Origin of the sequence: Altererythrobacter sp. B11 (genome assembly GCF_003569745.1) — a bacterium.
Classification (GTDB): domain Bacteria; phylum Pseudomonadota; class Alphaproteobacteria; order Sphingomonadales; family Sphingomonadaceae; genus Croceibacterium_C.
On sequence record NZ_AP018498.1, the window covers coordinates 2,119,131 to 2,172,251 of the forward strand.

Genomic DNA, 53,121 nt, shown 5'->3' on the forward strand with positions numbered 1-53,121 from the left:
TGGAGAACACGCAGGTCGTCCACCATCTGGACCAGGCGCTGCGCGCCGTGGTGATGTTCAAGCGCGACATCGATTACATCGTGAAGGACGGCAAGGTCGTCATCATCGACGAATTCACCGGCCGCATGATGGACGGGCGCCGCTGGTCCAACGGCCTGCATCAGGCGGTGGAAGCCAAGGAGGGCGTGAAGATCGAGCCCGAGAACCAGACCATGGCCTCGATCACCTTCCAGAACTATTTCCGCATGTATCCCAAGCTGGCCGGCATGACCGGCACCGCCGCCACCGAGGCGGCCGAGTTCTGGGACATCTACAAGCTCAATGTGGTGGAAATCCCCACCAACGTGCCGGTGCAGCGCATCGACGAGGAAGACGAGTTCTACAAGAACACGCAGGACAAGTTCCAGGCGATTGCCCGCGCCATCCGCGAGAAGAACGAGATCGGCCAGCCGGTTCTGGTGGGCACCGTCTCCATCGAGAAATCCGAACTGCTCAGCCATTTCCTCGACAAGGAAGGGGTGAAGCATGCCGTGCTGAACGCCCGCTTCCACGAACAGGAAGCGCATATCGTGGCGCAGGCCGGGCGGCTGGGCGCGGTGACCATCGCCACCAATATGGCCGGCCGCGGCACCGACATCCAGCTGGGCGGCAATGTGGACTTCCGCATCGAGGACGAATTGCGCGACCTGCCCGAAGGGCCGGAGCGTGACGCCGGGATCGAGCGGATCAAGGAAGAAGTCGCCGCCGAACGCCAGAAGGTGAAGGATGCCGGCGGCCTGTTCGTGCTCGGCACGGAACGGCATGAAAGCCGCCGGATCGACAACCAGCTGCGCGGCCGCTCGGGCCGCCAGGGCGACCCCGGCCTCAGCCGCTTCTACCTGTGCCTGGAAGATGATCTGCTGCGCATCTTCGGGCCGGATACGCTGTTCGCCAAGATGATGAACTCCAACCTCTCCGACGGCGAGGCGATCGGCTCGAAATGGCTCTCCAAGGCCATCGAGACGGCGCAGAAGAAGGTGGAGGCGCGCAACTACGAAGTGCGCAAGCAGGTCGTCGAATACGACAACGTGATGAACGACCAGCGGAAGGTGGTGTACGAGCAGCGCGCCGAAATCATGGACAGCGAGCGCGTGGACGATGTGGTGCTGGAAATGCGCCACGATGCCATCAACGCGATTGTCGGCACCGCATGCCCGCCGGGCTCCTACCCGGAGCAGTGGGATCTCGCCGGCCTCAAGGAGAAGATCGGCGATATCCTCGGCGTCGAGCCTCCGCTGGAGGACTGGCTGGAAGAAGACGCGGTCGATCCCGAACTGATCGAACAGCGCCTGCTGGATATCGCATCCGAGAAGATGGCCACCAAGATGGCCGACAATGACGAGACGATCTGGCGCCAGGTGGAAAAGAGCATCCTGCTCGACCGGCTAGATTATCACTGGAAGGAACACCTCGCCACGCTGGACGCGCTGCGCCAGGTGGTCTTCCTGCGCGCCTATGCGCAGAAGCAGCCGATCAACGAATACAAGCAGGAAGCCTTCGGCCTGTTCGAAAACATGCTGGAAACAATCCGCGAGGATGTGACGCGGGTGCTGATGACGATGGAACTGCGCCTCGCCCCGCCGCCGCCGCCGATCGATCTGCCGGAACTGCCCGATTTCCTCACCGGCCACGTCGATCCCTTCTCGGGCGAGGACGATTCGAACGATGGCGACGGTTCTGCCGGGCGGGAGGCGTTGTTCGGCGCGCTCGCCGGATCGCCCATGGCGGCGGTCGGCCCGGGCGGCTCCAACCGCGAGAATCCCTATGCGGGGATGGACATCAGCCGCAACGCCCCGTGCCCCTGCGGCTCGGGCAACAAATACAAGCACTGCCACGGCGCGGCATAGGCGCGCCGGCTGCGCTGGCGCGAGACCCCGGGTCAGGCCCGGGTAACGGGGTGGGGGGCGGTGGCGCTTCCCTACCTTCGTCATTCCCGCGCAGGCGGGAATCCGGCGCGGTCATCGCCCACCCATCCATAACGAAGCAGCGCAAACCCCTCGCAGCCCATTGCCCTCATCGTAACGACTGTTATGGTCGCGGCAGGATGCGAAAAGGCTACAACAATGGATAGGCGGCTGCCGCCGCTGCTCGTCGCGGTGTTCATCAATATCGCGGGCTTCAGCCTGATCCTGCCGCTGCTGCCGTTCTATGGGCAGGTGTTCGATGCCGGCCCGTTCGAGATCGCGCTGCTGTTCGCTGCCTACAGCTTCGGCAATGTCTTCGGCGAAATCCACTGGGGGCGTCAGTCCGACGTGTGGGGGCGGCGCAAGGTGCTGGCCATCACCACCTTCGTGGCGGGCCTCAGCTATTTCGCCTTCGCCTTCGCGCCCAGCCTGTGGGCGGCGATCGCCATCCGCATCGTCAGCGGCTTTTTCTCCGGCACGCTGGGCACCTGCCAGGGCTTCATCGCCGATGTCTCCCCGCCGGAGCGGCGGGCGAAGACCATGGGCTATTTCGGAGCGGCCTTCAGCCTGGGCTTCGCCTTCGGGCCGGTGATCGGCGGGTTGTTCGCTGGGGAAGCGGCGGTGGCTGCCAGCTTCCGCCTGCCGATCCTGATCGCCGGCACCTTCTCCATCCTCGCATCGCTGTGGTGCTTCGTGGTGCTGCGCGATGCGGTGGAGCCGCGCGGGAAGGGCGCGCCGCTGCCGCGCTATCACGAGGCCTTCACCTTCGTCGGCCGCCAGCCGCTGCTCCGCAGCCTGTTCGTGATCGGCTTCTTCGGCATCGCCGCCTTCGCTTCGATGGAGGCGATTTACGGCCTGTGGAGCGAGGAGAATTTCGGCTGGACCGCGCATGATCTCGGCTTCGCCTTCCTCGCCATCGGCGGCGGCGGGCTGGTGACCCAGCTCTTGCTGATCGGCCCGTTGGCGCATCGCTTTGGCGAAGCGCGGGTGATCCTGATCGGCCTTGCCGTGCTGGCGCTGGCCATGCTGCTGCAGCCGGTGATCCGGCTGCCCGTGGCGGGCGTGCTGCTGATGGGCCTGCTGATGGCCGGCCACAGCCTCGCCTTTCCATCCGCCGGCGCGCTGCTCTCGCGCAACACCCCGCCGGAGCGGCAGGGCGGGGTGATGGGGCTGTTGATGGCCTCCAACGCGGTGGGGCGCATCATCGCGCCGCCGCTGTTCGGGCTGATCTATGAGCACGGCGGGCATGATGCGCCCTGGTATCTCGGCGCGGTGATGATCGCGCTGGTGGCGCTGCTGGCCGGGCTGCCCGCGGTGCGGTTCAGCGACCGGGCTCGAGCGGCGGCTCCTTCCAGCTGAGCGGGCGGGCGACCTCCTCCAGCGGGCGACGTTCCGCGGCGACGCCGTAGAACAGCGTCACCAGCGCCGCCAGCAGCATCAGCCCGGCGCCGAACAGATAGCCGATCAACACCTGCCCGCGCGATCCGCTTTCGATCAGCAGGCCGAACACCCATGGCGCCACCGCCCCCAGCAGCGTGCCCAGCGCGTAGAAGATGGCGATCGCCAGCGCGCGCATCTCCAGCGGGAAATTCTCCGCCGCGGTGAGGTAGGCGGCGCTGGCGGCGGCCGAGGCGAAGAAGAAGGTCACGCTCCAGCACAGCGTCTGCGTGGTCGCGGTCAGATGGCCCTCGGCAAAGGCGAAACCCGTGGCGGCGAGGAGGATGCCCGATGCCGAATAGGTCAGCATGATCATCGGCCGCCGCCCCCAGCTGTCGAACAGCCGCCCCAGCAGCAACGGGCCGAGCACGTTCCCGGCCGCGAAGGGCAGGATGTAATAGCCGACCTGGGCGCTGGGCACGCTGTAGAAGTCGGTCAGCATCATCGCATAGGTGAAGAAGATCGCATTGTAGAAGAAGGCCTGCGCCGCCATCAGCACCAGGCAATAGAAGGTGCGTTTGGGATAGGTGCGGAACAGCGCGTGGAACACTTCCCCCATGCTGGTCGACCGGCGGGCATGAACATACATTTGCACTGGCTTTGCGTCGGGGATGTGGAGGCCCTGCATTTCCACCCGGGCTTCGATGGCTTCGATCACCCGCTCGGCCTCGTCCACGCGCCCGTGGGTCGCCAGCCAGCGCGGACTTTCCGGGAGAAAACGGCGCAGGAACAGGATGATGAGGCCAATGGCCGCCCCGCCGAAGAAGGCGATCCGCCAGCCATATTCCGGGTTCACCACCCGCGGATCGAGCAGCAGGATCGAAGCTCCGCTCGCCAGCGCCGCCCCCACCCAGAAGCTGCCGTTGATCACCAGATCCGTCCAGCCGCGCCGGCGGGCCGGGATAAGCTCCTGAATTGCCGAGTTGATCGCGGAATACTCGCCGCCAATCCCGGCGCCGGTGAAGAACCGCATGATGGCAAAGCTCGGCAGATCCCAGGTGAAGGCGGTGCCCGCGGTCGCCAGCAGATAGAGTCCCAGTGTCAGGGAAAACAAGCGCTTGCGGCCCCACCGGTCCGTCAGCCAGCCGAAGAACAGCGCCCCGCCGACCGCCCCTACAAGATAGGCCGAATTGGCCAGCCCCACATCGGAGGCGGTGAACCGCAGCACAGGGCTTTCGCGCAGCGCCCCGGCGACGGAGCCCGCCAGCGTGACCTCCAGCCCGTCGAGGATCCAGGTGATCCCCAGCGCCACCACCACCAGCCAGTGGAACCGGCTCCAGGGGAGGCGGTCCAGCCGCGCGGGAATGGCGGCGGCGCGATGCGCGGGGCTGCTGGCGATGGGAAGCTCCTCTCCTGCCTGTCCTCACCTTCGGGCGGGCAGAGTAGGCAACTCGTCTTTCACATCAAGTATCCGCGCTCCTTGCCATGCCGCAAAACTGGCGTAGCATCCGGCGCTGCGATGCTCGTCGCAGGGAGATACGATCCGTGAACAAGGCCAGCGCATTCCTCATCGCCGCCGCCGTCATCGCAGGTGCGGCGGCGCCCGCCTCCGCTCAGCAGGCCGAAGGGGGCACCGCCGCCCTCGCGGCGACGGTTTCCGACCCGCAGCGGCCGGAGGGCGACATCGCCCGCGATCCGCAGCGTAAACCGGCGGAGGTCGTGAAGTTCGCGGGCGTAAAGCCCGGTGACGTGGTGGCCGAAATCGCCCCGGGCGGCGGTTATTACACGCGCATCCTCGCGGGGGCGGTAGGGCCGGAGGGCCATGTCTACGCCATGATGCCGGCCGTCTTTGCCAATCGGCCGGGTGGGCTCGACGCCATCAATGCTCTCGCCAAACAGTATGGCAATGTCACAGTGGTGGTGGCCGATTTCGGTGATTTCACCCTGCCGCAGCCCGCCGATCTGGTGTGGACCACGGAGAACTATCACGATCTCGCCAATGGCGACATTGCCGCAGTTAATGCCGCCGTCTTCGCCGCGCTCAAGCCCGGCGGGATCTACTTCGTGGAGGATCATGCAGCGCCGGGAACCGGCACCTCCGCCACGCGCACGTTGCACCGGATCGACGAGGAGGCGGTGAAGCAGCAGGTCATGCAGGCCGGCTTCACGCTCGAAGCCGAGAGCGACCTGCTGCACAACCCCGCCGACCCGCATGATGTGAACCCGCGCGAGGTGCAGCCGACCAGCGACAAATTCGCCCTGCGTTTTCGCAAGCCGGGCTAGCCCGGCGAGAGAATTCGGTTCTCAGCTATCGCTCGGCTTGAACAGATAGTCGATCCGCACATCGCCCGAGCCGTTCGCGAAGGCGCGCAGCTGGTCTTCGGTTTGCAGGTGGCAGTCCCCACCATCCTCCCGCGGCACGCCGCGGATCACAAGCGTCTGCTCGGGATTGGTCCCGTCGCATGTCCCGCGTATCTCGATGAAGCCGTCGGCATAATGGGTCAGCAGCGAGAGCTGCACATCCTCTTCGCCGGCCGCCGGAACCCAGCTGACATAGACGCCGGAATCGATGAGCTTGTTCTGCGAACCCAGGATATTCTGCAGCACGCCGCTGCCCCCTTGGGTCACACCGTGGGCATCGGTCACCTCGCACGTCCCGGTGTTCGGGTCGTTTACGAAGGTGAACTGGCCGATGACCTCGCCGGGCGTGTTATCCTGAACGGTGTAGGCGGTGTATTCGATGTGGTCGGAGAAGGGGCATTGCTCCGCCTCGGCGAGGCTCCCGAGCATCTGCTGATTGCCGTACAAGCAACCTGACAAGGCAAAGCACAATCCCATGCTTGCCAGCACCTTGTATCCCACCATCGCTTTCCCCCCGATTCGCGGCGGACGCCGCAGGCGAAAGTTAACCTAGATGCGATCCTGCGCCTAGCGACCGCAGCAGCGCCGCAGGTTCGAAACGGGAAGATTGCGAAACTGAGTGAGGTGGAGTGTAAGATCGAGCCGATCAGGCACCTTCATCCGCGCCGGGAAGAGGCTGCGGCAGGCTATCGGCGATTTGAAGAGTGGCTCCCCGAGTTGGATCGCAGCTGCATCTCTATCCCCCTGAAAAGGTGTGCTCTGGTGGCTGTTGGGTTTGGAAAAGGCCCCCTAAGGAGCCCCCGAGTTGCTCAGTTGGCGTTGGCGAGAACGTCGGCCTTCCAGGCCTCGATGTCGCTTTCCAGCCATGCGACGCGGCCGCCGCCGATGGGGCGCGGGCGCGGGAATTCGTCGGCGGCGATTCGGCGGTAGATGGTGGCGCGGTGCAGCGAGGTTTCGCGCTCGACATCCTTCATCTTGAGCAGCCGGCCGGGCGCCGGCGTGCTGGCGGTGCTCATCATCGCTTCTTTCCTTCTGCTCTGGCCCAGTTGAGCCGCTTGGCCTGCTCTTCGGAGCCGCCCTGGTCGGGGTGCGCGCTGCGCATCTTCTCGCGCCAGGCGGCGTCGATCTCCGCTTCGGTCGCCTGCTGCCGAACTCCGAGCACCTGCCACCACTGCTCGGGCGCGGGCAGCGCAACGTGACCCGCGAAGGCCTGGCGCAAGTCGGCCACGCCCCAGCGCTCCTGGCCACGCAGCGCCTCGATGTGGGCGGCGATTGCGGCGATGTTGTCTGGCACGCTGGCCCACTTGTCGCAGGCGAGGACGTGCGGCCGCCCGTCCAGCTCGAAAAAGAAGGCCACGGCCGGATCGGCCGGAACGCCACGATCGCGCCGGGGCCGACCGTCGACGCGCAATTCGAAGTTGGTCGACAGCGTCAGCTCTCTCATCCGCCAGTCGCTGCCGGTCGGCGTCACCAGCGTTACCTGTTCACGCAGCCTGCCGAGCGCATCGTCCCACAGCAGCCGTTTGCCGCCCGACCGGAAGAGTGCCTCCTTCCTGTCCCATGCTCTTGTGCGCGGCCGGGCCGAGGGCCAGTCCACCGGATAGGCAAATTCGATCTGTGGTTCGTTCATGCGGCCGGCGCCTTTCGCTTCGGTTCGGCGCGGGCGCCAAGGCCGGCGATCGGGGCGGGCACGCGCGCGAGGGTGATGACGAGAACAGTGGGATTGCCGCTCCACTCGAGGCCGTTGGCGGAGAGCGGGACGGAGACGTCCCACGCGTGGGCCCAGGCGGCGAGGGTGGCGTAGCCTTCGGCCCGTGCTTCCTCGCCGGTGATCAGCTGCAGCGGCTGGCATTCGACCGCGAGGACGCGCGCGTGCTGGCGGTGCCACTGGCGCAGCAAATTGCGCGCGGGCCATTCCTTGCCGAGCTGCAGGCGCGCCACATCACCGGCGACCAGGCCGGCGGCAAAATAGGGTTCGGCGCCGAATTGCGCGGCCGCGGTTGGGCTGAGGCCGTCGTAGCGCGCGGCGAGCCGGTAGGGTTCGCGGATCCAGAGCAGCGCGCCCGGGGCAAGACCGCGATAAATGCCGCCAAGGGGGCGGCGCAGGCGAGTGCATTGCCCCGCGTTCCAGCTGTCGATCGAGGGACGGCGCAGGCTGAGCGGAAGCGCCGGCATCAGAAGATTTCATCCTGGCGGCACTGCAGGCAGCGGTTGCCGGGCCTGCAGTCCGGGCGCCCATAGGGGCAGGCGCCAATCTGGCCGATCGCCCATTTCGCCGCCGCAATGAGGCGGGAGAGGATCTTCATGCCGGCACGTCCGCCACTGCGGGCGCGGCGGGGCTTTCCTCTCCGGCTGGCTCGGCCGCAACATTGAAGGTGAGCGCGGGGTGCATCCAGTCACCCTCGGCATGTTCGAGCGCGCCGGCCGCGGCGCCCGAAAGCGTCTTGTCTGGCAGCTTCGGCCAGGCGCGGAAGGAATCGGCATCGACATGCGGCTGGGCGAGTTCGAGCCGCTTCATCTTCGGGAAGAGCGACAGGAAGGCAGGCGAGGGCTGCCAGTACTGGCGCAGCATGGCGTCCGATCCGCCGGCCAGCTCGGCCATCTTATCATGCGCAGCGACGCGCCATCCCGGTACATTGGCGGAGCGGATCAGGGCGAGCCCGGCGAGCACGCCGGCGCAGAGGTTCTTCTCGCTTTCGTCCAGGGCAACATAGGACGCGAGGCTCGCGGCCGGGTCCGGCTCCTTCATGAAGGGGAGGCTGGCGGCGCCGGCGACCATCACGTCCCAGCTCCTGGCCACGAGCTCCTCGGCAAAGAAGTCCCGCACCAGATCCGCGGGCTCGTCATCGCGCGCGGTCCAGTGGCTGGCGATCGGTCGGGTGCCGGTGTCCTGCTGGCTCGCGCCGCCGAGCTCCTGCCGCAGCAGCGACCAGATAAGGTAATCCCGGGCGACGGTGCCGCTCGGTTCGAACACCAGCACGTTGCGGAGCATCATGCGGCGAAGCGAGCGGACGATCTGCAAGCCGTCGGCGGTGAGGCCGTGCTCATCCTTCGCGGAGAGGCGCGCCGCCTGGGCGGCGGTGTAATCGCCGAAGGCATCGGCGCCGGTGACCTTTTGCCCGGTTGCGGGGACGACCGGTGTGGCCCCTGAGCTCGCCGCGTCCTTATCGCCGGTGCGTTCCGCCCGGCTGGCTTCCTTGCGCGCCTTGCGGCTGGCCCACCAGAAGCTGGTCTCGACATCGCCCGCGGCGGCGATCGCGATGGTGGCGACGATATCGCCCGCCGGCAGGACGATCTTGCGGCCGGCGCGATAGTCCGGGTCCAGCTTCAGCGACCAGTCGGTGGTACCAGCATTCTGCGGCGGTGCGGCGGCGAAGCGCAGATCCTTGCGCCCGGTCTTCTGCCGGATGCGATCGCGGTGCTCCGCGAGCCTGGTCTCGGCCAGCTGGCGCAGCAGGGTCTCGTCCGTCACGCGGCCGCGCTCTTCCGGACCATCGGCGAACAGATCCAGCTCGAAGCGTCCGCCGGCGGAGCGATAGGCCTCGTCACCCACGAAGCGGAGCAGCTTCTCCAGCTCGCGATCGCCGATCTTCAGGAATGCGCGGATGGCGTTGGCGTGATGCTCCCACTGCGGCCGGGTGGACAAATGGCGCCAGGCGAGCAGCTGCAGCTCCTGGTCCTCGGTGGCCGCATAGGCGCGGGCCTCGTCGATCGAGAGCTGGCCTTCGGCATAGGCGGCGAAGATCTCCGGCGCGAGTTCGCCCAGGCGCAGCTGCTGCCGCACCCATTCCACGCGCTGGCCGGTACGGGTGGCGATTTCCTCCACCGAAGCGCCTTGCGCGCGGGCGCGCGCGATCGCGGCATGCACCTCGTAAGGGCGAAGTTCGCGCCGCAGCAGGTTTTCGGAGAGCGAAAGCTCAGTGATCTCCGCCGGCGGCAGATCGCGAACGACGGCATCGATGGGCCAGTCGGTGGGCAGATCGCCGCGGCCGATCAACTGGCCGATGGCGCGGTGGCGGCGACCGCCCGCGAGGACGCCATGGGTTCCGTCCGGTAGCGGATGGACAGTGAGCGGATAGATCAGCCCGTGCGCGAGGATCGATGCCTCGAGCGCTTCGGTCGCCTCCGCATCCTCCCGGTTCTGGCGGACGTTGAGCGGGGAGATCACCAGCTGGGCATGGGTGAAGGTGCGGAAGGTCATGGGAGAGGCTCCGAATGGGCGGGGGGCGGCAGGGGCGCAGGGTCGGTGAGCAGGCGCGCGAGGCCGAAGCCCGCGGCAGCCAGAAGGGCGCCAAAGATCCAGGCGGCGAGGGCGAGAACGATCCAGACGGCGAGGCGACGCCGCCGGATGCGTCGATCGCGATTGTTCCAGTAGGGATCATCCCACTGGCCACTCATGCGAGACCAAGCGCCGCTTTGTAGGTGTCGAGCACCATCTCCATCTCGCGGCGATCGTCGGGCTTCATCTTCCGAAGGCGGACGATCTCCCGCATCATGCGCGTGTCGTAGCCGACCGCTTTGCCCTCGGCGTAGACGTCGCGAACGTCGTCAGAGATGCCCTTCTTCTCTGCCTCGAGCCGCTCGATCCGTTCGATGAGCAGGCGCAGGCGGTCGTCAGTGGCGTCAGCCATGAGGAAGCTCCGATAGAAGTGTGCAGAGGAGGAGGGCGGCCGCGTAAGCGAGCAGCAGGGCACCAGCGAGCCGCCACCAGCCCCAGCGGGCGAGGAGGAGCCATTCAGCGGGGCTCACAGTCGCGCCTCAATGGTGAAGCCGTCCGTGCGCATGCCCGCCTCGGCCGCGAAATCGAGGAGCGCGCTTTGCGAGCCCTGGAAAACGCCAAGGGCATAGCCGAGCGCAGGGCCGAAGGCTGTGAGGGCCACACCGCGTGAACTGGCGGAATCGAGCACCCGCCCGAGCGTCAACGCCGCCTGCGTGGCCGAGTGCACGGCCAAGTCGACGATTTCGTCGATCAGCTCTGGCCTGCCACGGGCCATTCCGCTTTCCTCGAGCTGTTTGCGCAGCGCCGCGCGAAAAAGGGCTTCTGCCTCTGCGGACGGTTGCAGGACTTCCCCCATCATGCCGGGGCTCCTTCGCCGGAAGCGCCGGCGAGGTGCAGGCCGGGGCTGGGCGCGGGGCGGTGGGCGCAGGCGGTGCAAAGCTCCGCATTGTGATCCGTCCAGGCGCAGGGGGCGCCGGAGCGCACACAGGGATCATGCCAGCTGCAGCCGCAGGAGCGGCAGATCTGCGGCACCGGCAATGTTCCGTCCGACGCAGGGTCCGCGTGGAGATCGATCAGCTGGGCGTAGACCGACCAGTCGAAACGGAAGGCATGCTGCAGCAGCTCTGCCTCGGCCAAGGTGAAGGGCTCCGTATCGTCCTCGGCCGCGCCGATGCGCGCGGCGAGGCGGGCGATCTCGGCCGGGCCGGGCCACATGACGGCGAAGGGAAGGGCGGCGAGCTCGGCGGCCACCTGGCGGATGCCCATGCGCGCAGCCTCGCGACGCAGGCGCAGATAAGCGCCGGGCGTGATGATCCCGGTGGCGACGTCGACCGGGCCTGTTGTTCCTTGACACATGGCAGAGCACTCCCGCCGCAGGGATCGCGCCCCGCGTGGACTGGGGTTGGAGAGGGTTCGGAGGGGTTGCGAGGCGGGCCGGGAGGCGGCCCGCCTCGCAAAGGACGCTCCGCGCTCGGTCAAACGCGGAGCGCTGGCCGATCAGGGCGGGCCGGTAGGGCGGTGGCCTTCCGCCAGCTGCGCAGGGGGCTGCAGCATTGGCAGGATGAGCTTGAGCGCGTCGAACGCCTCAATGCACTCGCGCAGGGCCTCGGCCGTGTCCTGCGGCGTGGCGCCGGGGCGGGCTGCGTGGACGATGGCGGCGTGTGCTTCGCCGCCTTCCTTGATCACCTCGAAGGCCTGGGCGAGCAGCTCGTGCCGATCGGCGAAGCGGGATAGCTCCGCCAGCTCCAGCTGGAGCGAATAGGTTTCGTGGATCGGGGCCCCGGTGCCGCCGGCGCGCTGATAGGCGAGATCGAGCTCGATTGCACAGTCGATCGGGATCTGCTCGCGCGTGTCGGGATCGCCCCAATTGCGCACGGTGCGCTCCTGCCGGTCGGCGAGCTCGGCCATTTCGCGCCAGCCCCCGGGCAGCTGTCCCGCGATGCGCGCCAGCGCAGCGTCGACGGAGAGGGGCGCGCGCAGCTTGGTCATGGCCGACCGCGCCGGCGTGAGATGGTACCGCCGGCTCCGCGGTGCCGCGGTTCGGCCTCCCGGCGCGGCCACGCCGCGTGAGGCGCGCGCCCGCCGGCGGGCGCGGTGGCAAAGTGGGCCCGCGACCGCAAGTGACGCGCGTTCCCGGGCTGGATAGCGCGAGGGGCCATGAACGGGTTCATGAGCGCACACCTTCGAGCGGATCGCCGGTGGTGGCTGTCTTGGCAACGGAGGCCGCTGGCTCGGGGGATTCAGCGAGTGGGTAGATGTCCGCCCGTAGCTCGTGACGGGATATGCCTGTGGCCGCTTCTACGGCGAGAACATACTCGGCCGGCAGCGGCTTTTCGTCCCGCAGCCAGTCGTGGATCACCGACTGACGCTTGCCGATCAGGCGCCCGAACGCAGTTTGCGAGCCCGCCTTGCGAACTGCCAGCGCCAGAGCGCTTTCCGATTCATGCTCTAACGCCATACCGGTTTGCTAACGGAATAACGTTTGAGTCGCAACCGATAAATCGAAGTAGGTTGTAACGCTGTGTCGTTAGATACTCTGCTCATGGGGTTGGGCGACAGAATTGAGGAGCGATTGAGCGCGATCGGCATGACGCAGGCCGAGTTGGCGCGCCGCGTCGGTGTTCGACAGAGCACGATGAATTCGCTGATCAGGGGCAATTCGCGATCCTCGCGGTCGCTCGTGCAGATCGCGCGCGAGCTCCGAACGACGCCGGCTTATCTGACCGGTGAGACGGACGACCCTTCTGCAGCGCACACCGCTTTCGAAATCAACGCGCAAGAGCGCGATCTATTGGAGGCGCTTCGGTGTCTCAATTCCACCGATCGCGCCTCAGTTTTCCGTCACGCATCTGCGCTGGCTGCGACTGCATCGTCGACGTCTTCGCTGCATGACAAGCAACACACATACAGGGGGCAGGGGGAGTGACCGCTGAGGGCGCAGTTCTTCTGATGGTCGTGCTGGGCGTGGTTGCCGTGGCGTTTTACATCGCGCTCCGCGCGGCCGAGAGAGGCGTGGTGCCTCTGCCAGAAGAGCCGGCGGCCGACGTAGCCGTTGAAGAAGAGGCGGCGGTGAATGCACCGTCTCCTGCGAGACGGCGGCGGTATCCCCAGGCGCTCGTTGGGGAGCAGCATTATCAGGACGCAATCGCCGGCTGCAGGGCGGGCGACACGGTCACCATCTGGCATGAGCCGGACAACCCGTATGACCCGGACGCCTTGGCCGTGGCCGACCAGCACGGCCGCACCCTAGGCTACCTGCCGCGTGATAGCTTCGTTCATGAAGCAGTGCTGGATGATGAGAAGGGCTGCCGGGCATCGATCCTGAGCCTCGAGGATGATCGCAGCGGAAAAGGCTTCGTTCACGTGACGGTCGAGGTGGAGCTGCTGCCGCACGGCGTCGGAGAGCCGGTGAGTTCGCGATCGTACACGCCGGAATAGGAGGTATGCCTGCAGATGGCAGATACGCGCGGACAGATGAAGAGCTGGAGGCAAAGCTCAGGGAGCAAATCGGTTTTCTTCAGAGGGCAGTGAAGCGTTTTGATGAAGGCTACACCATCGAGGCGATCCACATCGCCACAATCCTCCGGGTGCTGCTGCATTCGGGGCGGTCGCCTTCCCTGCTCCAGATCGTGGGCCGCGATTCTATCAGCTTCGTTGACACTGCTAAGCCGCCTCATCCGGGGAACATGGTCCCCTCCCACAATCTGGTTCGGTCATCGTTCTCGGATGAAGGGCTCCACTTTTTTGCGCCTCTAGATGACTTGCCCGTGCGAGGACACATTCCGTTCGAGAGTTGGTGGAATGGACCCGTGTTCGCTCATCCAGACGGTATTGCCTTGAGCAGGCGGGACGTCATCCTCCACATGGCCAACAAGGATGGAGGTGCGCACGTAGATCCCGCCTTGCCCGACGACTTTTACAAGCTGCTCATTGGTGATTTCGCTCTCTGGCGCCACGTCGCTTTCAACGGCGAACAGTTGGCAGTGAAACACGTGGAGCGACACGCAATCCGACAGATCGCCCACGAGGTCCTCCGAACGCTCGTGCAGGGCTATCGCCGATCAGCCGAAGAGGCACATGCCCATTTGCTTCGGCCGGGCTTTGCTAACGGTGGATTTCGCTTTGCGCCGGGCCGAGAAAACACAATCCAGTATGAGCAGGCTGTGTCTGCTGGAACTGATTACCGTTGGCGCCTGACTATCAAGGATATCACTTGCGGCAACATCAGAGTATCCGCGGGTAGCGTGGTGAGCGAGCCTCTGTGCGAGGCGGGTCAGCACGCAGGTTTGATCTCGGCACGATCGAGCGAAGCACCTGCAATCAGCGGCGAGTTTACGGACGCGACCATAACCTTTTTCAACTTCGATTTGGCCTAGAGGGCGGTGCCGCGCGCAATCAGCGCACGACTGGTACGACTTCAAAGGGTCGAAGAACGTGCGATCACACCAGATCGTCGAGCGTTACCTCCAGGGCGGCCGCGAGCTTCTTCACTGTCTCAACCGAACCCGTCTTCCCGCCGGACTCGATATTGGCGATCTGCACGCGGTTGACGCCGGCTGCGTCTGCCAGCTGCGCCTGGGTGAAGGCGCGGTATTCACGCCAGACGCGCAGCGGGCTTTCGCCTGCGAGCAGGCGGCCGACGACATCAGCCGGCACCAGCTCTTCCTCGCCAGCGGCGATGCGAGCCATGGCGCCATCATAGGCGCGCAGATCTTCGAGATCCTCCGCAGCGGCGCGGAGCCGGTCATATTCGGCGCGATCGATCGTCACCGTATCCATGTGTCTTCTCCTCAATCGTAGACCGAGCCACGGGGCCCGATCTCCAGAACAGCCAGCACCGCGCCATCTTCGTCCATGATGACGCGCCAGTCGCCGACCCGCAGGCGGAAGCCGGTGCGACCCTTCAGCGCCGTGACATTGTTCGCCAGAGCGGCAGGGTCGGCGGCGTATTGTTCCACCTTCGCCGTGATCTGCCGCGCGGTGTTGGCGGGCATCTTGCGCAGAACCTTCAGAGCCGAGCGGGTGTAAGTGATCTGCTTCATGCCGTTGATGTAGCCCATAGCTACAATGTAGTCAAGGGCTACATTCGTGCATGGGGGTATCAGCGCCAACTTGTGGGGGTATTGCTGCCCGGCGCAACTGCGGGAGGGCGCCTTTGCGCGGCTTGGCAGGATGGCGGCGGAGGGTGTCTCCGCCGCTATACCGGACCGACGGCGCGGACTACGTTGCATCGTTGTAGCCGGCCGGAAAAGCGACTCTCATGTCCCATAAAATCACTCTTCACACGCTGCCTTACTACAAAGCAGATCTAGATCCTGTGCCCGCACGTGATCGCTCATTCTTCCTGTTAGTCACCGGTCTCGCGAATGAACTTCAGATGTTGAATCGAACATTGGCGGTAATCGTAGGTTCGCTTCCTGATGAGGACTGTCGTATCGCAAACCAAGGCAGTTCCGCCTATGGCATGCTAATCGCTCGTTTGTTAGCCGGCCGCCTGTGCGAGGGCTGGAAGATCCTGTCGCACTTCTCCAAGCCCCTCAAGGCTGAATATGAGCCCGAAATGGAGCCTGAAGGACGGAGGGCGCTCCAGGAAATCAGGGCCTACTTTAATCCCAAACGAGGGCAGGAATGTTTGATTTGGAAGGTGCGCGATCACATCGCATTCCATAGCCTCAGCGAGACGGTCGAAGCTGCCTATGCCTTGTTCGAGCCAACGGACGATCTAGGTGATTATCTCGCCCCGACGTTCGGCAACACACTGTATTACACTACCGAGCTTCTTCAATATCGAGCGCTTCAGCATCTTTCAGGGGCGGACGACCATACTGCCGCACTTGATCGGTTGATCACGGACACGCAGCGAATGACGAGTGCATTCAATACCGCGATCTACGCGTTTGCGGGAGTATTTTTTAAGCGCTTCTTACCGATCCCGCTTTCCAATTTGATGGCGGAGGCCGAGACCATCGATGTCCCAAGTTTCGAGGATCAGTGCCTGACCTTCTTCAGTGAGCTCCCCGTCTCGTAATCCCGATGAATTCTCGCTATGTTCTTCTTTCGAGAGGAGGGCGGAAGTGGTCGGCGTTCCAATCAAATTGCCGAGGCTTGCGCCGGAAATGGCAAGCTTTCGGCTGCTGGTGCTGGCATTCGTCCGCGAGTATTTCGCCGGGCATTCCGCCAGCCCCTCCTATGGCGAGATCGCCGCGGCGCTCGACAGCAATCGCACCCGAGTTCGCAAGGCAGTGAAGAGCCTCGAGCGGGATGGGATGATCCTGCGATCGGCGGGCCCGCGTGGGCTCAAGCTGCCCAGCGTGCGGGACGAGGCGGTGCGCCAGCTGCGCGAACTCGGCTGGCAGGTGGATGAGGATCTGTGCCAGGCGACTCCGGCCGTCACAAAAGGGGCCCTGCCGCCGCGGGTGGTGCTCGACTATCCCTCCGCCCGATCGGACGGAGGCGCGAATGGGGAAACGGGAGCGCGAGCTCGCAAAGCTGGCTGAGAAGCGGCGGCACAAGATCACCGCCGACTTTGTCCGACGCCATCCCGCCAAGGCTCGCGAAGAGACGGCGCTGCGAAAGGCCAATCGTCGCCTGCAGGCGGACTGGGGCCACAAGCGGGCCGGCACCCCGGAAACGCATGAGAAGGCGAGCCGCGTGCAGCAGGGGGCGCTGGCGCGGCTGTTCATGGCGGGTTCGATCAGCGCCGACCAGCTGGCCTGGGCGGCCGAAATCCGCGTGGTGGCGGAGCGGATAGGGGCGGACGTCGCGATCGGGACGGTGAGCCTTGAAACCCGCGTGGATACGAGCCGCAGCTTTGACGGCACATTCTTCGAGAAGCTGGGCGCGGTGCGGGCGGAGGTTGCCTATACGGCCTGGCGCGCCTCGCTGGCGAAGCCGGCGCCGGTGCTGGCGATGATCGTGGAGGACATGGCCTGCCTGCGTGCTGCGCGCTTGTTCCACATGCGCACAGAGACGGCGCGGCGACTGCTGACGGAGGCGCTGGATGCTTGGCCGGACTTCAGCCGAATGGCGTGCGACAGCGTGGACGAGGCGACGTTGCTGGCGGCGCAGGCGGCGATCCTGTGACCATTACAGACTTTGCATACAATTCACTAAGCGCTGCGAAGGCGAAGTAGCGCGCAGTTCAGCTACAAGGCGCGCAACATCCTTCGTCAGCGACGGGAGCCGAGCTGATAGATCTGGGCGATTTCGTCCATTGCCTCTTTATCACCTATAGCCTTGCCATCTGTGACATAAAGACGAGTACTTTGGAGATTCGGTTGACCATCGGGATCCAGTGTATTGCATAGCTGAAAGACTCGATGATTTATATCTAGCAGCGCAGCGAAGTCCTTTCGGATGGGTAGGCCGGCGATGCACCTCTTGATGTGTTTCTGGCAATGCCATGCGAGCATATCAGCAGCTTCCAGCAAATGGCGTTCGCCCTTGCGTTCGAAGGAGTAGGAGAACTCCTGGCCTTTATTGCGCGCGTCTAACGCAAGCTCTTTTAGTAATCGGCGAACATCAGTATTTTTCTCCTGTCCAGATTCAATGAAGACTTCTAACTTCGGGCGAAAAGATAAATTGCTGATTTCGGCTAAAAACGCCGATAGAATGCATTCTATTGCAAAAGAGTAAGGGTATTCCTTCCCTTTTGCGTTTTCAATAATTCTGTAGTTCCTTTGGCTGAAGCAAAACGCAAAGCCGAACATGCAGTTATATCGTATTAGATTTATCAGCTCAGTCGCTAAGGCAGTGCATCTCGCCTTGCCGAGAGATCCGTACGGTTCGACCCGGCCCCCTAAACACTCAGACGTGCGAAAATAATCGATGCCGTACCTGTCTAGCACGTCCTGCCAAGCTGTTGCCATGGACTCGCCGGCGTTGGCGCGAACCATGTAGCCCGCGACACAAAACGCAATATCGTCCTTGTTGATGCCTGTCTCATCAACATAAGCTTCGATCAACATGATAGTGGGCCTTGTTATCCTAAAGCATGCTCCGGCGAGCCGCAGCTCGCTTGAAGTTTGCAAAGGGTTAGCACCTCGATTTCTTCGTAGATACGAGCGATCGGTACCTTTTCCGCTGCAGGAACGTGTTGGCCGTCACAAAAAGGACTCTGCCAATCGGTCACGCTTTGGGCCAAATCTGACCCCGCGATAATTGCGTCCCGACGCGATATGGTCCCCCCGAGAAGCCCGCCCGTGCGAAAGCGCTGGCGGGCTTTTTGCTGTTCGAGGAGCCTCATGGCAGTCACTGCCCAACCGACTGTTGCGCAGCTGCTGCGCGAGGAAGTCGACAAGCTCTATGGGCTCACCGGCGAGGCCGAGGACGGCATTCGTTCGGCCGAGCATTTCGACGAGCTGGAAGGCGAAGTGACCGCGGTGGCGCGCCGCCTGCGTGAGGCCTTCCGCCGAGGACGCCGCGCGTGATGGCTGCCGGCGATCTGATCGATATCGGCAATCTGCGCGATATGGAGCGCAAGGCACGCTCCGGCACGGTGGTGGAAGTGACCGCCGACTTCCTCGCCCAGCTGGTGACCGAGTTGAGTGCCGGCCGGGAAGCCGAGGCACAGCGCGGCCGTTGCTTTGGCCTGCCCGAGGGCAAAACGCTGTGAATGCAGTCGGCAGCTTCCATCCGGCGATTGCCCGCCGTTGCCGGGCTGACGGCCACCTGAAGGCGCAGCTGGATGCGCTGGGCGGCGAGGCAGGGCTGCTGATCTGGCACGAGCAGAGGGCTTGGGCGAGCATCACCTTCAGCGGCACGCGGCATCGGCTGGAATATGCGTTCGAGGGCGGCGACGCTGTGGAGCGCGGCCGGGCGATGCTGGACGCGCTGCCGGAGCATGAATTCCGCATTCCGGGCCAGCTGGTCGCAGACGCTGCGGTGATCGAACGGCGGGAGGAGCTGGAAGGCCCGGCCCGGCTGGAGGCGGCGATCGAGGTGCTGCTCCTGGAGGAGAATTGATATGGCGGCCGTGCGTGCCCCGCGTTCCGTTGGCGCTGCGACAAAGCTGTGCGAGCGCTTCGCCGTGCTTGAGGCGGCGATCGCCGACATCGAGGCGGAGCGGAACAAGGCGATTGCCGATGCCAATGCGGTTGCCGACAGCCAGGCGCAGGGACTGATCGAGGAGCGCGAACAGATCCGCGAGAAGATGGCGCCCTGGTGGGCTGCCAATGCGGCGGGGCTCACCGAGGGCAAGCGCAAGTCGATCGAATTGGGCGGCTGCAACCTTGGTACGCGCAGCGGCCGCGCGTCGCTGGCGGTCGCCGGCGACGAGGCGGCAATTGCGCAGAAGCTGGCCAAGCGGGCGTGGGCTGCGGGGCTGACACGCATCAAGCATTCGCTCGATCGGGCAGCCATCCTCAAGGTGATTGCCGGCGAGCATCGGCGCCAGCTGGCGGGGCTTGGCCTCAGCCGGAAGGATGGCGAGGAGCTGTTCTTCCTTGAGCGCGCTGAGCAGGCAGGAACGCTGGCGGGCAGCTGATCATGCGCAGCTAGTGGCTACCCCGCGCAAGCGCGGTCGAGCAGGCCAGCGCGATCGCCAGCGCCGCCTTCGGCGCACGAATGGCCTGTGTGAGATGTGCCTTGAGCTGGGCCGCACCACGCAGGCCACGCGGGTCGATCACGTCATCCCGCTGGCTCACGACGGGCCCGACGAGGACTGCAATACGCGCAACCTCTGCGAGCCGCATCACCTGGAGGTGACGGCCGAGCAGTTCGGTCACGCCGTGCCACGCCACCGCGGCGTCGGCCGCGATGGTCGCCCAACCAACCCCGAGCATGCCTGGAACCTCGCCCGCCGCGGCTGAGCCCACCGGCACGAGAGGGGAGGGGGGGGGTGAAAGTCCAGCGGCCGATCGGCCGGACACCGCGCAGTGCCTCCGTATGCACTGCGATGAATTTCGAAGTAAAAAGTTGCGGTCGGCGAAGCGGCCGCGACACTGCACGGAGGCCCCGCATTTGGCGAGCAAGCGCCGCGGGCGAGCTCCGGCACGCGAGACTATCGGCGGTATTGTTGAGCCCGACTGGGCTAGGTTGCTGCCGGAGGCTGCAGAACAAGGCGCCGCGTCCGAGCACTGGCGGCGGGTCGCGGGCGAGATGGACGCGGCGCAGATCCTCTCGCCTTCGAATGGGCATTCGCTGCAGCGCCTGGTGCTCACCTACCTGGTCTATGACCGCTGCGCCCTGATGGTCGCTGCGGAAGGGCTGGTGACCGAGCCGAACGAAGACAATCCGAAGGCGATCGCGCGCCTGTCGATCCACTACAAGGCGATGCGCGAGGCCGAGAACACCGCTCAGCGGCTCGAGGCGCAGCTCGGTCTTACTCCGGGCAAACGGGCCCGGGTCGGCAAGGTGACAAAGACACGGGAGCGTAAAGCCGGTGCCGACGCGTTCCTCGGGCCGAAAGCCTAAGAGGGCCGCCGATCCGACAACCGCCTGGGCGGAAGGTGCCGTCCGCGGCGACTTCGTGGTGGGCGACATTGTTCGGCACGCGGCCGAACGTCATCTCCGCGACCTGCGGGACGCAGAACGTCGAGGATATTACTGGAGGCCGGAGCTCGCGCAGCGGGCGCTCGATTTCTTCCCGTGGATGTTCACGATCACGGACGGGCCGGCGGCGGGCAAGCCTTTCCACCTGATCCCGTATCAGACCTTCTGCGTCGGCTCGCTGATGGGCTGGGTCAATGCGGAGGGTCGCTGGCGTTTCCGATCGGGCTACATCGAGACCGGGAAGGGCCAAGCCAAGTCGCCCATGATGGCGGGCCTCGGGCTCTACGCCATGGGCTGGTGCGGATTCGAGCGCTCGCAGATCTTCTCGATCGCCGCGAACAAGCAGACCTCCATGGTCCTGTTCAAGGACGCGGTGGCCATGTGCCGGGCGCAGGTGCCCGATTACGATGAAGGGGACACACTCGAGCAGCTCGGCCACGTGGTGATCCGCGGTGAGGGCGACAACGCCTGGAAGATCGAACACCCAGGGTCGCAATCTTTTTTCCTGCCGCTGGCAGACGGGAAACAGCAGTCCGGTCCCCGGCCTCGAATGGTGCTCGCGGACGAAATCCACGAGTTCGCAACCGACACGCAGATCGAGATCTGGCAGCGAGCGATCGACAAGATCGCCGGCAGTGCCATGACGGTGCTGGGCAGCAACACGCCGGCGACCGCCCAAGTGGTCGGCACGGCCATATCGGAAGTCGCCCAGGCGGTCGCGCGCGGCGAGGTGAAGAACGACACCGCGTTCGCCTTTGTCGCCCGGGTCGACAAGGCCGACCGGGAAACGGTGTTCGAAAATGAGGCGTGCTGGGGCAAGTCGCTGCCGGCACTCGGCGTCACCTATCCGGTGACCAATATCCGGGAAGCGGTCGCTACGGCCAAAACCCGACTCTCGACTGCATCCTCAGTCAAGCGGCTCTACTTCGGCATCCCGACGGGCGCCGCCGACTTCTGGATCCGCGAGGACAAATGGGCCGCGGTGCTGGCACCGGTCGGCGAAGAGATCATCGCGGCGCTGAAGGGCTGCCGGTGTTGGCTCAGCCTGGACCTGTCCAAGAAGAACGACCTGACGGCGCTCACGGCCACCTGGCTGGATGGGGCGGGGGTGCTTTGGCAGAAAACCTGGTACTGGACGACGAAGGACGGTCTGGCGGAAAGGGCCGCAGCCGATCATGCGCCTTATGAGGAATGGGTGGAGAAGGGGCTGATCACCGCTGTCCCCGGGGCCACTATCGACAAGAGCTTTATCGCGGCCCGGGTGGCTGAGCTTTGCGCGGCGCACGACGTGCAGGAGCTGGTGTTCGACCCGGCTCAGATGGCCGACTTCCTAACAGCCTGCGAGGATATCGGCCTCGAGGTCTGGCAGTTCGAGGGGCCGGATAAGCCGGAGGGCTCGGGGCTGAAGCTCGTGAAGCACGCGCAGGGCACACGGGTCGTCTTCGAAGACCGCCAGCTGTGCATGCCGCGATCGGTGGAGCGGTTCGAGGACCGGATCCTCAATGAAGCCATTGTGATCGACGATTCACCGGTCACCTACATGTGCGCAGCCAACGCTGCACTGATCGAGGACGGCATCAAGAACCGTGCCTTCGACAAGAAGCGCTCGCGCGGGCGCATCGACGGCATCGTGACCTGCGCAATGGGTGCCGGCGCCGCCGACAACGTGCCGCTCGAGGCGGACAAATACGAAGGCTCGTTCGTGGTCGATCTCGACGCGGACGAAGAGGAGGACGGCGATTGAGCGGCTATAAACTGTCGCCCGGCGCAGCCGCGGCTGAGGCGGCCTATAGTGCCTCGCGCAAACAGGCAGGCGCGCGAGCCGCTACCGACAGTGTCCCGGTCATCGCTGGCGATGCCGACTTGCTCGAGTGGTTCGGAAACGGCCAACGCGCAGCCGGCATGAATGTGACGCCGGAAACCGCCATGCGATCTTCCGCGGTCTGGCGCTGCGTGACGCTGATCAGCGGCACGATGATGTCCGCGCCGCTGGGCGTGTATGAGCACCTCGCGAATGGCGGCCGCCGCTATCTCGCCGACCACCCCTTCAACCGCTTCCTCCAGGTCGAGCCAAACGAGGAGATGTCCGGGCCCGAGATGATCGAGCTGGCCGGTATGGCCATCCTGCTGCGAGGCAATGGCTACGGCCTCATGCGGCAGGCGCGCAACGGCGTGATGACCTCGATCGACTATTATCACCCGGCACGGGTGCTTCCCTTCCGCTCGCTTGATCGCAGCCTCTGGTATCGCTTTACCAACGAGGACGGCACGACCGAAGACCACCACGGATCCTACGTGATTCACTTCCGCGGGCCGGGGCGCGATGCCGGCGGCATCCGCGCACTTTCTCCGATCTCGCAGCATGCACAGGCGATCGGAATCAACCTGGCGAGCCGGGAATACACCTCCGGCCAATTCGAGCGGGGCCTGCTGACGAACGACTATTTCAGCTTCCCCGCCGGCCATTCGATCTCGGCGCAGCAGCGCAAGGACTTCAAGGAATATCTGAATCGTCGCGCGCAAGGCGTTGCGAATGCACACAATCCATTGCTGCTCGAGAATGGGGGTGAGTGGAAGCGGGTCTCCGTCTCGGCCAAGGACGCCCAGCTGCTCGAGCTGCTGCAATATTCGGTGGTCGACGTGGCGAGGATCTTCGGCACTCCTCCCCATATGATCGGTGAGACCACCGCCGCGACCGCGTGGGGCACCGGCATCGAGCAGATGACGATCGGCTTCCGCCTTTACACCGTGATGCCGCACCTTCGCCGTTTCGCGAAGGAGATGACCCGAAAGCTGTTCCCGGTGGCTGGCGCCCGGGCGAACAACCTCTTCGTGGACTTCGATCCGGATGCGCTCGAAGTCGGCGACAGCAAGTCACAGGGCGAATATTTCATGCGCGCACTGGGCGGGCCCAACGGTCCCGGGTGGATGACGCAGGACGAGGTGCGGCGAAAGAAGAACCTCGAGCCACAGGAAACCGAGCAATCGCGCACGCTCTACTACCCTGCGCCCGCTGCCGGCGCCGCCGGGGCGGACGGTGGGTTAGCAGACGACGAAGACGAGCCGGGGCAAGCGCCGGCCCTGACCGAACCAGAGGATGATGACGATGCGTAAGTTGTTCGATCTCGCCCGGGCAAATGCCGGGAAGGGCGCGGGCCTCCGTTCGGAGGTGGATGGAGATACGGCGACAGTTTACGTCTACGATGTGATCGACAGCCTGTGGGGCGTTTCTGCCGCCGATTTTGCCCGTGAACTCCGCGCCATCACGGCCCCGAACATTCTGTTGCGGGTCAACTCGCCCGGCGGCGATGTGTTCGAAGCCCGCGCGATGATGACCGCGATCGCGGAGCATCCGTCCACTTTCACAGCCAAAATCGACGGGCTCGCCGCTTCGGCCGCAACCGCGCTGACGCTTGCCTGCGCCCGCGTGGAGATCGCCGATGGCGGGTTCTACATGATCCATAAGGCATGGACCTTCGCGATGGGTAACGCCGACGACATGGCCGCGACCGCCAAGCTGCTCGAAAAGATCGATGACGTGCTGGTTGATGGCTACGCGGGCAAGAGCGGCAAGCCGAAAGACGAGATCCTGGCGCTCATGAAGGCGGAAACCTGGTTCAACGCTCAGGAGGCGGTGGACGCCGGGTTTGCTGAGGCGATCATGGAGACTTCCGCGAAGGGGCAGGCCAAGGCATTCAACGTCGCCGCCTACGCCAATGCCCCCACGGCCCTCACTGAACCGGAGCCGGAGGACGATCAGACGCGTCAGCGCATGCTCGCCCGCCTCGGCCTTTACGAACGATCGGCCTGACGGCCTTTCACCACCGGCGCCGCTCCCCCGGACGCCCCCGAAGCCCCGCCCGATCGGCGGGGCTTTTCTTTTGGAGAACCGATTATGATGAATATCAAGGCGCTCCGGGACCAGCGCGCCGCCAAGGCGAAGGAAGCCCGCAACCTCCTCGACACCAACACCGGCGACAAGTGGTCCAAGGATATCGAGGCCCAAGTGGACGCGATCTACGAAGAGATCGACCGGATCGATGCGCAGATCCAGCGGGCTGAGCGGCAGGCGCGCATCGATGGCGATGCGGCGGCCGGTGAGCTGGCGGAGGATCAGCGCGAGCGCACGCTCGCCAATATGGCCCCTGAGCAGCGCGAGCACGCGCAGCGCTACAGTGCCGCTTTCCGCAACTTCATCCTCAATGGCGAACGCGGCATGACGGATGAAGAGGTGCAGGCGCTGCGAGCTGGTTCGGTGCAAAATGCGCAGTCCGGCAGCCAGTCCAGCGGCGCAGCCGGCGGCTATCTGGTCCCGACCGGGTGGGGCGGCGAGTTGCTCGAGGCGCTGAAGGCGTTCGGCGGGATGCGCAACGTCGCCAACATCATCGCCACCAGCGGCGGCAACCCTTTGCCCTGGCCGACCGTGGACGAAACCGCGATCGAGGGCGAGATCGTCGCCGAGAATACCGCTGCGACCGATCAGGATGCCACCTTCGGCACCACGCAGCTGGGTTCGTACAAGTACAGCTCCAAGGTGTTCACCATCCCCTTCGAGCTGCTGCAGGATCAGGGCTCCGGCATCGATATCGAGGCATTCATCCGCCGCGCCGCGGCGCTGCGCATTGCGCGGATCACCAACCGGCACTTCACGGTTGGCGCCGGCACCACCGAGCCCCAGGGTATCGTGACCGGCTCGGCCGCTGGCAAGATTGGTGCGACCGGGAAGGCATCTTCGGTGGACACCGATGACCTCACCGATCTCGAGCATTCTGTCGATCCCGCCTATCGCTCGCTGCCGAGCGTGGGCTGGATGTTCCACGACAACACCTTGCGCTCGCTCAAGAAGCTGAAGGACGGCGAAGGTCGTCCCCTCTGGCTGCCCGGGTTCTCGACCAAGGAGCCCGATGTGCTGATGGGCTATCGCTACGAGATCAACCAGCACATGCCGACGATGGCCGCGAACGCGAAGTCCATCCTGTTCGGCGATCTGAACAGCTACATGATCCGCGACATCATGCAGGTGACGCTGTTCCGCTTCGACGACAGCGCTTTCATCCGGAAGGGACAGATCGGTTTTCTCGCCTGGTCGCGGCACGACGGCAAGCTCGTCACCGCCGGTCAGCCGGTGAAGCATTTCCAGAACAGCGCGACTTGATCGCTGCAACGGGGGCGGCGGGGCAACTCGCCGCCTTTGTGGAGGGTGGCGGGCCCACGGGTCCGGCGCCCCCTTCAGAGCGCCTTTCGCGCCCTGCGTCTTGGAAGGAGTTAGAGATGGCGAACAAGCGTGTTCCGACCCCGGTGTCGGCGGCGAGCGAAGAGGTGGTGCAAGCGGTTGAAGGGGTGCTCGCGAGCGTGACTGCGGATGCCTCGGCGCCAACCGCGGGTGAGGGCGCTGACGAACCTGCTGGTCAGAGCGACACCGCGCTTAAATCCGGTCTTGCGCTGGACAGCGCCGGCCACGTCGTCGGTTGGCGTCATCCCAGCGATGGCGATGGCGAAACCGGCGGCGCCGTGATCGAGGCACGCGTCCTGGTTGATCATGGCGGCTATCACGCGAACACTATCGCCCTGTTGACTGAGGCGGAGGCGCAGATCTGTGGCGACTGGGCTGACACCCACCCTGCCGCCGTCGCCTATGCGAAGTCGCTGGGCGCGTAGGCGAAGCAATCATGGAGCCCGTGTCGCTCGAGGACATCAAGCACCATCTCGTGCTCGACCCTGAGGACACCAGCGAGGACGCCTATCTTTCGTCGCTGCTCGTGGCGGCGCGGAGATCATGCGAGCTGCGGATCCGGAGGGCGATCGCCAGCGAAGACGATACGCCTGGGCTGGATGAAGGCGAGCAGGACATGGTCCGGCACGCCATCCGCCTGATCGTCGGCCATTGGTACGCCAATCGTGAGGCGGTCTCTCCCGATGGGCGTGGCGCAGCGAGCGAGACGCCAATCGCCGTGAGCTGGCTGCTCGACCCGCTGCGCAGTTTCTCGGACTGCTGAGGTGAGTGTTCGCCCGCTGCCTGCCGGAAGGCTCCGACACGAGATCGCCGTCAAGCGACAGATCCGACAGCCGGACGGCAAGGGCGGCTACCTCACAGCCTGGACCACTGTCGCCACCATTCGAGCTGAAGTGACCGGCCTCGACGGCCGCGAGAGCGTGATGGAGAAGGTGATGGAGGGGGTCTCGGTTTTCCTGTTCCGCGTCCGGTGGCGCAGGGGGCTTGAGATCCGGGCGAGCGACCAGGTGCGCTACGCGGGGCTGGATCTGAATGTCAAAGGCCCCAGCGTTGACCCGGACGGCCGCCGCCGGCAGCTGACATTCATCGCCGAAACCGCCAGCGCGCAGGCGACTTCCTGATGGCGAGGGGTTTTGCTGAGGCAATCGACCTCGTCGAGCGACTGCCCGAGGAGGAGCGCGGACGGCTCGGCTATCTGCTGGCGGAATTCGCGGTCGAGATCTCCGCTGCGCAGAAGTCGGCGCTGTCCTCGCAGACCCACGGCACCGGCTATCTAGGGCAGGGCCTCGATGCCGAAGTCATGCTGGACCAGCTGCGCATGCGCGCCGGCCTGCTGTCGCTGCGGAAGGGGCGGAACAGCCGCTATTACGGGCGCTTCGTGGAATATGGCCGGCGGGCGCAGAATGTCCGCGTGATCCGCGGGACGAGCGCCAGCAAGCGATCCGCAACGAGCCGCCGGCGGCGCGCTGCGGGGCGCGCGCTGCGCAAACCTTATACGCTGCACGTGAAGGCGATGCCGGCGCGGCCGTTCGTCTATCTGCCCGATACCGAGGCGCGCATCGATCGGCGCCTCGCGCAATTCTGGAGCGAGGCTCTCCCGACATGATCGTCGACCTGGTGGCGGCTGCCCAAGCCGCGGTGTTCGCGAAGCTCGACGGCGACGCGGCGCTGAAAGCGCTGTGCGCCGTCTGCGACCATGTGCCGCAGGACACCAGTCCGCCGATCACGCGCGTCGGCAAGATCGAGAGCGATCCGATCGGGGGGAAGGGCGAGCAGCTCGAGCAGATCACCGTAGATGTCGAAACCGTCTACCGCGGTGAATCGCGCGCCGAGCTGCTGGCCATGATGTTTGCCGCGCGACAGGCGCTCGACGGGCAAACCCTCCAATACGCCGGCGTCACCTTCGATCTGCCCGAATGGCTTGGCGGAGTGACCGATGGCCCCGCGCGCGACGGCGTCACCTACGCCGGCATCCAGACCTTTTCAGTGAACGCAGAGCCGGCCTGACGCCGGAAAGGAGACAGACATGGCAACCGAATTTGGCAACACCTGGCGCATCAAGATCGGCGATGGGGAGGCTCCGGAAGAGTTCGAGCTGATCGGCGGGGAAGGCAGCTTCGAGTGGAATCGTCAGTCGAAAGAGATCGACACCGCTTCCAAGGATGACGGCAGCTATGCGCCGGTGGGATTCGGGCGCCAGACCATCACCATTCCGGTAAATGGAAAGCTGAGGCTTCCGGACGCTGGCCTCGAGCGGGTCGACGCCGTGGCCAAGACCCACCCTCATGAAGTGATGGCGCAGATCACCAAGGGGGCGATCGTCAAGTATCAGGGACTCGTCGCGATCGGCAACTTCTCGACGGCCTTTCCCGATGACGAAGCTTGCACCTTCCGCTTCGACATGAAGGCGGCAGCTGTGCCGATCATCGATGACCTCGGAGCCACCACGTGAGCGAGGCCAATCCCGATCGCGGGGAGCATGAGCTGCCCCTCGGCCGCAGGACTTATCTCCTGCGGCCGAGCTTCGCCGCCATCACGGCGATCGAGCGCAAGACCGAGCGTGCGTTGCCTGAACTCATCCGCATGGGCAATTCGGGCACGATGCCGCTGGCGATCGCCGGCATCGTCGCTGCCGAGCTGGTCAAGGCCGGCGCCGGTGATGACGATCTCACGCGCCGGGTGTCGGCGGCGAAGATGGGCGAGATGATCTTCGAACGCGGGATTGCGCCGGCCGTCGCACGCCTCACGCTCTGCCTCCTCGATGCCGCAACCGGCGGGCGCGATGCGCAGGGGGAAGCGAAGGCGGTAGCGACACAGACGGACGAGGACGACGCTACCGCCGAATGATGGGCGTCGCGCTGGACGCCTTCCAATGGTCCGCAGACCAGTTCTGGCGGGCCACGCCGCATGAGTTCTGGGCGATGATCGACGCCCGCATCGAAGCCAACAAACCGAGGATCTGAGGAGGCAGGCATGGCGCGAGCCCCGACCAAGTCGCTTGTCCTCGAGATATCGGGCGACGTCAGCAAGCTGAACGTCGCGCAGAAGGCGGCGCGGTCCGCGCTCCTCAGCATGAAGAACGATGCCGAGGGCCTCGAGGAAGCGTTCGACAAGGCCTGGGCCGGCCTTGGCGGCGATGCGGCGACACAGGCCCGCCAGGCCGAACGCGAGTGGAGCCGCATGTTCGCCTCGATCAAGCGCAATGCGCAGGCGATGGTGGCCGAGGGCAACAGCGGCAAGGCCTTGAAGCTGTTCGATGTCGGCGAAGCCGACGAGCAGGTGCGGGCGCTGACCACCCAAGCCGGGCTGCTTCGGCAGCAGGCCATCGCCCTCGATACGGCGGCAGCGGAGGGCGGCGAGTATGCCGTTCGGCAGCGCGAGATCGCCGCCGCGCTGATGGGCTCTGCCAAGGAAATGGAAGCGCAGGCACTGGCGATCGACCACACCGCCTCAGCGCTGCGCGGCGTGGTCCCGCCGATCGAGCGCCTTGACGATGCGACGCAGGACGCGTCCCGCTCCAACGGCGCCTTCGCTGCGGGTATGCAAAACGTCGGCTTCCAGGCGAGTGACTTCGTCGTCCAGGTGAGCGGCGGCACCAGTGCCATGCGTGCCTTCGCGATGCAGGGCCCGCAGATGGTCCAGGCCTTGGCGCTGATGGGCATGGGCGCCGAGAACACCAACAGCCGATTCGGCCGGTTTGCCGGCTTCCTCGCTGGCCCTTGGGGCGCGGCGATTACGGTTGGCGTTTCGGTAGTGGGTCTCCTCGCGACGAGCCTACTCGAGCTCGATGATGCTGCTGAGGCGGCCGAGCTGGGCGCGGATGGCCTGGGGCAGGCGCAGGGCGTGTTGGGTCGGATGTTCGACCTCACGACCGGCAAGATCAAAGACCAGAACGAGATGCTGCGCATCAACGCGCTGCTGATGGCGCGGAACCTTGAGGCGGAAGCGCGAACAAAGCGCTCGAGCGCGCGGGATGTGCTCATCCGCGCCCAGGAGGGCGGGGCTGACGGCTTCTTCGAAGCGCAAACGGTCGGGATTGCGGGGCTTGAGCCCACTACTGGCGCGCGCAACGCGGCGGCCCTCAAGCAGCTGATGCAATCAATCGGCAGCGGACCCGGCCAGATTTCCCGCTCCGAGGCGATCAAGCGCGCGGAAGGCATGGACTTTGCCGGCACCCGCGTCACCCGGGACGAGTTCATTGGCGGGCTGCGGGACGCGCAATGGGCCAATGAGAACGACCGCATCGCGCGGCAAATCAGGCAATCCCTCGCCGATAACCAGCTTGCGCCAGGGCTCAGGCAGGACGCGAGCGACAGCAAGGATCGAGCGAAGAAGCGCGGGCCCAGTTCGGCCGAGATCGCAGGGCGGTTCGATGATCAGCTGCTCGGTTACACACAGCAGTCGCTCAACGCGATGCAGCAGCTGGCCGAGACGACCGAAGAGAAGGCGGAGCTCGAGCTTCGTTCGATCGAATGGACGCGTCGGCAGCGCCTCGCGGAGATCGATGCCGACGAGAACTACAGCGCCGCGCAGAAGGCCGAACTCAAGGCGGCCGCCGAGCGCCTCTCAGGATTCGAGCGCGATGTTGTCGAGGCACGCAAGCGGCAGCAGCTCATGGACGAGCAGCTGCAGGCCGACACGGAAGCGCTGCAGGGCAAATCATCCGTCCTGCGCCTTCAGGCCCAGCTGGCGACATCGTTGGCCGATCGCCGGCGCATCGCCGAGCAGATCCTCGATCTGGAGATGCAGGAGCGCAAGGCGGCCGCCGACCGGCTGCTGAACAGCGACAATGCCCAGGACCGCGCGCAGGGCCAGCGAATGCTCGACCAGATCGAGACGGAGCGACCGGTGCGCGAGGAACAGATCCGGCGCGACAATCTCGATCCGGTGGAGCGCTATCTCGAAGGGTTGCGTCAGTCGGCCGAAGAGGCGGACGAGGCGCTGAAACGGGTCCAAGCAAACGGGCTGCAGAACCTCGAGGACGGCCTGGTCGGCATCCTGAGCGGCACGGAGACCGTCAAAGGCGCCTTCAAGCGGATGGCGAACCAGATCATCGCCGATCTGATCCGCATCCAGGTGCAGCGGATGATCCTCGGCTCGATCGGCGGCGGCTTGCTCGGCTTGCTCGGCGGCGGTGGCGGCCCCGCAAATCTGCTCGCCAGCACGGGCTTCGCCGAGGGTGGCGTGGTCGAGGGCTTTGCCGGCGGCGGTCGTGTGATCCGCGGCCCGGGGACCGGCACTTCCGACAGCATCTTCGCGCTGGTCGACGGGCGGAAGCCGATTCTCGTCTCGAACGGGGAATCAATCCTCACCGCCGAGGCGACCAAGCGGTACTGGCCACTGATCGAAGCCATGAACGCCGGCACGCTGCCGGGCTTCGCCGCGGGTGGCATCGTCTCCCCGGCAATGCCGAGCCTGCCGCGCCTGCCGGCTGCAGGTGACCTGCGGCGCGAAGGGAGCAGCGCACAGGACCGCCTGCAGGTCGATGTGCGCGCGAAGGTGGAAGCCGGACCGATGCTGGACGCGCGCATCCAGGAGGTTTCGGTGCAGACCGTCGCCGGCGCCTCCGAGCCGCTGATCAGCGCGGCCGAGGGCCGCACCAGGCGCAATCTCGAGCGACCACGTTTGCCGGGCGGATACGCATGACGCTGATCACCATGCCGGCCAAGCCGGTGCCGGCGCGGATCGAGTGGACGATCAACCAGCCCACGCAGGTCAACCGCAGTGAGTTCACTTCGCGCCGGCGCGTCACCATCCTCCCCTTCGCGCCCAGGATCCGCGCGAAGGTCACGCTTCCCACGATTCTCGGCGAGGAGGGCGTGTTCGCCTGGCGCGCTTTCGCGGCGGACGTTGAAGGGCAGGCCAACAAGTTTCGGGTGATCGCCTGCGAGCGAGATCAGATTACCGGCATTGCTCCGGTGATCAACGGGGCGGGGCAAGGCGGTCGCAGCCTGCAGACAGCGGGCTGGGGCGCGGCCGGGCTGAAGCTGAAGCGTGGCCAGTTCGTGACGATCGGCGATCAGCTTCTGATCCTGATGCAGGACGTCGTGTCCGCCGGCGACGGCACAGCCGAGATCCAGTTCAAGCCGCATATCCGCGTCGTGCCGCCCAACGGTGCGGTGCTGGCGGTGACGCGGCCTTATGCCGTCATGTCGATGACCAGCGACGACACGGGCTGGGTGGCCGATGTTGGCCAGGAATATGCCGTGTCCTTTGAATGCGAGGAGAGCTTCTGATGGCCTCGCAGCCCGATGCAGCTGCTATCGCGGCGCTAGGCGCGGATAGGCGCCGCCCGGTGAGCTTCGTTTACATGGATCTCGCGCATGAGCAGCTCCGTGTTACCAATGCGCCATATTCGATGGAGTTCGCCGGCACGGGCGACGAGGATCTCGATGGTCACTTGTTCGACGCGGTCGATGCGCGCTTCGTATCGGTTTCACCGATCAAGGTCGCCCTCGACGGCACCGACACGGTGACGCTGCGCCTGTCCGGACTTGCCGGGGTGGACGACGAGCTGATGACCGAAATCGGCAACAAGGCCAATTTTCAGGGACGCGACTGCCGGATCTGGCAGGCCATGCTCGATCCCGACAACTTCGCGCGGATCGGCGCGATCTGGACGTTGATGACGGGGTATATGAATGTCCCGAAGATCCTCGGCGACCAGCAAAGCCAGATCATCGAGCTCGAGGTGGAGAGCTACCTCGGTTTCATGAAGCGCGCCTCGGGCCGCACCTACCTCGAGCAGCAGAATTTCGACCCGGGCGATCGCTCAGGCGAACTCGCGATCGCCATCGCCAACGGCGCAGGCAACAGGAGCTGAGCTTGACCGAAAACGTCTCGCCCGTCCTGGCCGCGGCCGGGATGCATCGCTTGCCCGATTGGGAGCTGCGACTAGCGGCCTATCTCGAGCCGCTGCGCCTGCAGGCCTTCGAATGGGGGCGGCACGATTGCTGCACCTTCGCGGCCGGCGCAGTGGAAGCGATGACGGGCATCGACCCGATGCCCGAGTTCCGTGGGCATTATCGTACGGCGCTGGGCTCTGTCCGAGCGCTGCGGCGCTACGGCGCCGGCACGCTGGTGGCCACGCTCGACGCCAAGTTCGAGCGGGTCGGAGCTGCTCTCGCGCATCGCGGCGATATCGTGATGCTGCACAATGTCGCGCTCGATCGGCGCGAAGGGCTGCTCGGGATCTGCCTCGGCGCGAGCGCCGTCGCGGTCGGAGTCGAGGGGGAGCGGGAAGGGCTGGTGTCCTTCGGGCGTTCGGAATGGGCGCACCCGTTCACTTGGCGGGTGCCCTACTGATGGCAAAGGCAGTCAAGAAGATCGCGACCGTCGTCGCGGCCGTTGCGCTCGTTGGCACCGGGCTGGGCGGCATTCTTGGCGGCACCATGATGCTCTCGGCCTTCGGCGCTTCGGTGGCGGCGAGTACAATCGCGACCGTCGCCGGCGCCGTCAGCATCGCGGCAGGCTTCGCCATCAAACCACCGGAAGTTCCGCCGTCACAGGTGGAGCGGCTCAACGCCACCATCGACCCGCGCGCCTATCGCAAGACGGTGCTCGGCTCCACGGCGATGCCGGTCGATGTTCGTTACAGCGAATGGTTCGGCAATGATCAGGAGCGCTGTGGCTGGATCGTTGCGCTTGCGAGCCATCGGATCGATGGCGTCGACCAGATCTGGATCAATGACGAGCTGGCCTGGACGGCCGCCGGCGGCACCACAGCGAAGTTCGCCGGCTATTTCTGGGTGCGGGCGATCCGCACCGAAGGCACGTTCAACAACACCGTCACCTTCGGCAGCGGCAAGTGGAATGCCAATCACCGGCTGACCGGCTGCGCCTATGCGTGGCTGGAATTCAAGGTCACCGGCAACAGCAAGAAGGCGGAGAGCCCCTTCTCGGGCGGAACGCCATCGCGCGTGACCATCATCGGGCGTGGCGCACCGCTTTACGACCCGCGGCGCGACAGCACCGTCCCGGGCGGCTCGGGCCCGATGCGCGCCGACGACCAGAGCACCTGGCGCTACACAGCGAGCGACGGCGCGGTGATCGGGGAAAACCTCGCGCTGCAGATCCTGCGGGTGCTGATCGGCTCCCGCATCAACGGCAAGCCGGCGACCGGGTGCGGCCTGCCGCTGCGGCGGATCGATCTGCAGTCCTTTATCGTCGCGGCCAACCAGTGTGACGAGCTGGTCAACCGCTCTGCCGGAGGCACCGAGCCGCGGTTCCGGGGTGCCGGTGTCCTGTCGGAAGGAGATGATCCGGCCCGGCTGCTCGAGATGCTGTGCGCCGCCTGCTGCGGGCAGATGACGGATGCCGGCGGCAAGCTCGGCCTCGCCATAAGCCACAACGATCTTGCCGCGGCCGCGAGCGATGAGGGGCTGAACGATGACGATGTCATCGGTGCCTTCACGTGGAATCCCGATCCCTCGATCGAGGGGACGCCCACCGTGGTGCGGGGCAAATACACCGATCCTTCGACCGCGTCGCTTTACCAGCTGATCCCCTATCCCGAAGTCGCACTGGCGAGCGGCACGGAAGGGCCGTTCGGCGAAGTCGTTCTCCCGCTCGATCTCGGCGCAGTGGAGAGCCCGAGCCAGGCGCAACGCATTGCCAAGCAGGCGCTGCAGCGGCGGCAGTACGACCGGACCTTCACTGCGTCCTTCGACATTCGCGCATGGAAATATCGGGTCGGCAAGGTGGTACCCTTCACCTTCGCGCCGCTAGGCTTCAATCGCCGGCTGTTCCGGGTGATCGAGCAGGTGCCGGGAGATGCTCGCTCCTGCCAGATGACGCTGCGCGAAGAGAATGCAGCGATCTATGCCTGGGATGCGGACGATCGCGCCCCCGTGCAGGCGGCCGAGCCGATCGTCTACGACAGCCGCAACAACCCTATCATCCTTGCGATCGGCGAAGCGGCCGAGACGGCTCTGTGGGGGAATGTGACCGGGGACGGGAGACCCGAAGATGGGGCCACGGTCGGGGCGCCCAACGGCACGCCGGTGGGCGATCGTGATGCCGAGCAGGTGACCCAGCAGCTCGATTATGCGGCGCAGGCGCTGATCGATCACGACCAGCGAATGGCGGCGGCAGAGCAGGCGGTAAATGCGGCCCAGGCGACGGTGGCGACGCTGCTGGCCCAAGTGGCTGATCTGGACGGCGATGTGACGACGGTTTCCAATACCGTCGACACGCTCTCATCTGCAGTGATCGACAACGCGACCGCGATCGGCACCGTGCAGGAGAGCCTCGCCAATCTGGAGATCGGCGCCGTCGCCTCGCGGCCGAACCTGGTGAAGAACGGCAGCTTCGCCAATGGGCTGAACTACTGGTCGACAGCGACCGGATCGTGGGTGGCCGATTCCGTTGGCCAATGGGGCTGGGTGGCTCGGCTGACCACCTCGCCCGGAAACGGAGAGGAGCGGATCCTCACCTCAGATCAGTTCTCTGTGGGTGGCAATCGCGATTACACGATTTCGGGCGAGCCGGGCCTGCAGGGCACGGCTGACGCCCAGGCTTACATCGAACTGGTGTGGTTTGACGGAAGTGGGGGACAAATCTCCGTTTCTTCGGGCCCGCGACTCAACTCGACTACAGGCAAGCCCTTCACCGTTGATGAGGCAAACCGGGGCATCGTGAGCTTCACCGCTCACGCGCCCACCAACGCTGCGGCCGTGCGGATCCGGCTGGTGATATTCAAGGCGACGGGAACGCTAACCTTTGCCGGCTTTCGCCGCGTCAAGTTCGAGAATGGGCCGAACAGCAGCCTATTCTCAGATGAAGCGTCGGCGGTCACAACCTACACCGCGCTGAATACCCTCACAGCCCAATATGCCAATCTCACTTCCACGGTTTCGGCTCAGGGCATTTCCGTCACGCAGCACAGCACCGCGATCAGCACTATACAGGGTGTGATGGCCGCAAGCTGGGGTGCGCAGATCGACCAGAACGGGCGGGTAATCGGCTCGGTGCGGCTCGACGGCTCAGCCAGTTACAGCGTGTTCGATATCTCCGCGGAGGCGTTTCGCCTGTCCTCCCCCAGCACCGGCGAGCGGACCGAGTTCTCCTCCGGCCACTGGCGCGTCTATGATGCGGCAGGTGTACTGCGCGTTCGAATGGGGGTGTGGTGATGCCACAAGGCTTCCAGGCTTGGGACGCGGCCGGCAATCTGATGGTCGATCTCGGCTCCCGCGCCGGGCGGGCCCTCGGCTCCGCGACGCTCAATACCGGCAGCGGGAGCTTTTCGCATCCCGGCTTCGCACAGGGCACGCCGTTTTGGATCATCGGGGCTGAAGCCGGCACTATATCAGCATCTAATCCTTGGGCCTTCACGCCCCAGATCAGCGTGAACGGCACCACGCTGTCCTGGAACTTCATCGATCAGTACGGCAACCTCGTGGCGCCCACGACCACCTATCTGATCTACGGGGTCTATTGAGATGCCGGCGGGGCTCCAGGTCTTCAACAACAGCAACACGGTGGTGGTGGACGAGAGCTACTTCAATCTCGTCCTGCGACAGAAGGTCGCGGCGACGACGACAGCCACGGAGTATTCGAGCGCGCCAGGCACAAGCAAGTACCCCTTCACCTACAACGGCCCGTCCTACCCGTGGCTTGCCTGGCAATGCAGCGAAGCGCTGATGGTTCAGGGGTTTACTCGATCCGGGAACAACTGGACCTTCGTGCTTCGCTGCAGCGGCCCTGTGGGTACGCCCTTTACGCTACTCGTGTTCGCTGAGCCGAGCCCGACAGAGGATTACGGCAACTGCGGGCTTGAGGTTTTCAATGCCTCCGGCCAGCGAGTCTATCACTCCGGCGCCAAGCCTGCCCGCGTGGTGGATGTCTTCGTCCAAGGCGCGGGCCTGCCGAGTTCGAACGTGCGCACCTACACTGCAGACCGGCAGTACGCGACTTCGATGACCACGCCAGCCACGATGAACGTGATGCAGCCGATCAATCCCGGGCCTCCGATCCCGCCGCCCTACAATGTGGTGACGAATTTCGGCGGTGCCGGCGGCGGTGCTGGTGAGATCATCACCAAGACATGGATCGCGGCGCGATCGGGCCCCTACGACGGCACGACCGGCTTCTCCACTCACTCTCAGCAGGGCCTGTGCGTCGTGCTCGACGTCACCAACTATTGAGCAGAAGGAATGCGGCCATGACCGAGGCAATCGCACTGACGGAAGAGGAACAGGCGCAACTGGCCGATCTGCAGCGACGCCAACGACAGGCGGTACTCGCTCCTCTCGTTTTCGCCTTGGGCAAGATCGGCGGCGTGCAGGGGCTCGAGGCGGTGATCGAAGGTCTTCTCGCTGCGCGCGGCAACACGGGCGACGACCCTCTCGACCAACAGCTGGGTCGTCTGGTGACGGCGGTCCGCTTCGATGGCCTCTCCGCCGCCAAGCGCATCGAGGAACTGACGGAATGGCCGATCAGCGAAGATGCTGAAAGACCAGCAGACTAGTCCCTGAGCCCAGGCTGCCGCACGCCCGAGCAACCGCCACAATCCAAGAGAAAACACAAGCAGGCTGCCGATCGGCGGCCCGAGGAGAACTGCCATGGATATTGACCGCGCAAAGCATGTTGGCGATGCGCTCGCCCTATCGGGAGGGACCGCCGGCACGCTGGCGCAGTGGTCCGATTTGGCAGGGCAGCTGACCCCGATCCTCTCGGCGGGCTTTGTGCTGCTGTCGATCCTTTGGCTGATGTGGCGCATGCTCGACCGCCTGCGCTTCGGCCCGAGTTCGAGCCGCGACGATGGATAAACTGCCCAGGACGCTGCTGGCCGCCATCGCATCGATCGTCCTTGCGGTAGTGGCCGTGGAGGGCGGCTATGTCGACAATCCGGCAGATCCGGGCGGCGCGACCAACCACGGGGTCACCGAGGCGACCGCACGCCAGCACGGCTATGCCGGTGCGATGAAGGATCTTCCGCTGGCGACCGCGATCGCGATCCACGGCGAAAGCTACGTCGTGAAGCCCGGCTTCCACCGCATCATCGAACGGAACATCGCCCTCGGCGAGGAAGTCAGCGACCAGAGCGTCAATTTCGGGCCTCACCGGCCATCCTGCTGGTTCCAGCGCGCACTCAACTCGCTCAATCGCCGCGGTCGCGACTATCGGGATGTCGCCGTCGACTGCAGGGTCGGTCCCGCCTCGATCGCGGCCTACGCGGCGCTGGAGCGGCGCCGCGGCGCCACCAAGGCCTGTGAGCTGGTGATGAAGCTGATGGAAGTGCAGCAGGGCTCGGAGTATCTGCGCCTCTCGGTCGCCAACGACAACCTCGAGGAATTCATGCCGGGCTGGGTCGACCAGCGCCTTGGCAATGTGCCGCTGGCGCGCTGCGCCGCGGGAGGCGTGAAGTGATCGGGCCCAAGCCTCTTTCCGCGGTTGCCCTGAAGATTCTCGGCGCGGTGACGCTGGTGGCGATCGCCGGCTGCGCGGCGCAGACGCTGCGCATTGAGGGCGCCGGCTGCGCCGAGGTAGCCGAAGGCCAGCGCTCGCATTGCCTGTTCAAGGGCTTCCGCCAGAAGCTGGCCGACCGCGATGCCACGATCGCCGAGCGGACGGCCGAACGCGACAGCGAGCGCATGAATCACCGGCAGACGAAGTCTGCCTATCGCGAGGCACAGAAACTGGCTGCGGAGGCCGAGGAAGCGCGGCTCGCGCTCGTCACCCTGCAACAGAAGGAAATCACCGATGCGACGCTGGATGATTATCGCCGCCGTATTACCGGCGCTCGCGCCGCTGCTGAGCGGCTGCGCGCGGCAGCAGCTGGAGGCGGAACCGCCGCTGCCGGTGCGGGCGGAACGCGCGATGTGCCCGCGCTTCCCGCTGCCGCCGGCAGAGCTGCGCCAGCGACCGACCAGGCTGGACTTCCTGCAGGCGCCGACGAGCTCAACTGGCGACTGATCGCCACGATGCAGGCCAACCAGCTCGACGTGCTGATCGACTGGATCGAGGCGCAGCATGCCATCGACCCCAACAACCCGAGCCGAGGAGACGACGATAATGGCCTATGATCGAAAGATCGCGGGGAGCGGACCGCAGACGCTGGGTTTCGGTGGCGCGGCGATTGACCTCACAGGCGGCGACTACGCGGTGCCCGACCGGGTGAAGGCGATCGTGCTGATCGGCGAAGGGGACGTTGTCTTCCGCCCGGTGAACGGCACTGAGGACATCGCCATCATCGGCGGACTGCCGGCGGGCTATGTGCTCCCCTGGCATTGCTCGCACATTCGTGCAGCCGGAACGACCGCGGTGCTGGCGACGGTGGAGGGTTGAATGCTCGGACTGAACACTGGCCTGATCGGCGGCGGCAAGCCGGCCGAGGGCGCGCTGGTCGCTGCGGTTGCCGGCGTCACCGCGCTCGAGGATCGCTTTGCGCTGATCGACAGCTTGGCTGAGGTGGCGCGGCCGCCGATCCGCGGGCTGGATACCGTCCAGGCCAGCAAGGGTATCGCCCCCAACGACGGCCTCAATTCGATCTACAATGCGCCGTGGGGCGCCGACGAGGTGCCGCTGACGGGCGGCGTCGATTACAACGTGCGCACGCGCTACAAGGCTGCGGCGCTCGATGGCGGCGCGATCATCGACTGGTGGGAGCGGGGCGCCGTCGGCCCGGTGGGCGCGCCGATCGGCTATTACTACGTCGGGCGATGGAATTATCGGGCGCTTCCGCTGTCCGTTGAGCGGCGCTTCTTCCGCCTGCGCCACATCACCCAATGGGAGGAGAGCTGGTCGTTCGATTACACCGGCAGTGCGGAATTCAGCGTCCTGTCCGAATGCTTCATGACCGCCGAACCGGCGCTGGCGCACAACTCATTCCCCACGATCACGGCCGAGCCGGGTTTCTTCTATCACCTCGGAGAGCGCGCGCGGACCTGGCACGACGGTGGCAACGGTCAGGCGGCAGCCAATTACCTGCGCCTCGATGACTGGATCGATCCGCAGGGGCGGCGCTGGTCAGTCTCCTGGCACCGTTACAACAACTATACGAATTTCGTGATGGGCGACGGCGAGGACATCCGCTCCGGCCAGGTGGACAAGCTGGCGGCGATGGAATGGCTGATGAGCCTGGGCGACAACCCGAAGACAGGCGCGCCCTTTCTCGACGGCGACTGGTTCGTGAACGGGCATGGTCTCGGCATCGAGCCGCTGTTCAAGGCCGAGGCGCATGCAGGAAGCATCGCGATCAAGCGGTTCGACGTCACCTTCGAAGGCAAGGTGCGGATCCAGGCGGTGAACGCCAACCTCGCCTATGTGCTCGCACCTCATCACGAGCTGGGCGCGATCGCGCTCAAGTTCCAGCGCAATATCGGCGGCTCGGACGCGGCGGACAGCGGCGCGCCGTGGGAGCCCTGGCGCCTCACGGCGATCTACGCGGTTGGCGATATCGATGACGATCCGACGAGCGGCGTGACGCTGGGCAGCGACATCGGCGCGTGGGACTATGCCTTCCAGAGCGGCGCTGTGAGACCCTACGGCGGATCGTATCACGGGGGCGAGGTTGTGCTCGAATACGCCGGTCCCGACCTGCTGCAGTCTGGCTATGTCCCGTCCTTCTCCTTCCGCCAGCGTTCGCGGATCACCTTCGCCAATGCCGTGCAGATCGAAATGACGCATGATTTCGCGCTCGACGGCATGGGTACGGTGAGGGAGTCTGTCACCGCCACCAGCGCCGGATCGGTCAATACGCGGACGCTGGGGATGATCATCCTCGACAGCGCATTCTCCGCCTTCAGCACCGATGGCGGTGCAAGCTACACAGAGCTGCCCGCCGACAACAGCACGGTCGATCTCGGAGATCCCACCGACCTGCTGCTACGCAATCCGATCACCGGCCATACGGTTCGGCAGATCACAGATGCCCCGTCACGGCCGCAATACACGCGGATCAGCGCACGCCGGCAGGCACGGACGAAGACCTATAACGAGTTCGACACCGCGGGCGCGCTGGGCACCATCGCCATGGAGCGAACACTGACGTTCGGCGCGACTGAACCTGATCCCTTGCCGAGCTGGGCGCCGTATACCATCGACTTTACCGAGGCGACGCCGGGCAATGCGCAATTGCCGTTGGGGGTGACCCGCGAGGGTGGCGGAACCGCTCCTGTCACGCTCGATACGAGCGCAGGCACGATGACAATCGGCGGTGGATCTGGAACGAACCGCTGGGTTGTGACGGACCCCGCGAAGGTCTTGCCGCCCGGCGATTACGTGGTGACGTTTACCTACACCACCTCCACCGCGAACAACACCGGTCGGAGCCAAATTGCCGGCGTCTCGACCGGATCGATCGTTTCCGACCAGATCTCGGCTGCGCAGTCGTTTAACGCGCCAGGCGGTGGGACGAACATCCACACCTTCACCGTGCCGGAGGGCAAGACCGGCTACATCGCCTGGGAGAGCACCACGAATACGGACGGCAGGACGGTCACGCTGCAATCGATCAGCGTGACCGGCGCTCCGGCATGATCGGGCAGCGCAAATCAGGGGTATCGCCGGGGGTATAGTTAGCGCGACTGCGGCAGCTGCGCGGCGGAAAACCGCCAATTGCAAGCAGTCTGGCGGCGGAGGGGTTATCCGCCGTTATTGTAGGGCTTGATCGGCGGGCCCTCGGCAAGTGCAGCTTCGGCCATGCCCCGCCATTTCTCTCGCGGGCAATCGCAGGCGGCGAGCATCGCTTCGCTCGGTTCGAACTCAGTGAGGATCAGACGAGCAATGTCGATGTAGCGGGTCCAGGCCGCGTGCGGATTGCGAACGCCGAAGGCCACCAGCGCATCCTCTTCAGCCGTCACGATCTCGTCAGGATCGGCTCCGAGCCCCGTGGCGACCAGGCGCGCGATTTGTTCAACTGGGGTCATCTTCACGCGCCTTTCCAACGGGCCACAGGTTCTAGCGCACGGCGGAGCCATCGGGAACCCGCCGAAGGATTTTGCGGCTAACTACGCCCTTAATAGTACAGGAAAATTTGATGCTCACCAACGCCGCGGCAAAAGCCGCTGGCGCGCAGGCGCGCGCATATAAACTGTTCGACGTCGGCGGCCTGTTCCTGTTCGTGGCGCCGACCGGGCTGAAGAGCTGGCGGCTGAAGTATCGCTTCGCCGGCCGCGAGAAGCTGCTCACGATCGGCCGGTTTCCGGAGCTCAGCCTCGCCCAGGCGCGCATGCGTCGGGAGGAAGCGAAGGAGATCCTGCGCAGTGGCGCGGATCCCGGGGCCCGGGCTTCCTCGACCGACACCGGCCAGACACTCGAGCAGCTCGCCCGCTCGTGGTTTCGGCACAATCTGCCGGGCTGGTCACCGGCACATGCCGATGATGTGCTTGGCAGCCTGGAGCGCGACGTGTTTCCCGAGCTCGGCAGGCGCGCGGCCGGGGCGATTGAGCCGCCCGAGCTGCTCGCCGCATTGCGTGCTGTGGAAGGGCGAGGGCGCCTGACCACGGCACAGCGCGTCCGCCAGCGCCTGTCGGAGATTTTCGCCTTCGGAATCGCGGAGGGCCTGGTGACGGTGAACCCCGCGGCGAGCCTCGGCGCGGCGCTGCGCGACGCGCCGCCAGCGACTCCGCACCCCGCGCTGCTGGCGATCGAGGATTGCCGGGCGCTCCTGGGCGCCTGCGAGGCGAGTTGCGCGGCCCGCGCAACGGTGCTGGCCTCTCGCTTCCTGGCGCTGACGGCGGTGCGTCTCGACGCGGTGCGGGGGGCGCGGTGGGACGAGATCGAGGATCTGGATGGCGCGGCGCCGCTGTGGCGCGTGCCGCCGGCGCGCATGAAGCTGGCCCGCGCGAAGAAGAACGAGCCGCGGTTCGAGCACCTGGTGCCGCTTTCGCGCGCTGCGGTGGCGGTGCTGCGCGAGGCGCAGCCCTCTGCCGGGCTCATCTTCGCCGGACGGGGCGGGACGGCGCCGGTCGGCGAGGGCGCGATCAATGCACTCTACAAGCGGTTGGGTTATGGAGGCCGCCATGTTCCGCATGGCTGGCGATCGAGCTTCTCGACCATACTCAACGAGCAGCTGGGCGAGGGGTGGCGCACCACCATCGACCTCGCGCTGGCACATAGCGCGAAGGGGAAGGTTGAAGCGGCTTACAATCGCGCGCAGCTGCTCGATCGGCGCCGGGAGCTCTTCGAGCGCTGGGGCGAGATGCTCACCGCCTAGGACGATTTGCCGTGATCCCGCCCCTTGTAGGGCGAGATGTAAGCGGGTGAATCGATTGCGTCGGCAAGCTCAAGCTCCGGGAATTCGGCGATGCAGCGGGCAGCGTCCTCAATGCGCCGGAAATGAAGGGCGAAGGCGCTGCCGATCAGGCAGGAAGAGCTGTGCTGCGCGCAGGCGCCGGACCCGATCTGATGGATCATCCAATCGTGCAGCCGATAGGACACTTCGCCGATGCCCCCCGGTGGAACGCGGAAGCGGATCCGGATGGGGAAGGCGAGTTCGTCGTATTTCGACTGCTGGATGGAGCGGCGGGGCATGGGCCTATGGGCGCCGCTCCGGCGAGTCGGGTCAAGCGTTATGTTCGTGTGATGTTCTCACGAGATCAGAGGCCAGATGTATTGCGCGAGGCAGATGATCCACCCGGCCACGATGAAGCTGGCCTCGACCTTGAGAAGCAGGGAGCTCCGCGCACTTTCACGGGGCATTGCGGCGCGCCGTCCAGAGTTCGTCCGTGCGGCGAATAGCCATGGCGCCCCGATAGGGCGTGCATAAGCCGCGGGCTTCCTCGACCGATCCATCCGTCCAGCGGCGCCAGTCGTCCTGGTGCAGCAGCACCGGCATGCGATCATGGACCGTGGCGACGACACCGTCCGCCTCGGTCATGACCATGGAGTAGGCCGAGCCCCATTCGTCGGTTTCGCGCCAGATGCCGGCGGCCGCGAAGATCGCCTGATCGGGCAGGGTGAACCAGCTGCGCGTTTTCGCGCCGGCCGGGCCTTCCGCCTCGGCAAATTCGGTGATGGGTATCAGGCACCGCCGCTCGGCGAAGCTGTAGCGCCACATGAAGCTGTCTAGCTTGTCGCTGCGGGTGTTGTTCACGGGCCTGGGCTTGAGCAGCGCGCCGGTGCGCTTGCTCTTCATGGCCAGCGGAAAGCCCCACACCATCGAGCGCAATTCGCCGCCGGCGACGACCAGGCCGGGATAGCCGGGATAGATCTCCGCTGGAACGTTTGCCGTCGGCGCCGCGCCGATCGTGCCGAAGAGCTTGGCGACCTCCGAGCCCGCGCGATCCATCCGATAGAGATTGCACATACGAAATTCCCCCGGCCCGCCAGTGAGGCGGGAGCGGGGGCTTCCGGGCGCCAACCCGGAAAACCGACGAGATTGGGCCTCGCCGCGACACAGTTGGCCGACTGGCCGCCCCGCACCCGCGCATACGGGCGGGGCCTATGGAGCGTTTTCAGAAGATGGAGTCAATTCAGCAAGTTCGCCCGGTTTCCCCTGCTGCCGGCTATCAGGGGGGCAAGCGCAATCTCGCCCGCAGGATTTGCGCGATCATCGACCGCACCGAGCACGATGGCTATGCTGAGCCGTTCGTGGGCATGGGCGGAATCTTCCTGCGCCGGTCCACGCGGCCGCGCACCGAGGCGATCAACGATATCTCGGCCGACGTGGCGAACTTCTTCCGCGTGCTGCAGGAGCACTATCCCTATTTCATCGACATGCTGCGCTGGCGGGTGGCGAGCCGTCATGAATTCGATCGCCTCGCGGCGCTGGCGCCGGAAAGGCTGACGGATCTGCAGCGCGCCGCGCGCTTCCTCTACCTGCAGCGGCTCGCCTTTGGCGGAAAGATCGTCGGCCGCAGCTTCGGCGTGGATTCGCGCGCCGGCGCGCGCTTCAACATCACGAAGCTCGAGCCGATGCTGGCGGATCTGCACGAGCGCCTGGCCGGCGTGATCATCGAGCAGTTGCCCTTCGCCAGGTTCATCGCGCGCTACGACCGGCCGGGCATGTTGTTCTATCTCGATCCGCCGTATTTCGGCTGCGAGGATGACTACGGCGCCGGCGTATTCGATCGCGAGGATTTCGAGCAGCTGGCGCAGGTGCTCGCCGGCGCGCGCGGCAAATTCCTTCTCTCGATCAACGACACGCCGGAGATCCGCGCGGTGTTTTCCGCCTTCAACATGCAGGAGGTGGCAACGACCTACACGATCTCCAGCGCGGCGGCCGGATCGGGCAAGCGCGTGGGTGAGCTGCTGATCAGCAATTTCGCCCTGGACGCAATCGCCACGTAGCATCCGCGAGAGGGGCGAGGGTGGCACGACCCTTGCCCCTCAGCCCCTGCCGAGCTGCAGCCGGGCGCAGCCCGGCTGGTCCGCCGGTGCCTCCGGCGGTTGTTTGCTGGCCGTTCCGGCCGGTTGGGAGGCGTTCTGTGAAGAAGGCGGGGCGAAGCCCCAGCATGAGGGCGCCCTGGCGCCCTCATTCCTTCTCCGGATCAGTATGATCCCCCGGTTTCATCGCTCCCGCCGGATTCGCCCTTCGGCGATTCACGCCGGTCAACGGCCGCGGCAAGGCGCCGCAGGGTCTCGCCGATGAGGCGATCGCCGTTCCAGGTGAAGGCGTCGGCATATTCGCGGGCGGAGAGGCTGGCGAGCATGTGCTCGAACTCCTCTCGCTTGCGCCTGTGGCGATCCTCCTCGCAGGCGGGCGGCTTTCGTGTGCCGAGCAGGCGCGCGAGCCAGCCCTTCATCCCCTCGGGCACGAGGAGCGCGTAAGCGTTGCTTGCCTGCTCCACCCGCGGCCCACCCGGGACAGGATCCTTGATGGGCTGCGAGCGGCGCATCCAGTGCAGGAAGCCGTGCTTGCGCAGGCGGCACAGCGCTTCGTGGACGGCCGAATAGGCGCGGCCGATCGCGTCGGCGATCGTCCGGATCGCCGGCTCCAGTCGACCAGTGGTGTAATCGACTGTCGCATAGAGATGCTCGAGCACGGCAATGCCGACTTCGCCCAGCGCGCCATTTCGGGCGCCGGGCTCCACTTCACGCCTCTCCGAGCGCGTCCGCAGCTCGAATGCCTTTGCCGCCTTCAGCAGGGCTGCAGTCCAGCGCTTGCCGCTGCGAGCGGTCCCCCCGTTGATCGGCTTCCAGACGCGATCCTCGATCTGGCCAACGTAATAGCTGTTTCGCCAGACCGGCTCGCCGCTGCGCGGGCTGTCGCCCCGCTGCAGGAGCGCCTTTGTCTGCCGGTCCAGCTTCGTGCTGGTGATGGCCGCGGCAATCGCGCCGAAAGGCCGCGCGTCGAATGTTCCCCCGCGCGCGCTCATGAGCGGCCGCCTGCAGCTTTGGTGCGGGCCTCTAGGGCGTGAGGCTGTCCGGGGGCGGCAGGCCCTCCATCAGCAGATCGGCCCATGCCTGCGCCAGCTCGCGCCGGCGGGGCATGTAGGCGGCGCGATTGTAGGCCGCCTCCACGCCATCCGGCACATGCGCCAGCATCAGGTCGATGATTTCCCGGTCGCGCTCGCGGTCCTCGACTGCAGCACGCTCGTTCATGATCGTGGAGAAGCTGGCGCGCCAGCCATGCGGCACATGCCGGCCACGCAGCCCTGCATCGAGGTAGTGGCCGCTTAGCGTCGAATCGCTGATCGGTTTCCGCCGATCGCCGACGCCCGGGAAGAGCCATTTCGGGCTGGGGCTGGCTTCCATCGCAGCTTTCACCACTGCGACCGCCTGACGAGACAGCGGAATCACGAACTCGAAGCTCGCATCCTTCTTGCGCTCGCGGGTGAGCTTCATTTTCTCGGCGGGGATCCGCCACAGCGGTGCCTTGCCGTCGAGCTGCTCGAATTCGGAGCGCTCGGCCAACCTCAGAACGCCCGGCCGCGCTGCCGTCAAAGCCAGCAGGCGCGAAGCGAGCCGCGTGGCCCAATAGATGTCGGGCACGGCCTCGGTCTTCGTGATCGCGGCGCGGAGCTGCTCGATCTTCAGGATGGCCGGCCGCAGTTTCGGATCGGTCGGCTTCAATGCCTTGCGGATCACCGCCGCAGGATCCTGCTCGCAGATCCCCGAGGCGATGCCCCACACGAACACGTCGGAAATGTGCATGCGCACCCGATGTGCCATTTCCCGCGCGCCTCGCGTTTCGATGGCCCGGATCGCATCCAGCACCTGGGGCGGTGTCACCGAGGTGATCGGCAGCGCACCAATGCGGGGGAAGACGTCCGCCTCGAGCCGATCGAGGATCTGCTGCGCATAGCGGGGCGCCAGCGTGGCTTTCCGCTGCTCGTGCCAAGCGCGCGCGACCCGCTCGAATGTGTCGAGCGCCGCAGTGGCCGCCATGACCTTCGAGCGCTTCTTCTCGGCAGACGGGTCCAGTCCCGCATCCAGCAGTTCGCGCGCCTGGTCTCTCGCTCTGCGCGCATCCGCTACTCCGACTGACGGATAGCGGCCGATCGTGAGCTTCTTTTCCTTGCCGTGGATGCGATACTTCCACAGCCAGGATTTCGTGCCGCTGGTCTTCACCAGCAGGTACAGGCCACCCGAGTCTGTGAGCTTGCGATCCTTCTCGCCCGGCTTCGCCTTCCGGCAGGCTGCATCGGTCAGCAAACCGAGCCCCCAAACGAGCCCCCAAAGTGGGGGCCTTTGCATGCGAAGCTATGCGACAACATGCGCGCGAATTGCTGCGAAAAGCCCCGGTTTTGCAAGGCTTTTGCGCTTCGATGCGACAGTATGCGAGTGGAAAGTGGCTCCCCGAGTTGGATTCGAACCAACGACCAAGTGATTAACAGTCACCTACTCTACCGCTGAGCTATCGGGGAGCAGCCCAGAACCCGTATGTTCCGGGCAGGGGTGGGCCTATATGATTGGCCGGCGGCTTTGGCAAGCCCGTGTTTCGCGGAAAAACGCGGCTTTGCCGTGGTGCCGCTTCAATGGGCGAATTGCTCGGCTACGATCCGCTCGTCCAAGGCATGATGCGGGTCGAACAGCAGCGTCATTTCCAGTTCGCGGGCGATCGCCAGCCGCACTTCGGCGACATCGCGATATTCGCGCATGTCGGCCACGGCGGAGACGGGTCGCTTGTCCGGTTCCAGCACGCGGAAGGTCACCTTCATGCGGTCGGGCAGGATGGCTCCGCGCCAGCGGCGAGGGCGGAAGGGGCTGATCGGCGTGAGCGCCAGCATCTGCGAATCGAGCGGCAGGATCGGACCGTTGGCGGAATAATTATAGGCGGTAGAGCCCACCGGGGTGGACAGCAGCACACCGTCGCCCGCCAGTTCGGGAATGCGCACGCGGTCGTTCACGCTGATTTCGATCTTGGCGGTTTGCCGCGTTTCACGCAGCAGCGAGACTTCGTTGATCGCATAGAAGCTCGCAGTTTCCCCGGCCTGGGTCACCACTTCCATTCCGAGTGGGGCGACGGCCACGCTGCGGGCGCGGGCGATTCGGTCCCGAATGCGGATCGCCTTCTGATAGCGGTTCATCAGGAAGCCGAAGGTCCCGAGATTCAGGCCATAGGCGGGGATCACCCGATCCTGCCCGATCATGTCGTGCAGTGTGCGGAGCATGGAGCCATCGCCGCCGAGCACTACGGCAAGGTCCGCCTCTTCCAGCGGCACCCAGTCTTCCATCTCGCGCAGCGATTCCGCGGCGATTTGCGCCTTGGGCGCCGGCGACACAACCAGCGCTAGCTTCGCCCCTGCCAGGCCTTCCTCCGCGCTCGCGCTCGCTTTCATGGGGCACACACCTATGGGGCGCCGTCCCGATTTGCAACGCGGCTTGCGCATGGCGAGATTTGCGACCCGCAATGGGGCATGGGCGGACGATGAGAACAAGCGAAATGGCCGGGGGTCGCGACCGGTTGACCGGATTGATCGGCGCCGATGCTGCCTGCACGGTGATTGCGCAGTGGCAGCAGGCCGCGCGCGCCGAAGGAACCGTGCCTTCCATCCATGCCGTGCTGCTGGGCTTGCGGCGGTTCGAAGCGGTGAATTTGGCCTATGGCGAGGCGGCGGGGGATCTGGCGCTTGCCGGGATTGCCGATCGCCTGCAGCATTTCGCGCAGGGTGAAATGGAGGGGGAGTGGCTGATCTCGCGCATCAGCGGCGGAACCTTCCTGCTGGCGGCGAAGGGCCAGTGCGCGCGGGAACGGTGGCAATGGCTGGCGGAAGAGATGGCCCGTACGGTCTCCGCGCCGATCGCCGGGCTGGACGGCGGGGCTACGGTGCGGTTGTGGCCGCGCATGGCGCTGCTGCGCGCGGCGGCGGCGGAAACGCCGGTCCGGATGATCCAGCGCCTCGCCGAGACGCTGGAGCGGGCGCAGGGCGAGCCGGGGCGGCAGCTGCTGTGGGTGGATGGCACGGTGACCCCGCCCGAGCGGGCCGGGCAGCAGCTGGAAGCAGACCTTCTCGCAGCGCTCGATCGCGAGGAGATCGAAATTCTGTTCCAGCCCCAGTTCCGCTGCGGCGACGGGCGCGTTCTGGGCGCGGAGGCGCTGGCGCGCTGGCAGCATCCGCAGCTGGGGCGGATCGGCGCCGGGGCGCTGTTCGCCATTGCCGAGCGGGCCGATTACGTCAGCCAGCTGTCGCGCCATATCGCCCGGGCGGCGCTGGGGGCGGCGGCGGCATGGCCGGCGCGCTTCTCCCTTTCGCTCAATGTCACGGCAGCCGATCTGGGCTCCGGCAGTTTCGCCGATGTGATCGAGGGCAAGCTGCGCGACACAGGCTTCGCGCCGGAGCGGCTGACGCTGGAAATCACCGAGCAGGCGCTGGTTACCGAAATCGACGGTTCGGCTCGGCGGCTGCGAAGGCTGGCCGATCTCGGCATCCGCATCGCGCTGGACGATTTCGGCGCCGGCTTCTGCAACTTCGGATACCTCAAGGCCCTGCCGCTCGACTATCTCAAGCTCGATCGCAGCATGCTGGAAGGCGTGGCGGAGGATGCCCGCGACCTTGCCATCTTGCGGGGCATCCTGGCCATGGCCCGGGCGCTCGAACTGGACGTGATCGCCGAGGGAGTGGAGAGCGAAGCGCAGCGCGGGATCGTGGAGCGGGAAGGCTGCGCCGCATGGCAGGGCTTTCTCGGCGCACCGCCGCTCCCCGCAAGCGAACTCGCCACCTTCCTCCGCTGACCGACGAGGGCGCTCACGCCGCCTTCTTCTCCGCGCGCTTCACGATCCCGCTTAGCCCCTTGGTCAGCTGGAACAGCCCATTGAGCCGGCTTTGCGGATCGCCCCAGGCCCGGTTGATGACCAGCTTCATGTCCGGCCGCAGCTTGGCGGTGCCATCCAGGCGCTCCACATAGGCGATCAGCCCTGCCGGATCGGGGAATTCGTCCTTGTGGAAGCTCACCAGCGTGCCGCGCGCGCCGACATCCATCTTGGCGATGTTCGCGGCGATGGCCTGGTGCTTGATCTCGATCAGCCGCACCAGATTGGCGGTGGGGGCCGGCAGGGGGCCGAAGCGGTCGATCATCTCGGCCGCCATGGATTCGATCTCCGCCTTGTCCTTGGCATCGTTCAGGCGGCGGTAGAGCGCCATGCGCACGGCGAGATCGGGCACATAGTCTTCCGGGATCATGATCGGCGCATCCACCGTGATCTGCGGGGAGAGGCCGCCCGCGTCGCGCTCCAGCCCGGCATCGCCCGCCTTGGCCGCCAGGATCGCGTCCTCCAGCATCGACTGGTAGAGTTCGAAGCCCACCTCGCGGATGTGCCCAGATTGTTCGTCGCCCAGCAGATTGCCCGCGCCGCGAATATCGAGATCGTGGCTGGCAAGCTGGAAGCCGGCACCCAGGCTGTCGAGATCGCCCAGCACCTTCAGCCGCTTTTCCGACACTTCGGACAGGGCCGTGTCCTTTGGCGTGGTCAGATAGGCATAGGCGCGCAGCTTCGACCGGCCCACGCGGCCGCGCAGCTGGTACAGCTGGGCAAGGCCGAAGCGATCCGCGCAGTGGATGATGATCGTGTTGGCGCTGGGAATATCCAGCCCGCTTTCCACGATGGTGGTGGAGAGCAGCACGTCGTATTTCTTTTCGTAGAAGGCGCTCATCCGCTCTTCCACTTCGCTCGGCGCCATCTGGCCATGGGCGGTGACGAATTTCACCTCCGGCACGTTCTCGTGCAGCCAGTCGGCCAGCGGTTCCATGTCGGAGATGCGCGGCACGACGATGAAGCTCTGGCCGCCGCGGTGGCGTTCGCGCAGCAGCGCCTCGCGCATCACCATGTCGTCCCATTCCATCACATAGGTGCGCACGGCCAGGCGATCGACCGGCGGGGTCTGGATGGTGGACAGCTCGCGCAGTCCGCTCATCGCCATCTGCAGCGTGCGCGGGATCGGCGTGGCGGTGAGCGTCAGCACATGCACATCGGTGCGCAGCTGCTTCAGCTTCTCCTTGTGGTTGACGCCGAAACGCTGTTCCTCGTCCACGATCACCAGCCCCAGCCGCTTGAACTTCGTGCTCTTGGAGAGCAGCGCATGGGTGCCGACCACCACGTCCATCGTGCCGTCCGCCAGCGCCTCGCGCGTGTCCTTCATCTCCTTGGCGGGGACGAGGCGGGAGAGGCGGCCGACCTTGAGCGGGAAGCCGCCGAAGCGTTCGGAGAAGCCCTGATAATGCTGCCGCGCCAGCAGCGTGGTGGGGGCGATCACCGCCACCTGATACCCGGCCATGGCCGCGACGAAGGCGGCGCGCAGCGCCACCTCGGTCTTGCCGAAGCCGACATCGCCGCACACCAGCCGGTCCATCGGCGCGCCTTCGGACAGATCCTTCAGCACGTCGGCAATCGCCGCGTCCTGATCGTCGGTCTCTTCCCACGGGAAGCGGTCGACGAACTGGGCATAGCTGGCCTCGTCCGGTTCCAGCACCACACCCTTGCGCAGGGCGCGGGCGGCGGCGGTGCGCATCAGCTCGCCGGCGATGGCCTGGATCCGCTCGCGCAGCTTGGCGCGGCGCTTCTGCCATGCCTCGCCGCCCAGCCGGTCGAGCGGGACCGTTTCCTCGGAGGAGCCGTAGCGGCTGAGAACCTCGAGATTTTCCACCGGGATGTAGAGCTTGTCGCCCCCGGCATATTCCAGCATCACGCAATCGTGCTGGCTCTTGCCGACCTGGATCGGCTCCAGCCCCAGATAGCGGCCGATGCCGTGATCGAGATGGACCACCAGGTCACCGCGGTTGAGCGCGGAGAGTTCGGCGAGGAACGCGTCGGAATCCTTCTTGCGCTTGCGCCGCCGCACCAGCCGGTCGCCCAGCAAATCCTGCTCGGTCACCAGCTCCAGCTCGTCATTGGAAAAGCCGGTGTCGAGCGGCAGCACCATGGCGACGGGCTGGCCCTTGGCGGAAAGGCCCAGCGCCTCCTGCCAGCTGCTCGCCATCTTCGGTTCGGCGCCGGCTTCGCCCAGGATCGAGGCGATGCGCGCGCGCGAACCGTTGGAATAGGCGGCCAGCAGCGGCCGCCGGCCGGCCTTGCCGATCTCGCGGAAATGCGCCGCGGCGGCGGCATAGACATTGTCGCCGCGCGAACGCTCCGGTGCGAAATCGCGGGCGGAGCGGAAGCCGAAGTCGATCGACTTCTCGCTCTCCGGCTCGGCGAAGATCGAGGCGCGGTGGACCGGGCGTTGGTCCAGCGCTCTGCCGAATTCCTCGCGCGTCATGTAGAGCGCGGCGGTTTCCAGCGGGCGGTAGCTGCCCGCCGCCTGCCCGCCCGTCTCGCGGCGCTGGCGGAAATAATCCTCCACATCGCCCAGCCGTTCTTCGCCCGCGGCGACGGCAGAGGAATCGATCACCACCAGATCCTCGGCAGAGAGGTGATCGAACAGGGTCGCCAGCCGATCCTCGAACAGCGGCAGCCAGTGCTCCATGCCGGCAAGCCGGCGGCCGTCGCTGACCGCCTGATAGAGCGGATCCTGCGTGGCGTGGGCGCCGAAGGCCTCGCGATAGCGGCTGCGGAAGCGCTTGATCGTATCCTCGTCCAGCAGCGCCTCGCTGGCGGGGAGCAGCAGGTGGCCGTCCACGGTGCTGGTGGTGCGCTGGGTGTTGGGATCGAACAGGCGCAGCGATTCCAACTCGTCATCGAAGAAATCGAGCCGCAGGCCCTGGTCGAGGCCCGAGGGGAAGATGTCGAAGATCGAACCGCGCACGGCGAACTCGCCGCTGTCGATCACCGTGTCGGTGCGCGAATAGCCCTGCCGCTGGAGCAGGGCGGCGAGGCTTTCGTGCCCGATGCGCGTGCCGGGCTTCAGCTCGCGCACGCTCTCGCGGATGCGGAACGGGGTGAGCACGCGCTGGATCACGGCGTTCACCGTCGTCACCAGCAGCTGGCTGCCCGCCTTGCCCGATTGCAATTGATAGAGCGCCGACAGCCGCCGCGAACTGACCGACAGCGCGGGGCTCGCCCGGTCATAGGGCAAGCAGTCCCACGCGGGGAATTCGATCACCTGCAATTCCGGTGCGAACCATCGCGCCGCATCGGTGACGGCGCGCATCGCCGCTTCGTCCGGCGCGATGAACACCGCGCGGCCCTTCGCGCTGCGGGCCAGATCGGCCATCACCAGCGGCTGGGCGCCGCG

The 53,121-nt window shown here is 65.7% G+C and carries 66 protein-coding genes and 1 tRNA gene (2 of these 67 running past the window's edge); 43 read left to right on the forward strand and 24 right to left on the reverse strand.

All coding sequences use genetic code 11. From position 1 onward, the window contains the following. Together secA and AEB_RS10095 are read left to right on the forward strand one after the other, a co-directional pair. On the forward strand, positions 1-1,886 hold the 3' portion of the coding sequence (gene secA, locus AEB_RS10090) for a preprotein translocase subunit SecA (RefSeq protein WP_119083075.1). Its footprint begins 862 nt before the window's first position; only the last 1,886 of its 2,748 coding nucleotides appear in the window; the start codon falls outside the window, past its left edge; its stop codon occupies positions 1,884-1,886. A gap of 216 nt (positions 1,887-2,102) precedes the next feature. After that, positions 2,103-3,302 carry an MFS transporter gene (locus AEB_RS10095; protein WP_172593055.1) on the forward strand — a complete coding sequence of 400 codons (1,200 nt, stop codon included), beginning with the start codon at positions 2,103-2,105 and terminating at the stop codon, positions 3,300-3,302. On the opposite strand, the gene AEB_RS10100 is transcribed toward AEB_RS10095, so the two are convergent. Further along, positions 3,265-4,632 carry an MFS transporter gene (locus tag AEB_RS10100; RefSeq protein ID WP_231958664.1) on the reverse strand — a complete coding sequence of 456 codons (1,368 nt, stop codon included), beginning with the start codon at positions 4,630-4,632 and terminating at the stop codon, positions 3,265-3,267. The genes AEB_RS10095 and AEB_RS10100 overlap by 38 nt on opposite strands. Positions 4,633-4,865: 233 nt before the next feature. On the opposite strand from AEB_RS10100, the gene AEB_RS10105 reads away from it, so the two are divergent. After that, positions 4,866-5,603: a class I SAM-dependent methyltransferase gene (locus AEB_RS10105; protein ID WP_119083078.1), complete on the forward strand. Its 738-nt coding sequence runs from the start codon at positions 4,866-4,868 to the stop codon at positions 5,601-5,603. A gap of 21 nt (positions 5,604-5,624) precedes the next feature. Here the strand turns inward: AEB_RS10105 and AEB_RS10110 are convergent, their stop codons facing one another. The 12 genes from AEB_RS10110 to AEB_RS10160 all read right to left on the reverse strand — a co-directional run bounded on the left by AEB_RS10110 (position 5,625) and on the right by AEB_RS10160 (position 12,358). After that, entirely contained in the window at positions 5,625-6,110 is a 486-nt protein-coding gene (locus AEB_RS10110) for a hypothetical protein (RefSeq protein ID WP_145985291.1), read from the reverse strand. 380 nt (positions 6,111-6,490) lie between these two features. Then, entirely contained in the window at positions 6,491-6,700 is a 210-nt protein-coding gene (locus AEB_RS10115; RefSeq protein WP_231958665.1) for a helix-turn-helix transcriptional regulator, read from the reverse strand. Beyond that, positions 6,697-7,311 carry a J domain-containing protein gene (locus AEB_RS10120; RefSeq protein WP_119083080.1) on the reverse strand — a complete coding sequence of 205 codons (615 nt, stop codon included), beginning with the start codon at positions 7,309-7,311 and terminating at the stop codon, positions 6,697-6,699. The genes AEB_RS10115 and AEB_RS10120 overlap by 4 nt, the downstream gene beginning before the upstream one ends. Then, entirely contained in the window at positions 7,308-7,856 is a 549-nt protein-coding gene (locus AEB_RS10125) for a hypothetical protein (RefSeq protein ID WP_119083081.1), read from the reverse strand. The genes AEB_RS10120 and AEB_RS10125 overlap by 4 nt, the downstream gene beginning before the upstream one ends. Further along, a complete protein-coding gene (locus tag AEB_RS18540; RefSeq protein WP_269461543.1) occupies positions 7,856-7,987 on the reverse strand; it encodes a hypothetical protein in 132 nt (43 codons plus the stop codon). Before AEB_RS18540 ends, AEB_RS10125 begins: the two co-directional genes overlap by 1 nt. Next, positions 7,984-9,882, reverse strand: coding sequence for a ParB/RepB/Spo0J family partition protein (locus AEB_RS10130; protein ID WP_119083082.1), 1,899 nt, complete (start codon positions 9,880-9,882; stop codon positions 7,984-7,986). The genes AEB_RS18540 and AEB_RS10130 overlap by 4 nt, the downstream gene beginning before the upstream one ends. Then, positions 9,879-10,079, reverse strand: a complete 201-nt coding sequence (locus AEB_RS10135) for a hypothetical protein (RefSeq protein ID WP_119083083.1) — start codon at positions 10,077-10,079, stop codon at positions 9,879-9,881. The genes AEB_RS10130 and AEB_RS10135 overlap by 4 nt, the downstream gene beginning before the upstream one ends. Then, a complete protein-coding gene (locus AEB_RS10140; RefSeq protein ID WP_119083084.1) occupies positions 10,076-10,312 on the reverse strand; it encodes a DUF2312 domain-containing protein in 237 nt (78 codons plus the stop codon). The genes AEB_RS10135 and AEB_RS10140 overlap by 4 nt, the downstream gene beginning before the upstream one ends. Positions 10,313-10,426: 114 nt before the next feature. Beyond that, complete coding sequence (locus tag AEB_RS10145) at positions 10,427-10,759, reverse strand: hypothetical protein (protein ID WP_145985292.1); 333 nt, start codon at positions 10,757-10,759, stop codon at positions 10,427-10,429. Beyond that, positions 10,756-11,256: a hypothetical protein gene (locus AEB_RS10150; protein ID WP_119083086.1), complete on the reverse strand. Its 501-nt coding sequence runs from the start codon at positions 11,254-11,256 to the stop codon at positions 10,756-10,758. Before AEB_RS10150 ends, AEB_RS10145 begins: the two co-directional genes overlap by 4 nt. Positions 11,257-11,397: 141 nt before the next feature. Further along, positions 11,398-11,889 carry a hypothetical protein gene (locus tag AEB_RS10155; RefSeq protein ID WP_119083087.1) on the reverse strand — a complete coding sequence of 164 codons (492 nt, stop codon included), beginning with the start codon at positions 11,887-11,889 and terminating at the stop codon, positions 11,398-11,400. A gap of 178 nt (positions 11,890-12,067) precedes the next feature. Next, a complete protein-coding gene (locus tag AEB_RS10160; protein ID WP_119083088.1) occupies positions 12,068-12,358 on the reverse strand; it encodes a transcriptional regulator in 291 nt (96 codons plus the stop codon). A gap of 84 nt (positions 12,359-12,442) precedes the next feature. Here AEB_RS10160 and AEB_RS10165 point away from each other — a divergent pair, with 84 nt between their 5' ends. Genes AEB_RS10165 through AEB_RS10175 form a run of 3 tightly spaced genes read left to right on the forward strand, consistent with a single transcriptional unit; the run spans position 12,443 to position 14,276 of the window. Then, a complete protein-coding gene (locus AEB_RS10165) occupies positions 12,443-12,826 on the forward strand; it encodes a helix-turn-helix domain-containing protein (protein ID WP_119083089.1) in 384 nt (127 codons plus the stop codon). Continuing rightward, the gene (locus AEB_RS10170; protein WP_145985293.1) at positions 12,823-13,338 is read left to right on the forward strand and encodes an HIRAN domain-containing protein; all 516 of its coding nucleotides are present in this window, start codon (positions 12,823-12,825) and stop codon (positions 13,336-13,338) included. The genes AEB_RS10165 and AEB_RS10170 overlap by 4 nt, the downstream gene beginning before the upstream one ends. Positions 13,339-13,343: 5 nt before the next feature. Further along, a complete protein-coding gene (locus tag AEB_RS10175) occupies positions 13,344-14,276 on the forward strand; it encodes a hypothetical protein (protein WP_119083091.1) in 933 nt (310 codons plus the stop codon). A gap of 64 nt (positions 14,277-14,340) precedes the next feature. Here AEB_RS10175 and AEB_RS10180 read toward each other — a convergent pair whose 3' ends face one another. Beyond that, positions 14,341-14,679, reverse strand: coding sequence for a helix-turn-helix transcriptional regulator (locus AEB_RS10180; protein WP_119083092.1), 339 nt, complete (start codon positions 14,677-14,679; stop codon positions 14,341-14,343). An 11-nt stretch (positions 14,680-14,690) separates the two neighbouring features. Then, positions 14,691-14,942, reverse strand: coding sequence for a type II toxin-antitoxin system RelE family toxin (locus AEB_RS10185; RefSeq protein WP_119084581.1), 252 nt, complete (start codon positions 14,940-14,942; stop codon positions 14,691-14,693). A 218-nt stretch (positions 14,943-15,160) separates the two neighbouring features. On the opposite strand from AEB_RS10185, the gene AEB_RS10190 reads away from it, so the two are divergent. The 3 genes from AEB_RS10190 (at position 15,161) to AEB_RS10200 (ending at position 16,983) form a co-directional block, all read left to right on the forward strand. Next, positions 15,161-15,928 carry a hypothetical protein gene (locus AEB_RS10190; RefSeq protein ID WP_119083093.1) on the forward strand — a complete coding sequence of 256 codons (768 nt, stop codon included), beginning with the start codon at positions 15,161-15,163 and terminating at the stop codon, positions 15,926-15,928. Between the two features lie 88 nt (positions 15,929-16,016). Next, on the forward strand, positions 16,017-16,397 hold the full coding sequence (locus AEB_RS10195; protein WP_119083094.1) for a hypothetical protein: 381 nt from the start codon (positions 16,017-16,019) through the stop codon (positions 16,395-16,397). Then, a complete protein-coding gene (locus AEB_RS10200) occupies positions 16,360-16,983 on the forward strand; it encodes a hypothetical protein (protein ID WP_119083095.1) in 624 nt (207 codons plus the stop codon). Before AEB_RS10195 ends, AEB_RS10200 begins: the two co-directional genes overlap by 38 nt. A gap of 86 nt (positions 16,984-17,069) precedes the next feature. Here AEB_RS10200 and AEB_RS10205 read toward each other — a convergent pair whose 3' ends face one another. Continuing rightward, entirely contained in the window at positions 17,070-17,867 is a 798-nt protein-coding gene (locus AEB_RS10205; protein WP_119083096.1) for a DUF3800 domain-containing protein, read from the reverse strand. 276 nt (positions 17,868-18,143) lie between these two features. Here AEB_RS10205 and AEB_RS10210 point away from each other — a divergent pair, with 276 nt between their 5' ends. The 31 genes from AEB_RS10210 (at position 18,144) to AEB_RS10355 (ending at position 41,104) form a co-directional block, all read left to right on the forward strand. Beyond that, positions 18,144-18,329, forward strand: a complete 186-nt coding sequence (locus AEB_RS10210) for a hypothetical protein (RefSeq protein WP_119083097.1) — start codon at positions 18,144-18,146, stop codon at positions 18,327-18,329. Then, positions 18,326-18,514 carry a hypothetical protein gene (locus tag AEB_RS10215; RefSeq protein WP_172593057.1) on the forward strand — a complete coding sequence of 63 codons (189 nt, stop codon included), beginning with the start codon at positions 18,326-18,328 and terminating at the stop codon, positions 18,512-18,514. Before AEB_RS10210 ends, AEB_RS10215 begins: the two co-directional genes overlap by 4 nt. After that, positions 18,511-18,864 carry a hypothetical protein gene (locus AEB_RS10220; RefSeq protein ID WP_119083099.1) on the forward strand — a complete coding sequence of 118 codons (354 nt, stop codon included), beginning with the start codon at positions 18,511-18,513 and terminating at the stop codon, positions 18,862-18,864. The genes AEB_RS10215 and AEB_RS10220 overlap by 4 nt, the downstream gene beginning before the upstream one ends. Before the next feature lies 1 nt (position 18,865). Then, positions 18,866-19,384, forward strand: coding sequence for a host-nuclease inhibitor Gam family protein (locus AEB_RS10225; protein ID WP_119083100.1), 519 nt, complete (start codon positions 18,866-18,868; stop codon positions 19,382-19,384). A gap of 94 nt (positions 19,385-19,478) precedes the next feature. Further along, positions 19,479-19,709 carry an HNH endonuclease gene (locus AEB_RS18165; RefSeq protein ID WP_172593186.1) on the forward strand — a complete coding sequence of 77 codons (231 nt, stop codon included), beginning with the start codon at positions 19,479-19,481 and terminating at the stop codon, positions 19,707-19,709. A gap of 151 nt (positions 19,710-19,860) precedes the next feature. Continuing rightward, complete coding sequence (locus AEB_RS10235; RefSeq protein WP_231958666.1) at positions 19,861-20,313, forward strand: P27 family phage terminase small subunit; 453 nt, start codon at positions 19,861-19,863, stop codon at positions 20,311-20,313. 58 nt (positions 20,314-20,371) lie between these two features. Beyond that, positions 20,372-22,135, forward strand: coding sequence for a terminase large subunit (locus AEB_RS10240; RefSeq protein WP_231958667.1), 1,764 nt, complete (start codon positions 20,372-20,374; stop codon positions 22,133-22,135). A 209-nt stretch (positions 22,136-22,344) separates the two neighbouring features. Then, on the forward strand, positions 22,345-23,505 hold the full coding sequence (locus tag AEB_RS10245) for a phage portal protein (RefSeq protein ID WP_231958668.1): 1,161 nt from the start codon (positions 22,345-22,347) through the stop codon (positions 23,503-23,505). Further along, entirely contained in the window at positions 23,498-24,202 is a 705-nt protein-coding gene (locus tag AEB_RS10250; protein ID WP_119084583.1) for a head maturation protease, ClpP-related, read from the forward strand. Before AEB_RS10245 ends, AEB_RS10250 begins: the two co-directional genes overlap by 8 nt. A gap of 84 nt (positions 24,203-24,286) precedes the next feature. After that, positions 24,287-25,546: a phage major capsid protein gene (locus tag AEB_RS10255; protein ID WP_119083104.1), complete on the forward strand. Its 1,260-nt coding sequence runs from the start codon at positions 24,287-24,289 to the stop codon at positions 25,544-25,546. Positions 25,547-25,662: 116 nt separating this feature from the next. Beyond that, entirely contained in the window at positions 25,663-26,049 is a 387-nt protein-coding gene (locus AEB_RS10260) for a hypothetical protein (protein ID WP_119083105.1), read from the forward strand. 11 nt (positions 26,050-26,060) lie between these two features. Next, positions 26,061-26,387, forward strand: a complete 327-nt coding sequence (locus AEB_RS10265; RefSeq protein WP_119083106.1) for a head-tail connector protein — start codon at positions 26,061-26,063, stop codon at positions 26,385-26,387. Position 26,388: 1 nt separating this feature from the next. Then, a complete protein-coding gene (locus AEB_RS10270) occupies positions 26,389-26,745 on the forward strand; it encodes a head-tail adaptor protein (protein WP_119083107.1) in 357 nt (118 codons plus the stop codon). Next, entirely contained in the window at positions 26,745-27,230 is a 486-nt protein-coding gene (locus tag AEB_RS10275) for a hypothetical protein (RefSeq protein ID WP_119083108.1), read from the forward strand. Before AEB_RS10270 ends, AEB_RS10275 begins: the two co-directional genes overlap by 1 nt. Beyond that, the gene (locus AEB_RS10280; RefSeq protein ID WP_119083109.1) at positions 27,227-27,631 is read left to right on the forward strand and encodes a DUF3168 domain-containing protein; all 405 of its coding nucleotides are present in this window, start codon (positions 27,227-27,229) and stop codon (positions 27,629-27,631) included. The genes AEB_RS10275 and AEB_RS10280 overlap by 4 nt, the downstream gene beginning before the upstream one ends. Before the next feature lie 19 nt (positions 27,632-27,650). Next, positions 27,651-28,076: a phage tail tube protein gene (locus AEB_RS10285; RefSeq protein ID WP_119083110.1), complete on the forward strand. Its 426-nt coding sequence runs from the start codon at positions 27,651-27,653 to the stop codon at positions 28,074-28,076. After that, positions 28,073-28,471: a hypothetical protein gene (locus AEB_RS10290; protein WP_119083111.1), complete on the forward strand. Its 399-nt coding sequence runs from the start codon at positions 28,073-28,075 to the stop codon at positions 28,469-28,471. Before AEB_RS10285 ends, AEB_RS10290 begins: the two co-directional genes overlap by 4 nt. Further along, a complete protein-coding gene (locus tag AEB_RS10295) occupies positions 28,468-28,587 on the forward strand; it encodes a phage tail assembly chaperone (RefSeq protein WP_119083112.1) in 120 nt (39 codons plus the stop codon). The genes AEB_RS10290 and AEB_RS10295 overlap by 4 nt, the downstream gene beginning before the upstream one ends. A 10-nt stretch (positions 28,588-28,597) precedes the next feature. Next, positions 28,598-31,270 (forward strand): phage tail tape measure C-terminal domain-containing protein, encoded by a 2,673-nt coding sequence (locus AEB_RS10300; protein WP_119083113.1) that lies wholly within the window; start codon positions 28,598-28,600, stop codon positions 31,268-31,270. Continuing rightward, positions 31,267-31,860 (forward strand): hypothetical protein, encoded by a 594-nt coding sequence (locus AEB_RS10305; protein ID WP_119083114.1) that lies wholly within the window; start codon positions 31,267-31,269, stop codon positions 31,858-31,860. The genes AEB_RS10300 and AEB_RS10305 overlap by 4 nt, the downstream gene beginning before the upstream one ends. A gap of 74 nt (positions 31,861-31,934) precedes the next feature. Beyond that, entirely contained in the window at positions 31,935-32,447 is a 513-nt protein-coding gene (locus tag AEB_RS10310) for a hypothetical protein (protein ID WP_231958669.1), read from the forward strand. A gap of 2 nt (positions 32,448-32,449) precedes the next feature. Continuing rightward, the gene (locus AEB_RS18170; protein WP_172593058.1) at positions 32,450-32,929 is read left to right on the forward strand and encodes a DUF6950 family protein; all 480 of its coding nucleotides are present in this window, start codon (positions 32,450-32,452) and stop codon (positions 32,927-32,929) included. Next, positions 32,929-35,754, forward strand: a complete 2,826-nt coding sequence (locus AEB_RS10315; protein ID WP_172593059.1) for a phage tail protein — start codon at positions 32,929-32,931, stop codon at positions 35,752-35,754. The genes AEB_RS18170 and AEB_RS10315 overlap by 1 nt, the downstream gene beginning before the upstream one ends. Continuing rightward, positions 35,754-36,062: a hypothetical protein gene (locus AEB_RS10320; RefSeq protein ID WP_119083117.1), complete on the forward strand. Its 309-nt coding sequence runs from the start codon at positions 35,754-35,756 to the stop codon at positions 36,060-36,062. The genes AEB_RS10315 and AEB_RS10320 overlap by 1 nt, the downstream gene beginning before the upstream one ends. Position 36,063: 1 nt before the next feature. Next, positions 36,064-36,768: a hypothetical protein gene (locus tag AEB_RS10325; protein WP_119083118.1), complete on the forward strand. Its 705-nt coding sequence runs from the start codon at positions 36,064-36,066 to the stop codon at positions 36,766-36,768. 17 nt (positions 36,769-36,785) lie between these two features. Next, positions 36,786-37,091 (forward strand): hypothetical protein, encoded by a 306-nt coding sequence (locus AEB_RS10330; protein WP_119083119.1) that lies wholly within the window; start codon positions 36,786-36,788, stop codon positions 37,089-37,091. A 94-nt stretch (positions 37,092-37,185) separates the two neighbouring features. Beyond that, complete coding sequence (locus tag AEB_RS10335) at positions 37,186-37,392, forward strand: hypothetical protein (RefSeq protein WP_119083120.1); 207 nt, start codon at positions 37,186-37,188, stop codon at positions 37,390-37,392. Then, positions 37,385-37,993 (forward strand): glycosyl hydrolase 108 family protein, encoded by a 609-nt coding sequence (locus tag AEB_RS10340; protein WP_119083121.1) that lies wholly within the window; start codon positions 37,385-37,387, stop codon positions 37,991-37,993. The genes AEB_RS10335 and AEB_RS10340 overlap by 8 nt, the downstream gene beginning before the upstream one ends. Beyond that, positions 37,990-38,649: a hypothetical protein gene (locus AEB_RS10345; RefSeq protein ID WP_119083122.1), complete on the forward strand. Its 660-nt coding sequence runs from the start codon at positions 37,990-37,992 to the stop codon at positions 38,647-38,649. The genes AEB_RS10340 and AEB_RS10345 overlap by 4 nt, the downstream gene beginning before the upstream one ends. After that, entirely contained in the window at positions 38,639-38,911 is a 273-nt protein-coding gene (locus AEB_RS10350) for a spike base protein, RCAP_Rcc01079 family (RefSeq protein WP_119083123.1), read from the forward strand. Before AEB_RS10345 ends, AEB_RS10350 begins: the two co-directional genes overlap by 11 nt. Beyond that, positions 38,912-41,104, forward strand: a complete 2,193-nt coding sequence (locus AEB_RS10355; protein ID WP_119083124.1) for a hypothetical protein — start codon at positions 38,912-38,914, stop codon at positions 41,102-41,104. Positions 41,105-41,208: 104 nt separating this feature from the next. Here AEB_RS10355 and AEB_RS10360 read toward each other — a convergent pair whose 3' ends face one another. Continuing rightward, positions 41,209-41,493, reverse strand: a complete 285-nt coding sequence (locus AEB_RS10360; protein WP_119083125.1) for a hypothetical protein — start codon at positions 41,491-41,493, stop codon at positions 41,209-41,211. Between the two features lie 110 nt (positions 41,494-41,603). Here AEB_RS10360 and AEB_RS10365 point away from each other — a divergent pair, with 110 nt between their 5' ends. Continuing rightward, a complete protein-coding gene (locus AEB_RS10365) occupies positions 41,604-42,782 on the forward strand; it encodes a tyrosine-type recombinase/integrase (protein ID WP_119083126.1) in 1,179 nt (392 codons plus the stop codon). Here AEB_RS10365 and AEB_RS10370 read toward each other — a convergent pair. Next, positions 42,779-43,099, reverse strand: coding sequence for a hypothetical protein (locus AEB_RS10370; protein WP_119083127.1), 321 nt, complete (start codon positions 43,097-43,099; stop codon positions 42,779-42,781). The genes AEB_RS10365 and AEB_RS10370 overlap by 4 nt on opposite strands. A gap of 157 nt (positions 43,100-43,256) precedes the next feature. Further along, a complete protein-coding gene (locus tag AEB_RS10375) occupies positions 43,257-43,874 on the reverse strand; it encodes an SOS response-associated peptidase (protein ID WP_119083128.1) in 618 nt (205 codons plus the stop codon). 155 nt (positions 43,875-44,029) lie between these two features. On the opposite strand from AEB_RS10375, the gene AEB_RS10380 reads away from it, so the two are divergent. Next, entirely contained in the window at positions 44,030-44,857 is an 828-nt protein-coding gene (locus AEB_RS10380) for a DNA adenine methylase (protein ID WP_119084584.1), read from the forward strand. 200 nt (positions 44,858-45,057) lie between these two features. Here AEB_RS10380 and AEB_RS10385 read toward each other — a convergent pair whose 3' ends face one another. From AEB_RS10385 to AEB_RS10400, 4 genes are all read right to left on the reverse strand, one after another. Then, positions 45,058-45,885, reverse strand: coding sequence for a hypothetical protein (locus tag AEB_RS10385; protein ID WP_119083129.1), 828 nt, complete (start codon positions 45,883-45,885; stop codon positions 45,058-45,060). Between the two features lie 31 nt (positions 45,886-45,916). Then, complete coding sequence (locus AEB_RS10390) at positions 45,917-47,164, reverse strand: tyrosine-type recombinase/integrase (protein WP_231958670.1); 1,248 nt, start codon at positions 47,162-47,164, stop codon at positions 45,917-45,919. 137 nt (positions 47,165-47,301) lie between these two features. After that, a tRNA-Asn gene (locus AEB_RS10395) sits at positions 47,302-47,376 on the reverse strand. A 108-nt stretch (positions 47,377-47,484) separates the two neighbouring features. Further along, entirely contained in the window at positions 47,485-48,291 is an 807-nt protein-coding gene (locus AEB_RS10400) for an NAD kinase (protein ID WP_119083131.1), read from the reverse strand. A 104-nt stretch (positions 48,292-48,395) separates the two neighbouring features. Between AEB_RS10400 and AEB_RS10405 the strand changes: the two genes are divergently transcribed. Continuing rightward, a complete protein-coding gene (locus AEB_RS10405) occupies positions 48,396-49,685 on the forward strand; it encodes a GGDEF domain-containing phosphodiesterase (RefSeq protein ID WP_231958671.1) in 1,290 nt (429 codons plus the stop codon). 13 nt (positions 49,686-49,698) lie between these two features. Here the strand turns inward: AEB_RS10405 and mfd are convergent, their stop codons facing one another. Continuing rightward, a protein-coding gene (mfd, locus tag AEB_RS10410; RefSeq protein ID WP_119083133.1) for a transcription-repair coupling factor crosses the window boundary here: on the reverse strand, positions 49,699-53,121 show its 3' portion. Its footprint extends 60 nt past the window's final position; the window shows 3,423 of its 3,483 coding nt (coding positions 61-3,483); its start codon lies off the right edge, out of view; its stop codon occupies positions 49,699-49,701.

Excerpts from the sequence above, each read along its gene's own strand:
- AEB_RS10095 (WP_172593055.1), top strand. The coding sequence starts at position 2,103 with ATGGATAGGCGGCTGCCGCCGCTGCTCGTCGCGGTGTTCATCAATATC.
- AEB_RS10110 (WP_145985291.1), bottom strand. The coding sequence starts at position 6,110 with ATGCTCGGGAGCCTCGCCGAGGCGGAGCAATGCCCCTTCTCCGACCAC.
- AEB_RS10115 (WP_231958665.1), bottom strand. The coding sequence starts at position 6,700 with ATGATGAGCACCGCCAGCACGCCGGCGCCCGGCCGGCTGCTCAAGATG.
- AEB_RS10120 (WP_119083080.1), bottom strand. The coding sequence starts at position 7,311 with ATGAACGAACCACAGATCGAATTTGCCTATCCGGTGGACTGGCCCTCG.
- AEB_RS10125 (WP_119083081.1), bottom strand. The coding sequence starts at position 7,856 with ATGCCGGCGCTTCCGCTCAGCCTGCGCCGTCCCTCGATCGACAGCTGG.
- AEB_RS18540 (WP_269461543.1), bottom strand. The coding sequence starts at position 7,987 with ATGAAGATCCTCTCCCGCCTCATTGCGGCGGCGAAATGGGCGATCGGC.
- AEB_RS10130 (WP_119083082.1), bottom strand. The coding sequence starts at position 9,882 with ATGACCTTCCGCACCTTCACCCATGCCCAGCTGGTGATCTCCCCGCTC.
- AEB_RS10135 (WP_119083083.1), bottom strand. The coding sequence starts at position 10,079 with ATGAGTGGCCAGTGGGATGATCCCTACTGGAACAATCGCGATCGACGC.
- AEB_RS10140 (WP_119083084.1), bottom strand. The coding sequence starts at position 10,312 with ATGGCTGACGCCACTGACGACCGCCTGCGCCTGCTCATCGAACGGATC.
- AEB_RS10145 (WP_145985292.1), bottom strand. The coding sequence starts at position 10,759 with ATGATGGGGGAAGTCCTGCAACCGTCCGCAGAGGCAGAAGCCCTTTTT.
- AEB_RS10150 (WP_119083086.1), bottom strand. The coding sequence starts at position 11,256 with ATGTGTCAAGGAACAACAGGCCCGGTCGACGTCGCCACCGGGATCATC.
- AEB_RS10155 (WP_119083087.1), bottom strand. The coding sequence starts at position 11,889 with ATGACCAAGCTGCGCGCGCCCCTCTCCGTCGACGCTGCGCTGGCGCGC.
- AEB_RS10160 (WP_119083088.1), bottom strand. The coding sequence starts at position 12,358 with ATGGCGTTAGAGCATGAATCGGAAAGCGCTCTGGCGCTGGCAGTTCGC.
- AEB_RS10165 (WP_119083089.1), top strand. The coding sequence starts at position 12,443 with ATGGGGTTGGGCGACAGAATTGAGGAGCGATTGAGCGCGATCGGCATG.
- AEB_RS10175 (WP_119083091.1), top strand. The coding sequence starts at position 13,344 with ATGCCTGCAGATGGCAGATACGCGCGGACAGATGAAGAGCTGGAGGCA.
- AEB_RS10180 (WP_119083092.1), bottom strand. The coding sequence starts at position 14,679 with ATGGATACGGTGACGATCGATCGCGCCGAATATGACCGGCTCCGCGCC.
- AEB_RS10185 (WP_119084581.1), bottom strand. The coding sequence starts at position 14,942 with ATGAAGCAGATCACTTACACCCGCTCGGCTCTGAAGGTTCTGCGCAAG.
- AEB_RS10190 (WP_119083093.1), top strand. The coding sequence starts at position 15,161 with ATGTCCCATAAAATCACTCTTCACACGCTGCCTTACTACAAAGCAGAT.
- AEB_RS10195 (WP_119083094.1), top strand. The coding sequence starts at position 16,017 with ATGGCAAGCTTTCGGCTGCTGGTGCTGGCATTCGTCCGCGAGTATTTC.
- AEB_RS10200 (WP_119083095.1), top strand. The coding sequence starts at position 16,360 with ATGGGGAAACGGGAGCGCGAGCTCGCAAAGCTGGCTGAGAAGCGGCGG.
- AEB_RS10205 (WP_119083096.1), bottom strand. The coding sequence starts at position 17,867 with ATGTTGATCGAAGCTTATGTTGATGAGACAGGCATCAACAAGGACGAT.
- AEB_RS10210 (WP_119083097.1), top strand. The coding sequence starts at position 18,144 with ATGGCAGTCACTGCCCAACCGACTGTTGCGCAGCTGCTGCGCGAGGAA.
- AEB_RS10225 (WP_119083100.1), top strand. The coding sequence starts at position 18,866 with ATGGCGGCCGTGCGTGCCCCGCGTTCCGTTGGCGCTGCGACAAAGCTG.
- AEB_RS18165 (WP_172593186.1), top strand. The coding sequence starts at position 19,479 with ATGTGCCTTGAGCTGGGCCGCACCACGCAGGCCACGCGGGTCGATCAC.
- AEB_RS10250 (WP_119084583.1), top strand. The coding sequence starts at position 23,498 with ATGCGTAAGTTGTTCGATCTCGCCCGGGCAAATGCCGGGAAGGGCGCG.
- AEB_RS10255 (WP_119083104.1), top strand. The coding sequence starts at position 24,287 with ATGATGAATATCAAGGCGCTCCGGGACCAGCGCGCCGCCAAGGCGAAG.
- AEB_RS10260 (WP_119083105.1), top strand. The coding sequence starts at position 25,663 with ATGGCGAACAAGCGTGTTCCGACCCCGGTGTCGGCGGCGAGCGAAGAG.
- AEB_RS10265 (WP_119083106.1), top strand. The coding sequence starts at position 26,061 with ATGGAGCCCGTGTCGCTCGAGGACATCAAGCACCATCTCGTGCTCGAC.
- AEB_RS10275 (WP_119083108.1), top strand. The coding sequence starts at position 26,745 with ATGGCGAGGGGTTTTGCTGAGGCAATCGACCTCGTCGAGCGACTGCCC.
- AEB_RS10280 (WP_119083109.1), top strand. The coding sequence starts at position 27,227 with ATGATCGTCGACCTGGTGGCGGCTGCCCAAGCCGCGGTGTTCGCGAAG.
- AEB_RS10285 (WP_119083110.1), top strand. The coding sequence starts at position 27,651 with ATGGCAACCGAATTTGGCAACACCTGGCGCATCAAGATCGGCGATGGG.
- AEB_RS10295 (WP_119083112.1), top strand. The coding sequence starts at position 28,468 with ATGATGGGCGTCGCGCTGGACGCCTTCCAATGGTCCGCAGACCAGTTC.
- AEB_RS10300 (WP_119083113.1), top strand. The coding sequence starts at position 28,598 with ATGGCGCGAGCCCCGACCAAGTCGCTTGTCCTCGAGATATCGGGCGAC.
- AEB_RS10305 (WP_119083114.1), top strand. The coding sequence starts at position 31,267 with ATGACGCTGATCACCATGCCGGCCAAGCCGGTGCCGGCGCGGATCGAG.
- AEB_RS10310 (WP_231958669.1), top strand. The coding sequence starts at position 31,935 with ATGGATCTCGCGCATGAGCAGCTCCGTGTTACCAATGCGCCATATTCG.
- AEB_RS10315 (WP_172593059.1), top strand. The coding sequence starts at position 32,929 with ATGGCAAAGGCAGTCAAGAAGATCGCGACCGTCGTCGCGGCCGTTGCG.
- AEB_RS10320 (WP_119083117.1), top strand. The coding sequence starts at position 35,754 with ATGCCACAAGGCTTCCAGGCTTGGGACGCGGCCGGCAATCTGATGGTC.
- AEB_RS10325 (WP_119083118.1), top strand. The coding sequence starts at position 36,064 with ATGCCGGCGGGGCTCCAGGTCTTCAACAACAGCAACACGGTGGTGGTG.
- AEB_RS10330 (WP_119083119.1), top strand. The coding sequence starts at position 36,786 with ATGACCGAGGCAATCGCACTGACGGAAGAGGAACAGGCGCAACTGGCC.
- AEB_RS10335 (WP_119083120.1), top strand. The coding sequence starts at position 37,186 with ATGGATATTGACCGCGCAAAGCATGTTGGCGATGCGCTCGCCCTATCG.
- AEB_RS10340 (WP_119083121.1), top strand. The coding sequence starts at position 37,385 with ATGGATAAACTGCCCAGGACGCTGCTGGCCGCCATCGCATCGATCGTC.
- AEB_RS10350 (WP_119083123.1), top strand. The coding sequence starts at position 38,639 with ATGGCCTATGATCGAAAGATCGCGGGGAGCGGACCGCAGACGCTGGGT.
- AEB_RS10355 (WP_119083124.1), top strand. The coding sequence starts at position 38,912 with ATGCTCGGACTGAACACTGGCCTGATCGGCGGCGGCAAGCCGGCCGAG.
- AEB_RS10360 (WP_119083125.1), bottom strand. The coding sequence starts at position 41,493 with ATGACCCCAGTTGAACAAATCGCGCGCCTGGTCGCCACGGGGCTCGGA.
- AEB_RS10365 (WP_119083126.1), top strand. The coding sequence starts at position 41,604 with ATGCTCACCAACGCCGCGGCAAAAGCCGCTGGCGCGCAGGCGCGCGCA.
- AEB_RS10370 (WP_119083127.1), bottom strand. The coding sequence starts at position 43,099 with ATGCCCCGCCGCTCCATCCAGCAGTCGAAATACGACGAACTCGCCTTC.
- AEB_RS10375 (WP_119083128.1), bottom strand. The coding sequence starts at position 43,874 with ATGTGCAATCTCTATCGGATGGATCGCGCGGGCTCGGAGGTCGCCAAG.
- AEB_RS10380 (WP_119084584.1), top strand. The coding sequence starts at position 44,030 with ATGGAGTCAATTCAGCAAGTTCGCCCGGTTTCCCCTGCTGCCGGCTAT.
- AEB_RS10385 (WP_119083129.1), bottom strand. The coding sequence starts at position 45,885 with ATGAGCGCGCGCGGGGGAACATTCGACGCGCGGCCTTTCGGCGCGATT.
- AEB_RS10400 (WP_119083131.1), bottom strand. The coding sequence starts at position 48,291 with ATGAAAGCGAGCGCGAGCGCGGAGGAAGGCCTGGCAGGGGCGAAGCTA.
- AEB_RS10405 (WP_231958671.1), top strand. The coding sequence starts at position 48,396 with ATGGCCGGGGGTCGCGACCGGTTGACCGGATTGATCGGCGCCGATGCT.